Origin of the sequence: Pseudoalteromonas sp. Z9A5 (genome assembly GCF_011378875.1) — a bacterium.
Lineage (GTDB): Bacteria > Pseudomonadota > Gammaproteobacteria > Enterobacterales > Alteromonadaceae > Pseudoalteromonas.
In genome coordinates this window covers 57,672-115,342 of record NZ_WTLC01000005.1, presented here as the reverse complement: position 1 = coordinate 115,342, position 57,671 = coordinate 57,672, and the positions used below count along the sequence as shown (strand labels likewise).

Genomic DNA, 57,671 nt, shown 5'->3' with positions numbered 1-57,671 from the left:
TGGTAGCTCTTAGTACCTTGCGGCTAAATATAAAGTCACTATTAAGCCCAACAGTACTGGCAAGTTCACTATCGTGCTCGACCGCTGCTACTTCAACTATCGGGTATTTAGCGGCAATCGCCACTACGGGACGCTTATAAATAAAGTCGTCAATCACTTCTGGCGCATCTACCACCGCAAAGTAATTATAACCCTGCCCGCCCACTAACTCTTTTAACGAGTCAATACTAAACACTTCCTGAAAACCAATCACATCAGGCTCGTGCTCTGTTAAGTAATCAACAATCCAACGCTGCTTTTTAGCCCACTGCTGCGCGGTATAAATTTTCTCAAATTCATAATATGCATTGGGCGGCTCAAGGTAATTAAACAGATTAAATGTGGCTATTTTAAGTTGGGTGTTTAAAACTACAGACTCAGATGAGTTTTCAGAGCTTATTGTTAATGATTTATCTAGTGATTTAAGATTACTGATACAGTTGCCTATTTAAAGTATAAAAGTACTTGGGTATAAAAACAGTTCGAATTAATGATAATACACTCAGCTGATTTGAATTAACATCGAGCTAAACAACTCAACTAAATAAATTTCAATTTATATTAACTCATATAGTTTTACCTTTTAACGGCTCATCTTTTTTTATATCACCCAATAAATAGCATTCATGCGCCTAAACAGATAAAATTCGCGGCAATTAAATATGAGCGAAAAAGTGAAACGTTGTTATGAGTAGAAAGATTGAATTATTAGCCCCTGGCGGTGATGTAAATGCGGTTAAAGCCGCTATTGTAGCCGGCGCTAATGCGGTTTATTGTGGATTAGATACCTTTAATGCCCGAAACCGTGCCTCTAATCTTTCGTTTGACGAACTTAACGGCGCACTTCGCTTAGCACATGAATACGGTTGTGAGATTTTTTTAACGCTCAATGTAGTTATATTAGAGCATGAAATGGGTGCGCTATTTAAGCTACTAAACCAGCTAGTTAATACAACACTTGATGGCATTATTGTGCAAGATTTAGGGTTGTTCAATATAGTTAAAAAGCACTTTCCCACCTTACACATTCACGCATCAACGCAGTTAACGACCCATAACGAATCGCAAGTTGAATTTTTAGCGCGCATTGGCGCTACACGTGTAAATTTATCGCGCGAGCTTAACTTAACCGAAATTAAAATATTGACTGATGTAGCGCACAAATGCGATGTATTAACTGAAGTATTTGTACATGGCGCATTGTGCATAGCGTTTTCGGGGCAATGTTATTCAAGCTCAGTAAGTGTGGGTAACTCAGGTAACCGTGGTCGTTGCTCGCAAGCATGTCGTGACGAATACGAGCCAACCGCTATGGGTAACAAACACCCATTAAACTTAAAAGATAATTCAGCCTATTTTGATTTACCAGAGCTGGTAGCCGCAGGCGTTGACTCGCTAAAAGTAGAGGGCCGAATTAAAGGCGCTAACTACGTACACACGGTTATTGATAGCTGGCGTAAACAGATAGACACTTTTGTGCAAACCGGTAACTTAATTGAAGACGATTCGAGTCTTTATAAAGTATTTAACCGTAACTTTACTAATAAATTTTTAACCGGCGACATGACCAAAAACATGTTTACCGATAACCCACGCGACCACAGTTTTGATCACGCTAACGAAAAAAACAACGCAATTTCGGTTGTGCAAATTTACGATGCACAGCAAGAGCTTTCTACTCAAAAAAGTGAAATTGATTCGTTAGTTAAAAAGAAAATTGAATTTTTAGATATTTCAAAACGCGAACTTACATTTGAGTTTTCGGGGCAATTAAATCAGCCATTTACGGTTAACGTAATTATTGAATCTAAAAACGAAACTATGTTAGCAGGCTCAGAGTTAACGAATGCCGAGCCTAGTCAGCGTTTTGAAGTGCAATCGCAAATGCTAATGCAAGCTGCTGATAAGTCGGTAGTTGATATGGATGCAATAGAAAAACGCTTTAAAACGTTTAGTAATGCAAACTTCAACATTAAAAAAATGGATTATTCAAACTTAGGCGACAACTTAACCGTGCCGTTAAGTATTCCGTTTAAAGAACTTGCCCGTATTAAAAAACAGGTCGCGTTTTTATTAAATGAAGGCAAAGACGTAATTGCCCCTGTTGAATTACCTAAACTGGTAAACCACGAAAAAGAAGATAAAAACAAAACCACACTGTCTATTTTAATATCGGACATAAAAGACATTTACCTATGTGATTTAAGTAATGTAGACGTTTACTTTAAATTACCTGAAAGCTTTAGAAAAAATAACGACGCGTACATTAATATATTTTTAGAGAACCCACAGTTAATTCCGTACTTTCCGGCTGTGATGATTGGCAAAGACTTTGAAGAAGCCGTGCGCTTACTTGAAACAGTAAAACCAAAACTTATAATTAGTAACAATACAGGTGTTGCCTTTAAAGCAGTGGAGTTAGGTATTGACTGGATTGCAGGCCCGTTGCTAAACACTACAAACTCATATGCATTATTAACGCTGCAAGAAGATTTAAATGCTAAAGGTGCGTTTATTTCAAACGAGATTAACAAGCAACAAATGCGCAGTATTAAACGCCCTAACAACTTTAAAATGATGTACAGCATTTATCATCCAATACTAATGATGACCAGCCGTCAGTGTTTTTTCCAACAAACCGTAGGCTGTAAAAAACCACGTATAGACGCAAGCTGCATGCTTAGCTGCAAAAAAGAAACAACGGTCACTAACGTTAAAGGGATTAGCTTTGCTATTGATAAACAAAAAGGCGGATACCCGAGTATTTATAACCATGAGCAATTTTTGAATATGGATATTGTGACCGATTACGCCGACAAGTTTGACGAGTTTTTTATTGATTTGACCGACATTGGTTCAGGCGATAAAGACAAACTCGATAAAGCCGTATTATTAGAGCATTTTCAAAATTTAATAAGTGGGCAAACACAAGCCCAAGATCAATTAAATCAAATGGTAAAAATACAAACACGCCAGCAATATGTTGAAGGCTTAAACAGCTAAGGTAAGCATTAAAATGACACTGCCATTATTATATTCATTACAACACTGCCCTTACGCAATGCGTGCAAGAATGGGGATTTTAATGGCAGAGCAACAAGTATTACTACGCGCTATAAAAACTAAAAACAAACCACCGCACCTTTTACAAATATCGCCAAAAGGCACGGTGCCTGTTTTATTATTACCTAACAACCAAGTAATAGATGAAAGCCTAGACATTATGCTGTGGGCTTTAAAACAAAATGACCCACATAATTTACTCCACTCTCACGACCCGTTAGCACTTGCGCGTATGCTTGATTTAATTAAGCTAAACGACACACAATTTAAGCCAGTGCTCGAAAAGTACAAATTTTATGCTCGCACAAAAGATATGGCACACCTTTATTACCAAACAGCATGCGAAGAGTTTATTAAACAATTTGAAGCAAAGCTAACTACTCATAAATACCTAATGAGCGATGAAAAAAGCTTAGCCGACTATGCACTACTTCCGTTTATTAGGCAGTTTGCCCGTGTAAACAAACATTGGTACTTACAAAGCGAATACACACATGTACGCGCGTGGTTAAACGAATTTTTGCAAGCTCCTATGTTTACCAAAGTAATGGCTAAATATGATTTGTGGATGGATTGCGGCGAAGAGTTTTTATATGGCGTTAAAAAGCCTTAACTTAGCCTTTGTTTTATAGGAAATTATATTTCTATAGTTGACTAACCTGAACTCTGGGTAAAAGATTTACTAATGCATTGAATCATGTGATATTTAAATTTATTTTCTCGAGCCAGAGATTTTTAGTGAAAACAAGGCGAATTTGCGCGTCAATAGCTGGTCTATTGCAAGTAAATTCAACGTAGTTAGCGCTGAAAATAGCTGCTCGAGATAGATTTATTATCCAGAGTTCAGGTTAACTATAAAGCTAGGCATTGAATTATTCTCATCATCGAATTTAAGCCTATTATTTACGCTATACTGCCTTCCCCATTATTAACAAACGCTATGCATTATGAACTACTCAAACTTTGGCACTAAATTTACACAACCCAACGGCATTACCCAATTAATGGAAGACTTAGGCAGTGCTAAAAGCAGCAATAATCCCAATATTGTTATGCTTGGTGGCGGTAACCCCGCATTAGTACCGCAAGTTAATGAGGTTTTTTTAAGTGAATTACAAAAACTTGTTGCCAGTAATAAGGTATCGCAAGTATTTGGACTTTACGATGGTCCAACCGGTAACGACGAGTTTAGAGCAGCATTAGCAGGTCAATTAAGTAAAGAATATGCATGGGATATTAGCGCCGATAATGTAGCGCTTGGCAACGGCAGCCAAGCAAACTTTTTTGTATTGTTTAACATGTTTGCAGGCAGCATGCCTGATGGCAGCCATAAAAAGATTTTATTTCCACTCGCGCCAGAATATATAGGTTATGCCGACCAAGGTTTATCAGCCGATATGTTTGTTGCAGTAAAGCCTCATATCGAAATTTTAAATACAGGCGGTACATCAAAACAATTTAAATACATTATTGATTTTAAAGCGGTTGAGCAAATATTAGCTAACGACAGCAGTATTAGCGCGTTGTGCGTATCGCGCCCTACCAACCCAACAGGTAACGTAATTACCGACGACGAAGTAAAGCACCTTGATTTACTTGCTAAGCAATATGGCATTCCACTCATTATAGATAACGCGTACGGCGACCCTTTCCCAGGTTGTATTTACACTGATGCAAACCTAACGTGGAACTCAAACATTATTTTATGTATGTCGCTTTCAAAACTTGGCTTACCAGGTTTACGCAGCGGTATTGTGGTTGCAAACAATGAGATTATTAAAGCAATAGGACGTGTAAATGGCAGTATGGTTTTATCGCCAAACAGCATTGGACCAAGCTTAGTTACACGTTTAATTGACGACGGCGAACTACTCCCACTGTGCCGTAATGTTGTACTGCCTTTTTATCGTAATAAAGCACACATAGCGATTGAGTTGTTTGATGAAGTATTTGCCGATATGCCTGTTTACCTGCACAAAGTTGAAGGGGCATTTTTTATGTGGCTGTGGTTTAAAGATGCAAAAATGACAAGCGAAGCGTTGTATCAACAACTTAAAGAGCAAGACGTGTATGTAATTCCAGGTCACAACTTTTTTATCGGCATTGACGACAGCTGGGCGCACAAGCACGAGTGTATTCGTATTAACTACGCTACCGATGCAAATACCCTAAAAAAAGGCTTAGAAGCAATTAAAGCCGTTATGGCGTAAATTTATAAAACAGTGATTAAAGCTTACTATCGTGAGTTTTAATCACATCTTAAAAACCCGCTTATATAACCCCACTTAGCTTTATCAGGTAGATTGAGGCTCTTTTACTAATTTAGCTTTTAAGACCTTAGTTAACTTAGCAAAAACAAAACCACCCATAGCGCCTGCAAGTAATTGCGCATAAAATCCCCAGCCTCGCGCGCCCGCTATAATATGAATATTCATAATTGATTCAATGGCAATTAAAACAATAGCAAACGCCACAATACCAGCAAAAACAAATAACAAAGTGCTGTATTTTTGAACCTTTTTATTAAGCTGTACCGTAACTAAAAAAGCGATGGCAAGCGCTACAGCAATAATAGCGCCATAGGTGGGTAATAAACCGACCCAATCATCAAGCGTTAAATTAATACGATCGCTTAAGCTAACAACAACGCCTACATTAACTAATTGATTGACAACGTATTGGCTATGAAACAAGCTAGCAAGTGAAAATGTAAGTAACCAAGAAACTAAAAATGAAGGCAATATACGTGTTAAAAACAACATGGTTATCTCAATTTAAAATAAAGCTTTTCTCTTATGCAAGCCATGCTAGCAAAGGCTTGCCCCGTAAACAATGTATCTCTTTTTTTACTTTGCTTTCGCTTTTTTCGTTTTCTGTTAATGCAGGCGCTGCGTTACCAAATGAGCAATACAATACAAAAACACTTGCTACACAATTACAGTCTCCGTGGAGCATGGTTGAACTGCCAAACGGCACATGGTTAATTACAGAGCGTGATGGCCACGTAGTTATCGTTAAAAACAATGCGCAATCAAGAGTAAAACTAGATCTGAACGGTTTATACGTTGCAGGCCAAGGTGGCTTGCTCGACATTGTATTATCACCAGATTATAACGACTCCAAAAAAGTCATTTTTACCTACGCCCAAGGTGATGCTAACGCAAACAGGCTTGTTGTTGCCAAAGCCACATTTAATGGCACTGACTTTTCAAAACCTAACATTATTTATAAAGTAGCGACTGATAAAAATACACCGCAACATTACGCTGGGCGCATCCTTGTATTACCCGATAACACCTTATTAGTTTCAACAGGTGATGGTTTTGATTTTAGAGAGCAAGCACAAGTTATCACCAGCCAACTTGGTAAAATATTACGTATAAACTTAGATGGCACCATTCCAACAAATAACCCATTTATTAACCACGAAAACCCAAATGCACATGCTGTTTACTCACTTGGTCATCGTAACCCTCAAGGCTTAATTTATGATTACGATACACAGCAAATTGTTAGTCACGAACACGGCCCTGCAGGTGGTGACGAACTAAACTACTTAACCGCTGGCACTAATTACGGATGGCCTGTAATCACTTATGGTAAAGATTATTCGCAAGCGCGTATTTCACCATTTACCGAATATAAAGGCATGCAAAAGCCAAGTGTTGATTGGACGCCTTCAATCGCCCCTTCTGGTATGGCGTATTACGGCTCTAAACACGCCGCCTTCCCTTCATTACAACAACATGTGCTTATCACAACGCTAGTCGATAAAAAGCTCTACGCCGTTAATTTAGCAAATGGTGAATTTACGCAATCTCACGTATTTCCTGAAGCCGCAGGAAGATTAAGAGATGTGTTTGTTACAACTGAGGGGAATATAGCGGTATTAACTGATGGTAAAGAGGCAAAACTAATGTTAGTAATGCCGAATTAATTTGCATAAAAAACTAACAATAAAACTAATGGCAAAAAGAAAGAGCTGAGCCAATTGTTACGCATTTTTTTAATATCAAAAAAATCGAGTTGGTCGAAACTTTCTAATGGGCGATCCTATTCTTTTTTACAGCAATTTTTTAGCCTTACTAATATCTAATTCGTATTTGTTAATATTTGCATAAAACCTTGCAGCAGAAACTGCTTTATTAATATCTCCAAAATATACTTCATGCAAGCCGTCATTTTTATATTGAAGTATCATAAGATCATCTACCTTTTCGAGTGTGTTAGCAGATATAGCAACAAAACCCGTTTTTTGTGATGTAGTTTTAACACTGATTCTTCTCCCTGTTTTTGAGAGAACATCAAAACCATGTTGGTTTACAACATGTGAGATAGAACCGTCAATTATGAGTGCACAATAAAACTCACCTAAACGACCAATAAGGTGCCTTACTTCAGTTGGCTTTACACCCAACTTTTGAACTTCAAATCGAACTAAGGCTAAATATTTTTCATATAATTCTTTAATATTACTTAAAGTAAGTAAATCATCAAATTGTGCAATTCCTTTGCTATAACTATTATGTTCCCATGGTTTACATCGAGCGCATTCTTGAGTAAACAACCCATTTTTCTCGCCTTCCTGCTTTGTCCAATCACGTAGTGACTCGACATTAGTAGAACAAATTTTTATGTAACTTCTTTCAGTAAACCCACCCTCTTGAGCATTTCCTTGAAGTGTTGTTACATAACTGCAATCTGCGGTGTGAAGAACTCGATAATCTAATCGCTTACTTTTGGATGTATTAATAACAAACCCATTTGGATTCGACTGAATCCAATTAATATATTTATATTCATCATTGATAAATTCCGAAAAACTCATTAAAGCACTCCAAATGGGATAAGAAGGCTGTAGAGTAATTCCAACAACCAAAAGTAATTAAAAAGCGAACCCTTAAATTAATCCTAAGTATTTAAAAAAAGGCTTTCTGTATCAGATCTTGATTTTTACTCATCTAACCAATCATCTACTCCACTTTCGCGTAGCTTTGTTGCAAAAGACGTTAAAGAACTCTATAATGTTAATTTAGATAATGGTGAATTAACGCAATCTCATATTTTCCAAAAGTATCTGGCAGATTACGAAATGTGTTGGTGATGCACTGGTAATTTACATAGAATAGCCAACAGTAAAACCATAGGAAAAAAGAAAGAACGGCTCTAATTTCATTTAATCAATTTTATAATAAACATGTTTTTCTTTGCGACCATCCAGAAATATTAAACAATTCCTCGACAAACTTGATCAGCTTTTTTTAACAAAGAAGGATTTCGATGCTTTCCATACATGCTAGCTATATATTCCTTTGCTAATGCTTGATCTATACCCGCTGCGGTAATATAAAGTGCTTTTTGACTATCTCCACGTAATAGTGCAAATTCATCAGAAATTTTTGCAAAAGAACGTTTTGCGACACCTATAACGGGTATTTCTTTATCTAATGCGTCGTAGAGATACTTCCCTAAGCCAGGTTGGCTTATACCATCTAAAAAAACGTAACCGTCAACCACTATACAACTTGGCTTATACTCAATCTCATTAAGTAACTTTAAAATACAAGGTAACTCTCTTTTATAAAAAGCCCCTGTTTCATATTCACATACATTACTTACGTTAGTTACTACTACGTTTGCAGCTTCACTGTCTTGCCAACCCTCAAACAACACACCAGCAACTGTTGCGCATGTTTCTTGATAATCGACATCTATTGCTAAAATCATATTATATCCCTATGAAATTATGTCCCTATGTGATTTTTCATTATTAAATTCAATATCACAATGTGGGTTTCGTATTTTTAATTCTTGCAGTATTGATGGTAACTTATGCAAGGTATACATTAAACTAAGCTATCTTAAACTAGACAGCCACTCCAATTGTAAACTAATCTGGCGCGCCACTAAATTTACTTTTTTGGGCTAAGAATTAACCTCTTTTTATACCTTTACTCGCGCGTCACACATTAAATAAGCCATTATCACTGTTAAGCCTAAATTACACGCATGAAAATGACTGCATAATGCAGTTGTGATTTGTTACTGAATAGTTTTACTGAGTAGTTTAAGTTTTATGCCAGTAGCTTTTCGCAGTTACTGATATTCGCTCGCCGCTTTCGGTTTAAGTTTTCACAATAACCTTCTTGTGAGGCTGGTCTGCCGACTGGGCCATGAAATACACGCGTAAATTGTGTGGTGAGTTTTAACCAGTTTTCTGGAGAGATATTAACTCTTTCGAGTAAGGGTAAGTGTGTACTTTCAATATAACCGCGTTTGTCTTCTCGTATACAACGTCCTGTTAACTCAACAAGTCCAAGGTACGATTTAAGCTCAAACGGCATCCTTTTTGGCATAATTTGACGTGACACGCCTGCAAAGCGCAGTAGTTGTTTTGGTTGCTTGCCATCCTTTGCATACGTTAAACGCTGTTTGATGCTGGTATGGTCTGACTCTTCTGGGGTATTAGCCATTTTGGCTCTAATGGGGTTTAAATCGACATACGCCATGCAGGCCGCAAGGGCTGCTTCATCTAATAATGCTTGAGACGTAAATCGTCCCTCCCACAAAGTTGTATGGAACAACTTTGAACGCCTTAGGCGGCCCGAAGGGTGAGCGCCATGGATGGCAGCGAATAAAAACGGCCAGTGCAGTTATCTTCTTTATTTGCTCTGCGAGCAATGTTTTCATTTAACAACCGCATAAACCAGCTAATACTTGATAGGCGCGCGGTATTGTTTTACTGTTTGATTAAAAAAGATAAGTTCAGCTTTACTTAGCTTTTCACCCTGTATGTATTCTTGCGTAAGCAAAAAATAGGATGGTGTCACTATTATTCCACTTGGCAAGAATTAAGCATTTAAAAATTATTTTTTACCCCCATTACTGTTAAAATATTAGCAGTTGTTTTTATTGGTAAGGGGTCTGTCTCCAGTCGTGAGTTTTGTGTTAGCAATAGTGCAGTAGTCGCGATAAATAGTTAAGTGCTTATAAGCGTTAAACATTCAAATAATTAGTATCGATTTTATTAAATCTGTCATCTACTTAGGTTAATAACAAATAGCTGCCAAGTGGGTGTGAGTTTCATTTATTTATTGAAAGAAGTGATTTATGGCATTAGTGGTTGGTCAAAACATCTTAATTGAAAAGATTGGTTGTGTTGAAGTTAATTTTGCATGGCGTAGCTTGAAAAGTGACTTGAATTTGGCGATTCATGCCGTCGCTTTCTCTAATGGTGCTGTGCTTGCAGAGTCCCCTGTTGATCCCAAAAAGTGGACACAGCCTGATGCCGTAAATCAAGATAATTCTGGACGACATTTTACCATTCAGTTTCCACAACTTGCTTCAAAGGTTGATAGGATTGCTTTTTATGGTTTTTTACCTGAAAACAGTCATTATTCTTTAAAACAGATGAGCCATTTTCAAATTAGAGTTAACGATTTATCCCTCGGGCGATTAGCCAAAATGGATGTGCAAGCGTTTAATGAGACACATAAAGGTGTGTTGCTTTTTGAGTTTTATAAACATAACAACATGTGGAAGTTAGGCTATAAAAGTTTACCTTTGAAGACCAGTTATTTAACGACTTTAACCCAGTTAGGGATCCGTTTTATTAAGTCTGCTGCGTCTGGAGACTCAAAAGCTGCATCAATGCCTCAGCATGAAGAAAGTGAAGTAGAAACGGTGACTCATCCATTAAATAATAGTTTTATTGATAATGTTGAATTAAAAAAAGGTCAGAACTTATCACTAAGCGAGCACTTTAATCACTGCTCTGCGATCACCTGTAAACTTAATGTCGTGCCTAAAATTGATGATTTAGCATTAAATGTGGTCGCCATCAATCGTGATAATAAAGTCAATAATATTAAAGATTTTTTATATCACGAAAATACAATATTACGTGGAGAGGGGGTTAAACTCGATGATTCGGAGATTTCGATTAATATTGACCTCTTGCCATCAGATGTCACTAAAATTCAAATTTTAGTGACCAGACGAGCTAGCAGTAAGCGTATTAATAGTGCTGACTTTATTGAGTTGAGCTTGAGCAATACCTACACTGAACAAAAAATGGCAAAATATGTCTGCGAAACGACTGATAAAAATTATAATACGATGGTGTTGTTAAACTTTTATCGTCATCACAAAGGTTGGTCAATTCGAGCTGTTGGGCAAGGTTTTTCAACTGGTTTAGAGAAAATCGGAGAGCGTTATCAATTTTCACCCCCTAAATTACGTTATGTCCCTCCTCAAGCACCATTATCATCCATTTCATTAGAGCAAGAAATTGCAGCTTTTGAAGCAGAGAATAAAACGGCAGTAGATAAGCATAAAAAAATGCAGTCTTTATCTTATATGTTGATGGGGATAGCAGCATTACTTGTGCTGTTAACGTTTAGCCGTTTATTGTTTTTACCGCTTGCATGTTTATTAGGTGGGCTCGGATGGTATTTATTCCAGCGTGCTTCTAAAGCATTAAAGGCGATTCAAGATGAACGTTTTGAACGTTTAGTTTTAAATATGATCAAAGGCAATAACTATCAACTAACCCCCTTTGATATTGCGACTCACTGTCGAGTTAATATTGAAAGGGCAACAGAAATGTTAGACAAACTTTGTGGCCAGGGGCTAGGACATACTGCGATTAATAGAGAGGGTGCTATTTTTTATGATTTTTCTAGCCTTAAAAACTCAACGCGTTGATTTGCTTAAACATAAAGACCAAATGCAAAAATACCCCCCCCATTTTTTTATGTCTACGTTTTGAAACTTTTTTCTCTTCTTGATTCAAATACAAAAGCTCAACTCCTCGCTAATGACCTAACGAGCCTGTAGATTAACTCGTTTTTTTATTTATTTTTGTAGCATTTTACTCTCCCATTAGGTCTTCAAGTGATGGTGAATCTGGATCATATTTTTCATTTAAAAATGAATCCATCTCATCTTCTTTTTCCTCTATTTTCTTTAAAAAGAATTCATATGCTTCAGGTTGTAATATAACTCCTAAAACCTTTCCATTATCATCTTCGATAATGATATCTTCTCCCTCTAAAGGATCTGGGTTAATCACGCGATCCAATATTTGTTTAGGAAGCTCACTGCTTTTTATTTTCATCTGACTCTCCTTGATTTAGGATTAAAAGCTAACGAGCCTGTAGATTAACTCGTTTTTTATTTATTTTTATTGATAAACAAACCATAGCTGAGTTCCTATTTTGGTTCAATCGATTACTGTATTTTATGCAGAACATAAAGTGGGAATTTGGTGTTGTTTTAATTGGCGTTTGGACGGGATTACGGCTACTTGAGTGGCTTTTATTTAGGTTAAAAGGGCTTCCCCTTCTTAATGCATCGTGTTTTGCAGCTTTTCTATATTATGAACAAGGCAATACAGCTGCTGCACAATAAAGTGAAGGCATTCACTTTCATTTGACCTTGTAAGGTCAATTTATTCATCTCTTTATTCACCGTAATATTCCGCTTTTTATTTAAAGGAAAGCCGGTTCGATACAGCCGAGTCGTTTGCCATCCTTTAATAAACAGCTATCGTCGTCCGATTGGGCTGTCTATTTTTACTTTTATTTTGTCTATATAGCTCAGCTTTTTGCGTGATTCATTATTTATAATAATGCATTCTTCATACTATTTTTTTTGGCCTTTCTGCAAAAATTAGGATGGGTGTCATCCTAATTTCTTGGCTGGCTTGTGTTTATACCTTCTTTTTTTAGCGCATGAAATACGCGTGGGCAACCATAGGTTTGATAATTTACATTGAAGACGTGCTTTATGTTCAACAACAAATTAGCATCTGACAGCGCTCTAGCTGACACTGTACGGTCACGCCAAGCATAAAACCCACTACGCGAACCATTAAGCCAAGAACACAAGTATTTGACACCTAAGGCTTGTCCGAACTTTTGGATGAATCCAAATCGTTCTGATGTACTTCCGCCAGATACCGTTGCCACTTTTTTTGCAGGTCATTATCCTGCTTAAGACGCTCATTTTCTTTCTTAAGCTTTTGAATGTTATCAAGCTCTTTTTTGTTGGGAGTTTACTCATTATTTCATTGTTGCTTTGATAGCGCGGTGCGTTTTTAAACTTACCTTCTCGATACTATTTTCGCCAACGACTAAGCATTAACGGATTAATATCTAGCGCCTCGGCAACGTCCTTTGACATGACATCGTCTCGTAAGCTTAGTTCGACTGCTTTGATTTTGAAATTAACTGGGTAAAACCATGTCTTTCTAGGTTAAGTATATCTAGGCATTTTAGTCTCCTCAAAGTGATGAGGAGGTGTCCACTAAAACGGGTGAGGAGCATGTTCCGTTTAAATTGACTTGTTATGAAGCCGTCATCGATGATTTTCAGCCTTTAGCAAATCTCGAAATAGGTCTTCCATTTCATCAAAGACTTTATTACACAAACTTCTTAAGAGCATTTCAAATTCGACTTCAACAGTAGAGTGTACTAATTCATAGCCATCGTTCATTACATTATTAATTTCCAATGCAACATCCTTTGGAAAATAGAGCCTATGGCGGTCAAAGTAGTCATTTAGATCACCAAAGCTAGGTTCTAAATCTATAGAAAAATCGACTAACTTTTTATCTGCTAAAGAAATAGAAGCTAGCATTTTACTATAGAGTACTGATATACAATCTTCACGCTTCTTGTATAGACTTGTAAAAGTGACCTCATGTTCTTTTTGAATTTTGTTAAGCTGAAGCTTTAGGCTTTCAATCTCTTTTTGATAATCAGCTTTCTGTGTTTCTAATTTAGTCTGATTTACCAATTCATATTTTTTAATGGTCGCCGTGGCAATTGTATTTACAAATAGTTTTGCAATTACTCCTAAGGCAGCAGTACTTCCTATAGCAGCGAAAATTGTAGTAAAAGCAGAGTCTATATTCATATGGTTACTCGAGAGTCAAAAGGCTTCATAACGCCCTAATAACTGGCGCGTAGGTTGGCATTGTTTTTGCCATGTTTTTCTTTTGCAAAAACGATGAACGTTATGCGTCCGAGTTTATTAGCTTGTTAGCTCTCATTGATTTGGGAATATTGATAACTTGACGATGCATTAATACATTTCCATTTCTTTGATGTCTTATTTTTCGAGTTACCTTATCTACAAAGATTTGGGTCACACCAGAAACCTCAAATACACTTGGATCAAGTGGAATAGTCGCATATGGGTTATGAATTACAATCAAACCATCCTGAATCCTTTCAGAATAAAGTATGTTAGGTGTTTCAATTTTCACAGGGGAATCGATATTTTCACTATACCAAACAGAGAAAATAGTACGGTCTATGTTCATATTTTTTGACATTGCTTCAACCTTCCCCCATGTAGCTGTAGTACTGAAAATAATAGCACTGATTTCTGCATAGTCTTTATTTTCAAACATGCCCAGCTGAATTTTTGAGCCGTTATCTTTCTCGACATATCCTAGACTCACACCTGGAGGTCCATTTGGATAAGCTTCTGGATTTTTATTATAAGCATCCTCATCAATGTAATAATCAAACAATAACGCCATTACTGGAGTTTCATATTGAAGGTTGAAATAAGGTTGCTCAAACGGTGCTATTGCTAATACGAACGGTTTGTTTGAAACATGAGGTTTATCTTTATAGCTTTTATGATACTTAGCTTGCTTCGATGTAACAGCATTTGCTAAACGTATAATGGATTCTATATTCATTGGTCGAAACTTAAATTTTTCAGGAAGAGGCATTGATAAATCTTTTTCCCACTCTGGCGTTTTCCCTTGAGTATTTGAAGCAATAGTGGCTTCTATAATTAGGTCTTTTCCCCCTATTGAAATGTCAAAATCAGGTGCAGCGTGCCCCCAATCGAAGCTTGCTCCAAATGAGCTAAAAGTTTGATACAAATAAATTTCCCAAAATGTAGAGTTAAAAGTAGTTTGAAACTCATCAACTAACTTTCCGTCTCTATCTGGAAAACCAGAAAACCACCTAATGAATTCTTGGCGGTCTTCAGCTTGAACAGTTCTAAGCACCTCAAGATAGTTTTTATGCAATTTTTCTTTTTCAAATTTAGGGTCAAATAAACCCATACATATCTCCTGAGAGCTAACGCTTTGCTCAGCGGAAAAATGCGAGCGCGAGCGAGTAGTTTTTCCGATGAAGCAACTTGTTATGCATGTTTTTCTAAAAATGCGGACATTTGAGCAGATATTGGTGGAGACAATGTAAATTCACCAAATTCCTCTTTTAAAATAGGCCAATATTCTTTTAATTTCTTGCGATTCCGTGCGAAAGGATGAATCCAAATCCAATCTAAGGTGTAATCCCCAGACTCCTGTTCCCAAAAACATGCACCACCAATAATCTTATGTGGGTAATGGGTTTCAGTTTCAACTAAGTCCATTGCTCTTTCAGTAAAAATAACACCAGTACATTTTTCTTGATGTTCTTCTTTGCAATATTGGAGAGTATCGAACTTAAACTCTCTCTTAAAATATGTAGCCATTTGTTCTAATGCATCTTTCTGGTTCTCTTGTGAATCTGGCTTTACATAAACTAAGTCTTTGTAACCTCCTATATTGTCTAAAACAGGAGTAGTTATTTTATAATCCATTGTTTCCCCTTTTGCATAACAGCTTATTGAACACCCCAAAACGGCGTATATTACATGGCTCAATAATTTCACTAAATAACGCCAATGTAAACAAGCAATTACGTATGCTATAAAATGATCGCTGTTAAAATACACCAAAACGACTTTTAATAATGTTATTGGACAAAACACAAATGACTGTCGATACATACAGCGTGTTTTTAAAGTTGAATATTATTTATGAAATCTCTTTTTCTAACCACGATTACAGTCCATATGTATAGCAAGCGCTATTATTACCAGGTATACAAAGAGCACTATTGAAGCTTATCTGTTTTGATAGCTGCCTATCCGCTTTAATAATATGCAACACGCCCTAGCTATATGGGAGATACTCAAATGAAGTTATGTTTAAACCATTTTGTAAACTCGCAAAATCTAGCGCTAGAAACTTATAAAAAAGACAGGGCATATGTTTTGTCAAAGAACTATAACGCGCTAAAGCACGTCCTACATATTAGCTGAACCTTTTTATCTTCAACCTTTAACTCACAACAAAAAAGCCGCTGTTTATTACAAACAGCGGCTTTCGTATTAAGATTTACAAGCTTAAAGCTTGCTTAACTTAAACTTGATTTTTATTGTTTACCAATCACTTCCAATCCACCCATGTATGGGCGTAATACATCTGGTACTACTACTGTGCCATCGGCTTGTTGGTAGTTTTCTAGTATGGCTACGAGTGTACGACCCACTGCTAAGCCTGAACCATTTAGTGTATGTAGTAACTCTGGCTTTTTAACACCTTCACGGCGAAAACGTGCTTGCATACGACGAGCCTGAAAATCAGCCATGTTTGAACATGATGAAATTTCACGGTATGTGTCTTGCGCTGGTAACCATACTTCTAAATCGTATGTTTTAGCTGAGCCAAAGCCCATGTCGCCCATACATAAAATCACTTTACGGTACGGAAGCTCAAGCGCTTGTAGTATTTGCTCTGCATGACCTGTTAACTCTTCAAGCGTTGCCATTGAGTCTTCTGGTTTTACAAGCTGTACTAATTCAACTTTATCAAACTGATGCTGACGAATTAAGCCACGTGTATCACGACCATAGCTGCCTGCTTCACTTCTAAAGCACGGAGTGTGGGCAACTAAGCGTATAGGTAAAGCGCTTTCGTCGTAAATTTCGTCGCGTGCGCTGTTTGTAAGCGGTACTTCTGCTGTAGGAATTAAGCTAAAGCCGGCTTGTTGTTCGCCATCGTCGTTTACAAGACCTAATGTGTGGAACAAATCACCTGCAAATTTAGGTAATTGGCTTGTACCGTAAAGGCTTGCGCTATTAACTAAGTACGGTACATACATTTCTGTATAGCCGTTTTTGTCTGCGTGTGTATCTAGCATAAATTGCGTTAGTGCACGGTGCATACGCGCTACTTGACCGCGCATTACGGTAAAGCGTGCGCCACTAATTTTAACGCCCATTTCAAAGTCTAAGCCGTTTAGGTCTTGCCCTACATCAACGTGATCTTTAACTTCAAAATCGAATTTTTTAGGCGTGCCCCATGTTAAAATTTCAACGTTGTCGTCTTCATCTTTACCCGCTGGTACAGACTCGTCTGGTAAGTTAGGAATTGCTAAAGCAATGTCGTTAATTGCGGCTAATACTGCATCTTGCTCAGTTTTAGCAGCGTCTAGCTCGCTACCTAAGTTAGCTACTGCATCAAGTAATGGCTGCGCGTCTTCGCCTTTTGCTTTGGCTTGACCAATTGCTTTTGCGCTTGCATTACGTTGACTTTGAAGTTCTTGCGTTTTTACTTGTAATGTTTTGCGTTTTTCTTCAAGTGCCGTTACCGTCGCTACATCGAGTTCGTAACCGCGCGCCGCTAAACGTGCTGCAGTTTGTTCGATGTCTTGACGTAAAAATTTAGAATCTAACATGTTAGTTTTTTAACCTTTTTGCATTACTAGCTGAAGGCCCAGCCAAGCCATAAAAATACACACCATCACGTTTAGGATGATATTGAGGACCATTTTAATAAAGTGACCTTGTTGTAATAACAACAACGAGTCCATTGAGAATGTTGAAAAGGTGGTTAATGCACCTAAAAAGCCAATACCGATAAGAGTTTTGGCGGGGCTTGCGGTGATAATTTCTTTATCTATCAAACCGTACAAAATGCCCATTAACAATGAACCCAGAATATTAACCGTCAACGTGCCAAAAGGGAATCCCCTACCGAGGAGTTTTAGCATGCTTTCGCTAATAAAAAACCGTAAACACGCACCTGAGGCTCCGCCAAGGGCGATCATCATATAAAGTTTAATCATTTTTCGTATCGTCTAAGTGGGCTTTGCGCATCGCGCTCTTTTAGGTAATCGAGTTTTTGTTTAATTTTTTGTTCAAGTCCGCGTTCGCTCGGTAAGTAATATTCTTTACCGTCCATTTCTGGCGGTAAGTACTTTTCACCTGCGGCAAATGCGCCTTCTTCGTTGTGCGCATAGCGATACTCGGCGCCGTAACCTAAGTCTTTCATTAAGTTGGTTGGAGCATTGCGTAAATGCTCTGGCACGGGGTAACTTGGCTCATTTTGAGCATCTGCTTTGGCTTGATTAAACGCCATATAAACAGCATTGCTTTTGGGTGCACTGGCTAAATACAACGTGGCTTGTGCTATTGCACGTTCGCCCTCGCTTGGGCCTACTCGCTGAAATATATCCCATGCGTTTAGGGCGACTTCCATTGCGCGCGGATCGGCGTTGCCAATGTCTTCTGTGGCAATAGCAAGTAATCGCCTTGCTACATATAAAGGGTCACCGCCACCGGCTAAAATTCGACAATACCAATACAGTGCACCATCGGGGGAACTACCACGTACTGATTTGTGAAAAGCTGAAATTAAATCGTAAAATTCATCGCCGCCTTTATCGTATTTTGCTAAATGCGTGGGCAATACTTGGCTAAGTACGTGCTCGTCTACGTTGTATTGCCCGTTTTGCTCAGTTGTTAAGTCAACTGCTTGTTCAAGTAAGTTAAGTACTTTGCGGGCATCGCCACCACTTGCTTGGCACAATGCCTTTTTAGCGTTGTCGGCAATAGTTATGTGCTTTTGGCTTAGCTGCTCGTCTTGTTTAAGTGCGCGCTCTATTACGGTGTATAAGTCGGTGTCGGCAAGCGACTTTAAAACATACACACGCGCACGCGATAAAATAGCGTTGTTAAGGGCGAACGAGGGGTTTTCGGTGGTTGCACCTACAAATATAAAGGTGCCGTCTTCTATGTGCGGTAAAAACGCATCTTGCTGAGATTTATTAAAGCGATGCACTTCGTCAACAAACATAAGGGTACGTTGTCCACGGCTTTCTAAGTTATCGCGTGCTTGCGTTACGCTGTCGCGAATATCTTTTACGCCCGCAGTTACCGCCGACATTTGAATAAGTGAAGCATCTGCATGGTTCGCAATGATTTGCGCAAGTGTTGTTTTACCCACACCTGGCGGTCCCCACAAAATTAAACTGTGGCAGCGCCCCGCCACAATAGCTTGATGCAGTGGTTTATCAGCGCTTAATAAGTGCTGCTGACCAATATATTCATCAAGTGTTGTAGGGCGCATACGCGCGGCAAGTGGGCGTACATCGGGTCCAAAATTAAAACCTAAATTACTCACCGTTACTCTGATCGTCTATTTCAACACCTTCTGGCGGTGTAAATTCAAAGGTGGTTTTATCAAGTAATGTATTTACTTGAGGATCGCTAAACGTAAATGACGACAGCTGCCCAGAATTATCCGTAACCACTAATTCAGCAAGCCCTTGATCATTACCCGCAAATGTAATATCTAGCTGCTCTACTTGGCTTTCAACCCCTTTATTGGGTGTTACGCTAAAACCCTTACTAGTAGCAAGTACGCTGTATTTTTCCCATTGTGCAGGGTCTTTAGATGTAAGCAATACAAACGGTGTTGAGTCGATCAAGCTGCTAGTTTGCATAATGGTTACTTGCTCAGCAAAGCTGTCGAAGTAATATGTTTTGTCACCATTTGATACAAACAAAGTGTCGTCTGGATTAGTTTGCTGCCAGCGGATCATCATAGGCTGTTGAAGCGCTATTGTGCCCTCGCCTTGCATAACTGCTTGGCCTTCTTTGTCAGTTACTTTTTGTGCGAATTGCGCTTTAAAGCTTTTTAGCGTTGCAAGTTGATCTTGTAATGCTTGGCTGTCGTCAGCAAAGCTTGGCGCAGCAACTAAGCTGCCAAGCACTAAAATTAAGGTGTTAAGTTTCATAATTAATTTGCTCCATTAGGTACTAATACATCGCGAGCGCCGTTATGACCTGGTGAACTCACGATACCCGATGTTTCCATTTGTTCTACTAAACGTGCTGCGCGGTTATAGCCAACACGTAATTTACGTTGTACTGATGAAACCGATACTTTGCCTGTTTCTACTACAAACGAAACTGCTTCGTCGTATAAAGGATCGTTTTCTTCATCTGCATTTTCACTTGCTTCACCTGGTAATAAAATATCTTCACTGGCATCACCATTTAATATTTCATCTATGTAATTTGTTTTAGAACGTGCTTTCCAATCATTTACGACGGCATGTACTTCGTGATCGTCTACAAATGCGCCATGTACACGCTCTGGTACACTAGTGCCTGGTGGTAAATAAAGCATATCACCCATACCAAGTAAGTTTTCTGCGCCTTGTTGGTCAAGTATGGTACGCGAGTCTATTTTACTTGATACCTGAAACGCCATACGCGTTGGTATATTTGCTTTAATTAAACCTGTTATTACATCTACCGAAGGGCGCTGCGTTGCCAGTATTAAATGAATACCTGCCGCACGTGCTTTTTGGGCTATGCGGGCAATCAGCTCTTCTACTTTTTTACCAACAATCATCATCATGTCGGCAAATTCGTCAATTACCACTACAATGCTTGGTAATTTACCTAGTTCCTCTGGCCCTTCTTTCATGCCGTCGGTGTCTTTAAATAATGGGTCAAGAATTGGGTAACCCGCTTCTTTCGCATCCAATACTTTTTGGTTGTAACCTTTTAGGTTACGTACACCTAACGCCGACATTAATTTATAACGACGTTCCATTTCGCCTACACACCAACGCAGCGCATTAGCGGCTTCTTTCATATCGGTTACTACTTCACACAATAAATGCGGAATACCTTCGTATACCGAAAGCTCAAGCATTTTCGGGTCAATCATGATCATGCGAACATCTTCAGGACCCGATTTGTAAAGCAAGCTTAATATCATGACATTAACGCCCACTGACTTACCTGAACCGGTTGTACCCGCTACCAGTAAGTGTGGCATTTTCCCTAGGTCAGCACACACCGGTTGACCGGCAATGTCTTTACCTAGCACCATGGTGAGTGGCGATGGGTTTTGTTCAAATTTTGGTGCGTTTATCACTTCCGATAAACGTACTATTTCACGGTGTTTATTAGGAAGCTCTATCCCTACATATGTTTTACCCGGAATAACTTCTACAACACGTACACTAATTGCCGAAAGCGAACGGGCTAAATCTTTTGCTAAACCTGTAATTTTAGACACTTTTATACCAGGTGCTAAATCTAACTCAAAACGCGTAACAACGGGGCCCGGGTATACCGCTACAACCGTTGCCTGTACGTTAAAATCGAGTAGTTTTGTCTCTACTAGGCGCGATACTGTATCGAGCTCTTCTTGCGAAATAGGATTTTTAGCTTTATCTGGTCTGTCGAGTAAATCGAGTGACGGTAATGGCCCTGGTGGTGGCTCTTGCGTTAATAGCTGCTCAAACTTTTCTTTAGCTGTTGGCGGCGGCTGATACGCTGGTTTTGGCTTAGGCATTGGTCTAGCTGGCGATACAACCGTTGTAACTGGTTTTTCAGGCTCTACAACAGGGCTCTGATCGAGCGCATTTAACGCAGCCTCAGTGTCCATTGGCTCGTCATCTATAGCGCTAAAACCAATTTCTTGATCGAGTATGTCATCAAGCTCGTCAAATGGCATAAAGTCGTCGCTAATTTGCGGCTCATTAAATGGCGCTTGTGGTTTGTTAATTGCTTTTTGCTTATTCGATTTTTTAGCTGATGCTGGTAATTCTATTTGTTCATGAATATCATCTTCAAAATAGGCATCGGCTCGTTCGTTGTCGTTATTGGCGTTACCAGCAACACGCTCTCGATGCATCCAGCCTTGTGCGTAAGTGGTAATAAAACGATAAAACCGAACGACTAAATCACCTAGCCAATCAACAAATTCAACCCACGATACACCTGTTAAAAGTGTTAAACCTGCAAAAAAGAAACACAATAATAATATGGTTGTGCCTGTAAAATTAAATGCTGGCATCATTGCCGACTCTATTACATCGCCCACTACCCCACCTGATGAAAAATTATAAATGTCATCAAAATTAATGCTGCTAATAGCGGTAGCTGAGGTAATAAATAGAGCAAAGCCTATAACGCGAAGTGCTAATGTGGTGTAGTCGAGTTGAAAAATTCGGTGAGGTTGTTTAAATAATAAATAACCAAATATTTGAATTGCAGCCGGCACAAAATAAGCAAGCCAGCCAAAAGTAAGTAATAATATGTCAGCAATCCACGCACCCGCAGCGCCAGTAATGTTTCTGACTTCACTAAAGCTTGTTTGCGACCATGCAGCATCTGCTGGATCAAAACTGATTAAGGCACATAAAATAAATATTGCCGTAAAGGTGCTGATTATCAGCCCTGTTTCTAATAGTCTTTGCACACCATTTAGGCGCATAGTTCCCTATTCCTCTTTATTATTCTATTTACACTCACTTAGCAGTGAAATACCTTAGCAGGAAATGTAATTTGTTGCACTTTATCTTAATGCTGATGACCTGATAATGAACAAGTTTTTATAATTTAGGCTCATATTAATTAAAGGCTGTTGAACTTTAAGGCTGATTTTAACTTAACTCAAAAATCAGCTGCTTATAATATAGCTGCAATATAAATAATATTAAGCAATGTAAGGGCGAATTATAACGCCCACCTCACCTTTAACTTCTTCCATTACTACATAAGTGCGGCTTTCACTCACATTTGGTAGTTTTAATAATATGTCACCTAAAACGCCTCGATACTCTGACATATCGTTTACGCGGGTTTTTAATAAAAAATCAAAATTACCCGATACTAAGTGGCATTCTATAATCTCTTCGTGCTTTTTTACCGCTGCACTAAATTCGTCAAATACGTCGGGAGATGTTTTTGTAATTGTTACTTCTACATACACCGATAAACCTTGTCCTAACTTAGCTGGATCGACCACTGCTTTGTAACCCAGTATATAACCTTCTCGTTCTAGCTTTTTTACGCGCTCCAGACAGGGCGTGGCGCTTAGCCCAACTCGTCGGGCCAATTCTACATTTGAAAGCCGCCCATCGTGCTGCAACTCCATTAAAATTTTACGGTCAATTCGGTCTAATAATTGATGCATATATCCAGCTAGTTTTTTATTCTGTTTATTTTGATTATTTAGATGATAACACTAGATTTGACTTTAAAAAAGGTGAGACACACGGGCTTATGATGAATATAATAGTGGAAAATGTTAATCCGTTCTTAATAAGGCAAAAGTTATGATTATTGGTGTACCTAAAGAAATTAAAAACCATGAATACCGTGTAGGTATGGTTCCTGCGAGTGTTCGTGAATTAGTAAACCACGGTCACCAAGTGATTGTAGAAACAGACGCGGGCATGGGGATTGGTTTTACTAACGAAGATTACACTCTTGCAGGTGCTGAAATTTTAACAACTGCTGCTGACGTTTTCGCTAAAGCAGACATGATTGTTAAAGTAAAAGAGCCACAAGCAGTTGAACGTGCAATGTTACGTGAAGACCAAATTCTTTTCACTTACTTACACCTTGCACCTGATCTTCCACAAACTGAAGACCTTGTAAAAAGCAAAGCTATTTGTATTGCATACGAAACTGTAACTGACTCTCGCGGTGGTTTACCGCTTCTTGCTCCTATGAGCGAAGTTGCTGGCCGTATGTCTATTCAAGCTGGTGCACAAGCGCTAGAAAAATCTAACCACGGTCGTGGCATGCTACTAGGTGGCGTACCAGGCGTTGAAGCTGCTAAAGTTGTTGTAATTGGCGGCGGCATGGTTGGTCGTAGCGCAGCTCAAATGGCTGTTGGTCTTGGAGCTGAAGTTGTAGTTCTTGATCGTAACATCGATGTATTACGTGCACTAGACGCGCAATTTGGTAATAAAGTGAAAGCTATTTACTCAACTGCTGATGCACTAGAAAAACACGTACTAGAAGCTGATTTAGTAATTGGTGGCGTACTAATTCCAGGTGCAGCTGCACCTAAACTAGTAACTGCTGCACACATTAAAGCAATGAAACCTGGTTCTGCAATTGTTGACGTTGCAATAGACCAAGGTGGCTGTATTGCTACTTCTAAAGCAACTACGCATGCTGATCCTACTTTCATTGTTGATGAAGTTGTTCACTACTGTGTTGCTAACATGCCTGGCGCTGTTCCACGCACATCTACGTTTGCACTTAACAATGCAACATTGCCTTTCATCATTAACCTTGCTAACAAAGGTTATAAAAAGGCGCTACTAGATGACGCTCACTTCTTAAAAGGCTTAAACGTAATTAAAGGCCAAGTAACTTACAAAGAAGTAGCTGAAGCGTTCAACATGGAATATGTTGACCCACGCACAGCGGTAGAAAACGCATAATTTAGCGTTTATGTAGTTAGGTTGGTATTAAGTAATATAGCTATCTAACTACAACCCATAAAAAAGCAGCTAATTAGCTGCTTTTTTTGTGTTTAAATTTTAGATTTATATAAACTTATTTAGATAAACTGGTTTAGATAAACTGGTTTAGATAAAACGCTTAATTATAAAATCTACCTTTACGCGCTTAGCTTGACCAAGTAGCTTTTTAACTGGCTGCGGATAATCATCCATTGTTTCTAAATCATCAGGGCCTGTTAAACGACGGCAGTGCTGTAAAATTTCCTGCTTTTCGTTATCAATCGCTTCCATAATTGTTTGCTCTGGGTCTTCTATTAAAATACCGTTTTCGATATCTAATCCCCAAGCACGCGGGTTAAGGTTATGCCCACTTAACAAATGGTTTTTACGATCAGAACAAATACCTTTTAAATGAAACGAATTACTTTCGTGCTTCCACAAGTACACATTTAAATTACCGTTATCTATATGACGCTTTTGCGATTTTACAAACTTATGCAAAATAGTCTCGTACAAGTAAGGTAACGCGCCAATTTTACTGAATGGCTCACTTGGCGGTACATAAAAGTCGTTTGCTGTTTTATCGCCTACAACAATAGTGACTTGCTTACCTTGTTTTAATAATCGACGCAGTGATCGCATAAGCGGCGCCGGAAAATTAAAGTAAGGAGTATAAAGAATCAGCTCTTGCTCTGTAGTATCAAATAGCGCTTTTATTAATCGGTTAAGCTCGTTATTACGACGCCCTAACCCTAAAAATAAACGAATACCTAATGGTTGTGTATTTTGTAATTTAGCGCTTTCGTAACTTGCGGCTTTTAAATCACGCATTAATTGTTTTTGATCAAGTTTAAAGTCGTGTAAACGTTTAAGCGGTCGCGTGTCAATGCGCGGCACAGCCACTGAACTAAGTAGCTTCGACTCAATAAAATCGACTACTGAGTTACACAGCTCTCTTTGCGTTATTAAAAAGTATCGGTCGAGTCTATAGCGTTCGTTATATTGCAAATACACATTATTTAAGCTCGCACCGCTATAAAGTAAGGTATCGTCAATTACAAAACCTTTTAAATGCAATACGCCAAAAAGCTCTTTGGCTTTAACGGGGACGCCATAAACTTGTACGTTCGATTTAAACTTTTCTAAATCGTCACAATATAAACTTGCGTTGCCGTCTGACTTATCTGCGCCAATTAAACCGCGTTGCGCGCGATGAAAATCCACCAGCACTTTTATCTCAAGTGCCGGGTTGTCCAATGACACACGATGCAGCGCGTCTAAAATTTCGCGTCCTGCTTCGTCATCTTGTAAATACAACGCAGTTATATAAATTCGTTTTTTTGCATTGCTAATTAAACGTAGCAGTTGCGTACGATAATCTTGCGCATTGGTTAAGACGTTAACGTCTTTTGAAGTCAACCCGAATGCGGGTTTTTCCTGCCAAAATAACATAGATGCCTATTAACTAAGGTCACATAATCTGTAAGTGACAAATAAAATTATTTAAAACATAACAAAAAAAACTTAAGTGGTCATGAATTAACGCAGTTTTGTTGCCTGTTAGTCTATTAATTGAGCTACTTTAGTTTATTAACTACAAAAATCACACTCTCTAGTACATAAAAATGCACAGCTTTTCGATTTACAAAAAAATAAAATCACAGATTTTGTTTACTTCTGCCTTGTTTTTCTTAGAATCGAGCGCATTAAAGACCGTATTAAACGTTTAGGATAAAATAATGACTGAAGCAAAACATTGTAAGCTACTAATTTTAGGCTCTGGCCCAGCTGGTTATACTGCCGCTGTATATGCAGCACGTGCAAATTTAAACCCTGTTTTAATTACAGGCATTCAACAAGGTGGTCAGTTAACAACCACTACTGAAGTTGAAAACTGGCCTGGTGATGCACACGGCTTAACGGGTCCTGCGTTAATGGATCGTATGAAAGAGCACGCTGAGCGCTTTGAAACTGAAATTGTGTTTGATCACATCAATAAAGTAGATGTATCTAAACGCCCTTTCACACTAACTGGCGACCAAGGTACTTACACATGTGATGCGCTAATCATTGCAACAGGTGCCTCTGCTAAGTATTTAGGTCTTGAGTCTGAAACTAAATTTCAGGGTCGTGGTGTTTCGGCTTGTGCTACTTGTGACGGTTTTTTCTATAAAGGTCAAAAAGTAGCGGTTGTTGGTGGTGGTAATACAGCGGTTGAAGAAGCGCTTTACCTATCTAATATTGCTGACGAAGTACATGTTATTCATCGTCGTGATAGTTTCCGCAGTGAAAAAATACTAGCAGATCGTCTTGCTGAAAAAGCAGCTAATGGTAATGTAGTAATGCATTACAACCGCACGCTTGACGAAGTATTAGGCGATCAAATGGGTGTAACAGGCGTTCGTATTAAAGATGCAAACTCTGATGCAACTGAAGAACTCGATTTAGCAGGCGTATTTATTGCTATTGGTCATAAACCAAATACTGATATGTTTGTTGGTCAATTAGAAATGAAAGATGGCTACTTAGTTGTAGAGTCTGGTCTTAACGGCAACGCCACTCAAACAAGCGTAGAAGGCGTTTTTGCTGCAGGTGATGTGTCTGACCATATTTACCGTCAAGCAATCACATCAGCGGGTACAGGCTGTATGGCGGCACTTGATGCAGAGCGTTTCTTAGATAATTTATAAGCAATTAAATAAATAATTGAGGGCTGTCATTCAGCCCTTTTTTTATGCCCCAAATATAGTTACACTTTTACGATCAATCATAAAATAAGTACTATATGAAAAATCAGCTATACCAATTAAGCGAAACCGATATAGCATTCCCCAATCCGGAATACGCATTAGAGTCTCCCGATGGCTTACTGGCAATTGGTGGCGATTTAAATCTGCCTCGCCTAAGCAATGCCTACAAAAGCGGTATATTTCCTTGGTTTAGTGAAGATGAGCCTATTATGTGGTGGTCGCCAAGCGAGCGCGGTATTTTTGAGCTGGATGATTTTCATGTAAGTAAAAGCCTTCGTAAGCATTTAAAAAAGAATCCTGTAGAAGTAACAATTAATAATGCCTTTGAAGAAGTAATAGAAGCCTGTCGCGATCAACGCCTTGATACCGATGGCACCTGGATCACCTCTGACATGCTCAATGCGTACATTAAGGCACACAATGCGGGCATAGCGCATAGTTTAGAGGTGTGGAGTAACGGAGAGCTTGCAGGTGGCTTATATGGCATTATGCAAAATGGCGTATTTTGTGGCGAGTCGATGTTTCATCATCAAACAAATTGCTCCAAACTGGCTATGTGGGCGCTTGTAAATTGGCTTAAACGCCATAATGCGCATTTTATTGATTCCCAGTTAGAGAATCCTTATTTAATGACCCTTGGCGCAAAAGTAATACCCCGCTCAGAATTTTTAGCTAAACTTAAAGTTGCAAATAACTATACTGTTAGCCCAACTATGTGGGAGCCACAAACACTTGACGCAATCTATGAATGAACAGCTTCCAGCTCGTGTAGGCTTAAGCCAAGAGTTTGACTGCAGCTATTTACCCAATCGACAAGAACAACTTTTGGTTATTCTTGATCCAAGTTGCTACAGCACCGATAAATTTGAGTCATTATTAGGCTTAGGTTTTCGCCGTAGTGGCAACCAAATTTATCGCCCACACTGCCCCATATGCACTGAATGCAAATCAGTACGTGTATTAGCGCAAGAGTTTACACCCTCAAAATCGCAAAAACGTAAACTAAACAAAGCAAAAACACAGTTTGAGGTAAAATATTCTAAGACTGAACAAAAAGAGTATTATCCACTTTACAGTAAGTACATAAGTCTTCGTCATCAGGATGGAAGTATGTATCCTCCTGAAAAAACACAGTTTCAAAGTTTTTTGTTTTGTAGTTGGTTAGACATTACATTTATAGAACTATGGCATCAAGACAAACTAGTCGCTGTTGCTGTAACTGACTGTATGCAAAACGCTATTTCTGCAATTTACACATTTTTTGACCCTGATTTTGAGCAATATAGTTTAGGCACAGTCATGATTTTACAGCAGCTCAAGTTTGCGAAAGAGCAAAATAAACAATATGTATATTTAGGCTATCAAATAGACGAATGCGATAAAATGAAATACAAAACTCAATTTTTACCAGCGCAAAAACAGCTCAATGATGAGTGGCTGGCTATTTAATTTGCAAATATAGCCACTGCGCCTTTACTTATTGGCGTATTTTGGGCAAAATCTGCAGCGTTTAACTATTAAAGAGGTGTTACGCTAAACATGGCGAAAGAAGACGTAATCGAAATGCAAGGGACTGTCCTTGATACTTTACCAAATACAATGTTCCGAGTTGAGCTAGAAAATGGTCACGTAGTTGTGGCTCACATTTCAGGCAAAATGCGCAAAAACTATATCCGTATTTTAACCGGCGATAAAGTAACGGTAGAAATGACTCCTTACGATTTATCGAAGGGTCGTATCGTATTCCGTGCTCGCTAAGTAAGTGCGTAAACGAGATTTAGTTTTTGGCTAGTATTTAACTAGCTTTAAGCGTTTATTAAATGTAATTGATGGAATTAATATAGCAATTACATTTAATAAACAAAAAACCCAGCTTTGTGCTGGGTTTTTTGTTGCTCGTAAAAATGTGACAAAAAAATGGTCCGCTTTTAATTAAGCGGACCATTTTTATTTAACTAAGTATTTTAATTAAATGCGTTACGCAGGCGTTAAACTACTTTCATATTCAAAGTGAATTTTCTTATCTTTGACCGAGACTTTAACTGTACCGCCCTCAACAAGTTCACCAAATAATATTTCGTTAGCAAGCTGCTTTTTAAGCTCTTCTTGAATAACACGTGCCATTGGACGTGCGCCCATCGCTTTGTCGTAACCTTTGTCAGCAAGCCATTCACGCGCTTTAGACGTCAGTTCAAGGTTAACCGATTTTTTATCAAGCTGTGCTTGAAGCTCTACAATAAACTTATCAACAACAAGTAAAATAACGTCACGTTCAAGGTGATTAAACCAAATGATGTTATCTAAGCGGTTTCTAAATTCAGGTGAAAATATTTTATTAATTTCGCCCATTGCATCATGCGTATGATCTTGCTCACTAAAGCCAATCGACTTACGTGTAGTTTCTTGCACGCCAGCGTTAGTAGTCATTACCACAACCACGTTTCTAAAATCGGCTTTACGACCGTTATTATCAGTTAAGGTACCGTGGTCCATAACTTGTAGCAAAACGTTGTAAATATCTGGATGCGCTTTTTCAATCTCATCTAAAAGTACAACTGCATGTGGATTTTTAATAACAGCTTCTGTTAATAAACCACCTTGCTCAAAACCAACATAACCTGGAGGCGCACCAATTAATCGGCTTATTGCGTGGCGTTCAACATATTCCGACATATCAAACCGGATAAACTCAACACCCATGCATTTAGCTAGTTGCTTAGTTACCTCTGTTTTACCAACACCGGTAGGTCCTGCAAACAAGAACGAGCCAACTGGTTTTTCTTCGCTTGATAAACCAGAGCGAGATAAACGAATAGCAGATGTAAGCGCATCAATAGATTGATCTTGCCCAAACACTAACATTTTAAGGTTACGGTCAAGATTCTTAAGTGTTTCTTTATCTGTTGACGACACGCTTTGTGCAGGAATACGTGCCATTTTAGATATAATCAGCTCGATATCTGCCACACCAATCGTTTTTTTACGCTTAGAGCTAGGTTGTAGACGCTGACTTGCACCAGCTTCGTCAATTACATCAATTGCTTTGTCAGGCAAGTGACGCTCATTAATGTATTTAGCACTTAGTTCTGCTGCCGCTTTTAACGCTTTTTGCGTGTAACGAATACCGTGGTGCTCTTCGTAACGCTCTTTTAAACCGTTTAATATTTTAGTGGTGTCTGCAACGCTTGGTTCAAGTACATCAATTTTTTGAAAACGGCGTACTAGCGCACGGTCTTTCTCAAAAATATTTTTATACTCGTTGTAAGTAGTTGAGCCCATACAACGTAATTTGCCACTTGAAAGTAACGGTTTAAGCAAGTTTGATGCGTCCATAACACCACCAGACGCCGCGCCAGCACCGATTATGGTATGTATTTCATCAATAAATAAAATAGAACCAGGCTGCGCTTGTAGCTCTTTTAATAAACTTTTAAAACGTTTTTCAAAATCGCCACGGTATTTAGTACCCGCAAGTAATGCTCCCATATCTAGTGAATATACAACAGCATCGGCTATTACTTCTGGAACTTGATCGTTCACAATACGGTACGCTAGGCCTTCTGCAATTGCTGTTTTACCAACACCGGCTTCACCTACTAATAGCGGATTGTTCTTTTTACGGCGACACAGCACTTGTACAGTGCGCTCTACTTCGCTATCGCGACCAATTAGAGGGTCTATATTACCTTCACGCGCTTGCGCGTTTAGATTGGTTGTAAAGCTGTCTAGCTTACTTGCTTCTTCGTTTTGAACTTCTTGTACTTCTTCATGAATATCGTCGGTGTCGTCACCTAATTCATCGTCTGCTTTAGAAATACCGTGCGAAATAAAGTTAACGATATCTAATCGAGATACATCGTTCTTTTTAAGTAAATAAACGGCTTGGCTTTCTTGTTCAGAAAAAATAGCTACCAGTACGTTTACACCAGTTACTTCGTTTTTGCCTGACGATTGCACATGAAATACAGCACGCTGTAAAACACGTTGAAAGCCAAGAGTTGGTTGAGTTTCACGCTCTTCTTCTAAATCTGGAATTACCGGTGTTGTTTCATCGATAAATTCTAGCAATTCGGTTTTTAAACCTGAAATATTAACACCACACGCGTTTAGAGCTTCTCCCGCTGAAGGATTGTCTAAAAGCGCAAGTAAAAGGTGCTCTACGGTCATAAACTCATGACGGCGAGTGCGCGCTTCACGAAACGCGGCATTTAATGTGAGTTCTAAGTCTTTGTTTAGCATTGGCAACCCCTTACTGAGATAATAATTTTATACCACATAAATCGGATGTTTGATCACCCTAACTGGTATTTATTCCTGCTCACAACTACAAAGCAGTGGATGCTCGTTATCCCGTGAGTAACGGTTAACTTGTTCAGCTTTGGTATGAGCTACATCAGCGCTATAAACGCCGCAAATACCCTTACCTTTTTCATGAACCTGAAGCATCACGTCGGTTGCTCTATCGCTATCCATATTAAAAAACGTCGTTAAAACTTCTATTACAAAGTCCATCGGCGTGTAGTCGTCGTTATTTAAAACAACTTTATATTTTCGCGGTGGTTGTAGCTTTTGCTTTTCACTATCGCGAACTGTGTCTATAACACCTGAATCTTTCATACCACTCATAATTAAATATAGTCTTGTCTTTGTAACTCAAGCAAACTTGAATAAAAAATAAATAAAATGTTAAATAAATAACTCAAAACACTTGACTGACTGGGCAAATAAACTACAGTCAGACATAGATTGATTAAACCTTAATCAGTCTAGCAAATTATACGGTTTAGAATAACTAAATTAGTCAACTTATTGAAGGATGTAGAAGTATGGCTTGTGGTAAAGTTAAATGGTTCAACAACGCTAAAGGTTTTGGTTTCATCGTAGAAGACGGCTGCGAGAATGATATTTTCGCTCATTACTCAACAATTGTAATGGACGGTTATAAAACGCTTAAAGCTGGTCAAGATGTAACATTCGAATTAGAACAAGGCCCAAAAGGCTTACACGCTACTAATATTGCCCCAGATGGCGACATTATCGAGTAACTGTAATTCTGTTCGACTAAAGCGAGTGACCTATTTAGATCCTCGCTTAATTCTTTATCCATACTTTTTTCATCACTTCACCTCTATTTATTGCCTCATTTTGTGCAAATTCAACCCTTTTCCTTGAATTTATTTTATATACCCCAATGTTCTAACTGATACTTATTTATATACTTGTGCGCTGTTTCAAGACCTAGCCCTTTTTATTCAAGCTTGTTACACTCTTGAAGCTTATAAAAGTGTATTAATCTAATAATTACTCACGTGTTTTAGTATTAGGAACTGCCTATGCTAAAGGCTAATTTGTTTTTGTTATTTTTTTAGCTATAAATACGGTACCAGTTCGTCAGGTGTGATTATTCTGCTTTATATAAAAGCAATAATGAGTACCAACACCTAACAAACTATTCATTACTTGGGTTCATTTATTAACGTGTTTAGTAAATGTAATAGCTCAAAAGTAATGAGTTTCTTTGCATTGTTGAATAAGGCCTTTACGGTCTACTATCTAGGAATGATGATGACATCAAAAATTATCTATACAAAAACGGACGAAGCTCCGGCACTAGCAACTTACTCGTTGCTACCTATCATCCAAGCATATACAAATGCGGCAGGTGTTGAAGTTGAAACTCGCGATATCTCTTTAGCAGGTCGTGTAATTGCAAGCTTCCCTGATTATTTAACACCAGAACAACGCATTGGTGATGCACTTGCTGAACTTGGCGAGCTTGCTAAAACACCAGAAGCTAACATTATTAAATTACCAAATATCAGTGCATCTGTTCCACAGCTTCGCGCGGTAATTAAAGAGCTTCAAGCACAAGGTTATGCACTTCCAGATTACCCTGTAGAACCTAAAAATGATGAAGAAAAAGCAATTCAAGCTGCTTACGACAAAATTAAAGGCAGTGCAGTAAACCCAGTACTTCGTGAAGGTAACTCAGACCGTCGTGCACCTGGTTCTGTAAAAGAATATGCACGTAACAACCCACATTCAATGGGTGCGTGGAGCAAAGATTCAGAGTCTTACGTTGCTAGCATGAGCGAAGGCGATTTCTTTGGCTCTGAGCAATCAATCACTGTTGATACAGCAACTGATGTTCGTATTGAACACGTTGCAACTAACGGCGATGTTACAGTACTTAAACAAAGCACTCCTCTTTTAGCTGGCGAAGTTATTGATGCATCAAGCATTAGCGCTTCTAAGCTTCAAGCTTTTTTAGCTGCTGAAATTGATGCTGCAAAAGAAAAAGGCGTTTTATTCTCGCTTCACATGAAAGCGACAATGATGAAAGTATCTGATCCAATCATCTTTGGTCACGCTGTAAAAGTATTCTACAAAGATGTATTTGCTAAACACGGTAAGCTTTTTGAAGAGCTAGGTGTTGATGTAAATAATGGTTTGGGCGACGTATATTCTAAAATTCAAACATTAGACGATGCAAAGCGCGAAGAAATTGAAGCAGACATTCAAGCTGTTTACGCTAGCCGCCCTGCTATTGCTATGGTTGATTCTGACCGTGGTATTACAAACCTGCATGTACCAAGTGATGTGATTATTGATGCATCTATGCCTGCTGCAATTCGTTCAAGCGGTCAAATGTGGAATAACGATGGTAAATTACAAGACACTAGCTTTGTAATTCCAGATCGTTGTTACTCAGGTATTTACCAAGCAACTATTGATTTTTGTAAAGTAAACGGTGCATTTGATCCAACAACTATGGGTAGCGTTCCAAACGTTGGCCTTATGGCTCAAAAAGCTGAAGAATACGGTTCACACGATAAAACGTTTGAAGCTAAAGCTGACGGCTCTATCCGTGTTGTTGATGCAAATGGCACTACATTACTTGAGCACAGTGTTGAGCAAGGCGATATTTGGCGCATGTGTCAGGCTAAAGACGCACCAATCCAAGATTGGGTTAAACTTGCAGTAAGCCGTGCACGTGCAACTGGCGTTCCTGCTATTTTTTGGTTAGACGAAAATCGTGCACACGATGCAGAGCTAATTAAAAAAGTAAATAAATACCTACCAGATCACGATACAGCTGGTTTAGATATTCAAATTTTAGCACCGCTTGAAGCAACATTGTTCTCACTAGCGCGTATTAAAGAAGGTAAAGACACTATTTCTGTAACAGGTAACGTTTTACGTGATTACCTTACAGATTTATTCCCAATCTTAGAGCTAGGTACTAGTGCTAAAATGCTTTCAATTGTTCCACTTATGAACGGTGGCGGCTTATTTGAAACTGGCGCGGGTGGTTCTGCACCTAAGCATGTTCAACAATTCGAAAAAGAAAACCACTTACGTTGGGATTCTTTAGGTGAATTTTTAGCACTTGCTGCATCGCTTGAGCACCTAAGCGTAACTACGGGTAACAACAAGGCACAAGTTCTTGCTGATACGCTAGATAAAGCGACTGGTACTTTCTTAGCAGAAAACAAATCGCCTTCACGTAAAGTGAAAGAAATTGATAACCGTGGTTCTCATTTCTTCCTATCTTTATTCTGGGCACAAGAACTTGCTAAACAAAACGACGACAGCGAACTTAAAGCACAGTTTACGCAAATTGCTAGCGATCTTGAGTCTAATAAAGACCAAATCGTAAGTGAGCTAAACGATGCTCAAGGCCCTGCAGTAGATTTAGGCGGTTACTTCCTACCTAATGACGATGCAGCGTTTAAAGCAATGCGTCCAAGCACTACGTTTAACGGTATTCTTGCTAAATTAGTATAAATATTGGTTTAAATTAAAAGGCCGCTTACTTGAAAAAGTAAGCGGCTTTTTTACGCCAATAAAAAAGGTCGTTATCATTAGATAGCGACCTTTTTGATTAACCAAAACTATTTAAGTTATTTAAACTCTGATTACTTTGTATCATACCAATTCGCTTAATTAAGTGATCAATTTTGAGGCAAGAAAATCTTGTCGATAACAAGGCAAAAATTTCGTGATTTAGTTGCTCTATATCAGAAATTTTTAACGCAGTTAGCGTCAGATTTAATCCCTCAAATTGATTAAGTATTATTGCGGGTTGGTATATGCGCGTGGCATTTTTGAATCAGTCGTATAACGGTCACGCAGTTTATCCTGACGAGATTGTGTAGATACCTCAGTCCCATTAATAAACATTTTGCTCACGTGGCTACTCAGTTCAAACGGGTCATTACTCCACATTACTACATCAGCGGCTTTACCTACTTCAAGGCTACCTGCATTAATGCCAAATACATCAGCAACGTTTGATGTAACCGCTTTTAACGCACCCTCTTGGCTCATACCATACGATACTGCATTACCAGCATCAAAACGTAGCTGATAAATATTATGGCTTGCATCGCCACCTACCGTTAATAATACTTTAACGCCTGCTTTTTCAAGCACACCTGCATTATCTAAACTCGCATGAAGCGAATCAAAACTTGCTGGTAAGCTGTCCATTGCACTAATGATCACAGGGATATTTGCTTTAGCAACGCGCTCTTTAACTACAACAGCGTCTTGTGCACCATTAAGTACTAAATTAATGCCAAATTGCTCTTTTACTTTAATGAGCTCAATAATATCTGCAGCACGCGAAACGCCAACAACTAATGGCATTTCGCCACTAAGGACTTTCACCATTACTTTGTCTTCAGCACTTGGTTTGTCGTCATCTTTTTTAGCTTTTTTACCGGCTTTCGTTTTGTGCTCATCAAGTTTATTAATAAGTGTTTGTAAAGTAAAAGCACGAGAGCCTTTACTACGCTCACCTAAATAAACAACTAGAGCCGCTTGTTTTTGCATTTCGCTATCAAAACTACCACTTAAATCAACAACACTAGCAAGGCCTGAAAAAATGCTATCGCCACCATGAGGGGTAATTACATCGCGTGTTACGCCGCCTTTACGAGCGTAAGGAATTAAGCTCGAATGCGCGTTGTAAGCAAGACTTACGTCAAAATCAATACCGGCTTTTTCCTCGCCTGCATCACGAGAGCCCGCAACTGCACTAACTTCAACTAAACCAAGTTGATTTACACTGGCAATAAAACCGGGTGTTACAATTTGACCTTTTGCATCAATAACTTTATCGGCTATAACTTCAGCTGGGTTAATTGCTGTAATTTTTCCATCTGTCATTACAATGCTTGCCGCTTCTAAAACACCTTGATCAGAAGACGTGTGTAATGTTGCATTAATAATTGCTAGCGATTGTGCGCTTACAGCACCAGATGCTAATAATCCTGCAGCAACCAGAGAAAGCGAAAACGAACGTGATAAATTTTTCATTCTGGATGCTCCTTATTGTTGACCTAACATAAAATCACTTGTTGCTTGATACGCGCTGTCGTTTCTATCGTAAACTTTTGCACCATCAACAAACACTTGTTCAGCTTTAGCATAAACACTAAATGGGCTTTGATTCCAAATAACCACATCGCCCTGTTTACCCGCTTCTAGTGAACCTGTTTTGTCATCAATACCTAACGACTTAGCAGCGTTAGCCGTGATCCATTTAATAGCGTGTTGCTCAGAAATATCAAAACCGTTTTCGTTAGCACGGTACATAACCTTGCCAGCTTCTTGGTTTAAGCGCTGAATAGTGGTATCTGAATCTGAGTGAACAACCGCACATGAATTTTTAACTGCATCAACAATGGCTACGTTTTCTTGAACCATGTCGTAGGCTTCCATTTTAAAGCCCCACCAGTCTGGCCAAAGTGCAGCACACGAACCATTTTGGGCAAGTAAGTCAGCAATTTTATAAGCTTCTACACCATGATGAAAAGTACCGGCGTCGTAATTAAATTCTTTTGACAGGTCAATCATCATTGCCATTTCTTCAGCTTTATAACAATGATTATGAATACGTACTTCGCCTTCAAGCACACCACGAAGCGTATCGTGTTTAATATCACGCACTGGTGCTTCTGGGTTTAAACCTGCTTCATAATCGGCATCGTACTTATCCCATGCACGTTTGTATTCAGCGGCTTCAGCCCATGCCATACGGTAACCTGCCATATTACCCATACGAGTTGAAGGTAATACACCTTGACGACCATAAACACGTTTAGGGTTTTCACCACACGCCATTTTTAAACCATACGGCGCCTCTGGAAATTTCATGCCTTGCATAGTGTGTGCAGGTACGTTTTTAAGCGTAACGCCGCGACCACCAAATAAGTTAGCTGAGCCTGGTAAAATTTGTAGAGAAGTAATGCCACCTTCGCGTGCGCGATTAAAGCCAGGATCTTGTGGCCAAACAGAATGCTCAACCCACACTTCTGCAGTATTAGGGCTGGTCATTTCGTTACCATCTTGATGCGACTCAACCGATGGGCTTGGGTAAGCACCTAAATGTGAATGTACGTCAATAATACCTGGTGTAACCCATTTGCCCTGTGCATCAATTGTAACATCAGCAGTAGCAGTTAAGTCTTTACCTACTTGTTGTACTTTACCGTCAACAAGTAATACATCAGCATCATCTAAACGCTCACCAGTGCCTGTTAATACAGTGGCGTTGGTAATTAATGTGCTTGATGTAGCAACTGGCTGATAAGTGCTTGGGTAAGGATTTTTGTTAATTGTTATTTTATCGTCTTGCGGGCCGTTTTCTTGGCAACCTACAAGTGCAGCAGCTAAGCCAACCGCTAATAAAGAAGGTGCAAATTTTTGCATGTTGTTTGGATCTCCTGTTTTTTTGCTACTTTAGCGAAAGCTAAGTGATAAAGCTAAAAAAACAGGTGAAAACGCAGTTAATTAAGATGAATTTCTGTAATTATTTCTTTATATAATTGTTATACAACTTTTCAAGCGCACCTTCGGTTGTAAGCGATGGATCTTTACTAATAAAGTGCTTAACCGTACGCGTTACAAAATCAGAGTTTTGCTTATATAACTTAGAAAAATCTTTAATAATTGTATTACCGTCTTTAGCCGCTGTCACTTTGTCATGACGATGACGATACTGGCTTAGCGCTTTATTAAAATCCCCTTGGTAGTCTTCAACCAAAATTTTATAAAAGTCACTTTTTTGTACGTTTAAATCATTAATGCAGTAATTTAGCGCCTCTTTAAAGTCGGTAAATATCATGCCCTCTACATCAAACTCTTTTGTTTTTTCACGTACTGCTACTTTGGCATCTTCTGTGGCATAACTAAAACCAGTAAACGCTAAACGCTCAGCGGCTTCTTTTCCTAATTTCATACCCGCTTGAATACTATGCGCAAACTCATCGCTCATATCGCCAAGTTCGTTTTCTTCCCACATGTTATAAACACGCAGAGGTTTTGCGTATTTAGTGGCAAGCTTTTTTTTCATTTTAGTGAAGCGCTCATCAATCGTCATCAGCCTTTCGTTATGTAAAAGTGCATGACACTCATAACACGCAGGAATAGATATAAAATCAGCCTCTTCGCCTAAATCAACAATGCTTTGTAGCATATGCAGGGGCGGACAATGATCGCGCTCTGTTGCTTCACAACCACAATAAAAGCACTGGTTAAAATGCTGCTGATCGCAAGCGTATGCTTGCTGATAATAACTGGCTAACGTTTTACTCACCGTTACTCCTAAAAAACACGACTAAATTATGGGGGCGATAATAGCAGCCTGAAAAAATAAGTCAGTAGCTATAAAAAATTAATTTATCTGAAACTGTTTATCCATAGCTTAATGAAAGTTATATCCTCTCCCCTGATTTTACGTTTACAATTAACATGTCACATAGTGGTAAACCTTGCTATAAAACTGCAGATGCTGGTGTTATATCCATAATAGAGGGTATTTCACTCACGCGATTAAAGCGCATACAAGAAAAAATGAGGAGATATATGCATTTAGAAACTAAAACGATAGATGAGTATGAGTTTTTAATTAATACTTTAAATACACATTTTGCTGTTTCACTAGAGCTTAGCAACTCACCTGATCTGCCCCCTAATGATTTAGTAATAGTAAACAAAGATCTTCAAATAATTGCAGAATTACTGCAACAAATAAAGCGTTATCACGAAGCCTACCCCGAAACTAAAAATAAATTTTTCTATACCGATTTAAATAATAACGAGGTCGAACAACTACTAAAAGCACTTCACGTTTTTCACAAAGTGAATAATGGCAAACTCACAGAGCAACAAAATTTATTTTTAAAACACTATACCGACGAAGCAAATATATTTATGCGTGATTATTGTAACGTTGTGTATGACGAATCGTTAGTAAGAGGTTTGTTTGATAAATATAAAATAGCGTTAAAAAATCACTGTGAAGATGCTGTTTTAAAACATATTGAACAAGGTAATGAGCCGGTTTATGTTTTTGCACTCCAAGCTTTTCCTGGTAATGCTTATCAATTAGCAACAATGAATACGGTAGCCTCACAGCAGCTAATGTTAAATCAGAGTGAGCTAGGCGACGATTTAAATAGTGAATTATATAACCCTGCGTGCTTTGATATTGAATGTGCGTGTTCTGAAGAATATAAATATGCTGAATCACAAATTAAAGCGCTTTTTGATCAACTTTATGAGCTAAACGAAACCCGCTATGAAGTTGGAACAAAAGAATTTGAGGAAATAGATGCACTGTATGACCTTGCTTATGTACTTTTTATTGAAAGCAGTCTTTACGCATTAAAAACGACTGATTTTGATACGCTCAATAAAACAGATATGTTTTGCGCCATTGTTGCTTCACATGAGTTTTCTGAATATGAATTTTACGCATTAGCAAAACATACAATACCTGAAAAATTTGATCAAATATTTCCTGATGCCGATAAATATGAACATGAAGATAGCGTTTTTGAACAGTTACTTCATAAAGATTAATTAAAAGTATCTAAAATTCATGCATTAAGTGTAATTACTTTAGAGCAGCTCTAAAGTAATTTAAATTATATAACTGCGGCTATTAACCCAAATAAACCACCAAACACACCGCCCCACACTACAAGCCAGCCTAAGTGCTCGCGGATCATAGTTTGAATAATCTCTTTAACCATTTTAGGGGTAAGCTCATCTAGGCGCTCATCAACTAATTTAAGGACTGTTTTATGTAGGCTCTCTGCGCTATTACCTTGTGAAAGCGTTTGGGTTACTAATGCTTTAAAATCGTCAGTTTGAGAAATCTCACCAAGCGACAATTGCATTTTTTCAATAAGCTTTTCACGCATTGGCTCTATTGCCGCTGTGCCACCAAACATACCAAGCATGCTACCAAACTGTGACTCTTCTATAACGACAAGTAAATTGTCGAACGCAGGGTTTAAATCTACATTGCTGATAATAGGTTCAAAATCGATATTGGGCTGTGCTTTATTAAGTAGGTTATTAATTTTTTGCTCTGAAAAAAACTCCGTTAATATTAGGTTTCTAATGGCGATTTTAAAGCTTTCAAACTTAAGCGCAATAACGCCTGAGCCATATAAAAATGGCACTTTTTCAAACAACATATGAATAGCTAATAAATTTGTTACCGCGCCAGAAAGTGCAAATAAACCAACAGATAATACAATTGCTTGGTTAAACATAAAACCCACAACAACACATAGCCCAGCTAGCAAATTGGTTATTAAACTTTTGTTCATTTTTACTCCATTACAGTCGTTGTCATTATTTATTTAAACCTAGCCGCTAATTTTACAACGATTAGATTGTTAAATTAATCTCTTTTTGCCATAGTTTAGGTATCTGTTTAAAAGGTGAACAATTGTTATGTGGAAAACAGTAAACGAGCACATCAGCCAAGCTATTAATTATGATTTTAAACACACCTACAAACGCCAACTACAAAGTACAAATACCGACAAACTTTTTCATTTAACCAATGGTACGCACAACTACCTAATAAAAGTAGCGTTAAAAAGTGAACTCGACAGATTAGAGAGCGAATCAACCGGTTTAAAACTGTTGGCACAAAACAGTGACTTAAAAGTACCTAATTGTATTGTAACAGGCGCTAATATTGAGTTTTCGTTTATTGTTTTAGAGTGGCTTGTTCTTGATAAACAACCTCATACTACATGGGATGCTATGGGTAAAAGCCTTGCAAATATGCATCAAAAACATGACCAAGCCATGTTTGGTTTTGATATTGATAATTACTTAGCAACCACAGTACAGCCAAATAGATGGCATAAAAAGTGGGATGTATTTTACGCCGAAGAACGTATAGGTTGGCAATTACAACTATTAGCTGAAAAAGACATACAACTTATTGAACCCGAGCGTTTAATAAATACAGTAAAAGAACAACTACATAGCCACCATGTTGAGCCGTCATTACTGCATGGCGACTTTTGGCGAGGGAATATGGGATTTGTAAACGCAAAGCCCACAGTATTTAATCCTGCAAGTTATTATGGTGACCGGGAAGTTGATATTGCAATGAGTGAATTATTTGCTCCACTGCCAGACAATTTTTACAGTGCTTATAATCGTCAATATCCTTTATCGCCAAATTACGAAAAACGTAAACTGATATATCAGTTATACCCTATTTTAAATCATGCCAATATTTTTGCCGGAAATTACCTTACACAAGCCAAGCAGCACATAGAAAAGCTCACAGCAACAGTAGTAAAATAAGTGTCATAATTACCCAATCAGACTATATTTATAAATGTTGAATAACGATGAAATTATAGTTATAAAATAATAATTATGAAGTTCAGCGTTGAGCCATTAAGTTGTTGCTAGGGTTACTAACACACTTAATAATTTATAATTGGAGTGATTATGAAAGATTTTTTATCACAACGTATAGCATGCCCACACTGTGGCCACCACATTCATTTAGACCTAGACGCAAGCATGGGCGATCAGGACTACGTTGAAGATTGCACTGCCTGCTGTAACCCTATTCATTTAAATATGCATATTGACCATGCTAATAATAAGTTAGAGTTACACGTAGACAGTGACGACGAACAAATATTTTAAGCCTGATGGCGTAAGTAGTTTTCTACCGTATTTACAATAGTGTAAGTTTGCTGATCAACTTCAATATTTAACTTGTCACCCACTTGCGCTGCACCAATGTTTGTAATGGCGAGCGTTTCGGGAATTAGGTGTAACCAAAAACCTTGTTCATCAACTTCGCCCACGGTTAAGCTTGCGCCATTTATCGCAACAAAACCTTTATACAACACATATTTTTGCCACTCTTTTGGCAAGCTTAATTGTATTTTACAGTTATTTTCAAGCTTCACTATTTGAGATATTTGTGACGTACAATGAATATGCCCAGACACTATATGCCCACCTAGCTCAGTACCAAACGTAACAGAGCGTTCGTAATTAACTAAACTACCTAGCTCAAGCAGCCCTAAATTAGTTAATTTTAGGGTTTCGTCAATCACATCAAAATGCACTTGTGCCACCACGTCATGATTACTTAACTCAACTTGTACAACCGTTAAACAACACCCATTAATAGCAATACTTGCGCCTAAATCTAGATGCTTAACGTATTCATCACTTACCGATATAACTAAGCGTAAAACGCCATCTGTTTGGGTTTTAGATACCACAGTTGCTTGTGTTTGTACTATTCCGGTAAACATAAAATCACTTAAATTTATTACAAAGTGCTAGTTTAACGTATCAACTAATAAAATCATTCACTACTGAGATTTTTATTTGAAACACAATAGATTACAATTGCGCTCTGTTTTATTTAATAGCTGTTTTTATGACCTTTTGTAATTGGGAAGCTAAACGTTTACTCTCCCTCGCATTTCCTGTTTTTTTAGCACAAGTAACACTCATTCTAATGTCGGTGGTCGACACCATAATGGCAGGTCAAGTTAGCCCAACCGATTTAGCTGCACTGTCAATCGCAACCGGTATTTGGAACCCATTACTACTTGCATTACAGGGTATTTTATTAGCATTAACAGGCATAATTGCACAATTTTCTGGAGCTAATGATAAAAAAGGGATCAGCCATTATTTTCAACAAGCACTTTATTTAACAGCTTTGTTGAGTGCAGTCGGATTTGGTATAGCTAATTTAGCTGATGTTATAATTTCACGACTCGATACCAGCCCTGCTATAGCAAGCCTTGCTTTTGACTATATTCGTTTTGTTAAATGGGGGGTATTTGGCTTTTTAATCTTTACTGTTTACAGAAACATGACCGAAGGTATGGGGATGACCAAACCCGCGTTTTATATAAGCCTTTTAGGGTTAGCTGTTAATATACCTGCAAATTACATTTTTATTCATGGCTTGTTTGGTTTTCCTGCTTACGGCGGTGCTGGCTGTGGTATTGCAACCGCTTTAGTACTAACCGTAATGGCTATTGCGCAGGTCACTTACTGCCAAATTAGCAAAAAAGTGGGCGCTAAAGAGCTATTAACTTCATTCGAAAAACCAAATTTAACCACTATAGCAACCATTACCAAGCTTGGTATTCCAATATCGTTAGCAACCTTTTTTGAAGTAACGCTATTTGCCTGCATCCCCTTATTTATAGCTCACCTAGGTGCAGTAGCTGTTTCTGGTCATCAAATAGCGGCAAGTGTAACTACTTTATTGTTTATGATGCCACTAAGCCTTTCTATCGCTATTAGTATTCGGATAGGTAACTTATATGGGCAAAACCATTTAAAACAGTTAAAAGTGGCTGTGTCTACCAGCTATATTTTAGCAATCGCCATCGCATTATTTTTAGCCTTGATTACTTTTACTGGGCGTAATTTGATTAGCCAGCTTTACACCGACAGCCCTGAGGTTATTGCACTAGCGTCATCAATCATGATTTTAGCGTGCGTATATCAATTACCGGATGCTCTGCAAGTGGCTGCCAACGGTATATTACGTGGGTTAAAATACACCGCCCCTATTTCGTATATTACATTTATATCGTACTGGTTAATCGGCTTTGCTTTAGGTTACGTATTGGCAAGAACAGATTTAATAGTGCCAGCAATGGGGCCTCATGGTTTTTGGGTTGGAATTATTTTTGGACTCACAGTGGCGGCAATACTCTTAATGCTAACGGTGCATAAACGCTTTAAACATGAATCATTTATTGAAACATAACACACAATCACTATGCACATTACCCGTAATATTGTTATTGGTAATGTGCATAGCACTGCTCGCTAGCTGCTCTAAAGCACCAAGTAATAGCAACATTACCTATACAGAACGCTTAGGCAATACCGTTAATGCAAAAAACGTAAAACCTAAACGTGTGGAGCAACTAAAGTTATTACCTCCTTCGCAATTAAATAAAAATACAGTAACGTTAGGCATCCTCCAATTAGCAGGGCTGGGTCACTGTAAATTAAATATACTCATAAGTGAGCATAATAATCAGCTTGGTAAAACTGCCACAGCAGCTGGGCGTTTAAAATATCAAATTAGTTTTATTCAAAGCGCACAAGCCTGTTTAAATACCCTTGATAAAAACAGTGATATTTACTCAAAAATACTTGCCGCTAAAACCCAAAAAGAAAACCATTTAATACAATACTTTAATAGCATGTTGTTTAACGAACCTGAGCTAAACCGTACATGGGCAGGTACAAATAACGAGCTTTCAACCCAAGCTGCAGGGTTTAGCGATACGCAACAAGCCCTTTCACAGCTAGTCACCATAAAACAGCACATTACCTCTCGGGAGTTTAGTAAAATAAACACAGACTCTATTTTTATTGCACTAGAGCAGCTTAATAAGTATCAATTTAACCAATTGCTTATCCAATCAGCAAGGCAACAAATCGCATTTAATAACAGTGCAACGTCATTTGTAAAAACATTGAATCTACGCGACATTTGCCCTACAGGTAAAAATAAAAAAACGGCAAAAATAGTCAGTAATGTATTTCAAAAGTTTTTCTTAGGTGAAATTCAACCTTACCAAGCACAGTTAACGGGTTACTTAGAGGTACTTCAACCTTTGTATAATCAATTGTGGTTTAAAGAAGAAATAACGAGTGAGCCTATTAATGACTTAACTAAAACTAATTCACCTAATAACTTATTAAATCAGTTAAAAAATTCAGCCAAAAACCATGTTGTTTGGTGGCAAACGTTTTATAAAACGTGTGAAATCAGCCCTATATGAATAAAAAAACGGCAAATAAACTCAAAAGCAATAAACTTACTTGATTCACCTCTCGCCACACTATATATTAGCGACCGTTGTTAAGTAATTAGCAACCTACTTAAATATAGAAATACGACTGTAGCTCAGTTGGTTAGAGCACTACCTTGACATGGTAGGGGTCGGTGGTTCGAATCCACTCAGTCGTACCAACATTTAAAAATCCTAAAAAAATTGTACGACCGTAGCTCAGCTGGTTAGAGCGCTACCTTGACATGGTAGAGGTCGGTGGTTCGAATCCACTCGGTCGTACCAATTAAACTCTATATTTCAAACAGTTAAAAATCCTATTCAATCTACTCGTTTAATTTTTTGTTGAAAATTAAATTCTTAGTTTTTTTATTATTTTGTATTCAAAATTTTAAAATAACGAGAGCCAAGCCTCAAAAGATCATCCTAAAAATTCCAGTTTTTATCGATTTGTGCCCAAACTTGTGCCCAAGCGCCCAAACCACTTTTTTAGCTCTTTAATCTTCCTCAAAATTAGACCCCTACCCTTGCAAATTCACAAACCTCAAATCACAAATTCCAAACCAAAAATTTCAAATCAGGTGACCACTACCCTAATATTTTCCGTGTCATTTCATGAAATATCCTATGACCCCTATTCTATAAACGTAAAAATCCAAGCAGTCACGCTTAACAGAGTTGATTTAATTAATTGTAGATATCCTTAGTTTCTTACTGGATATTATGCACAGAAGAATTCTTAATGGCTGGAAAAAATCAATTGGACAACAACATCAAAAAACGAAATCTAACAAATTAATCCACTAGATTACATCACCTCAATAATGTTTTGTCAGCCAGAGGCAAAGTCAACACTTGATTACTAGCTTTCAGTGCTTACTGATCTTAGTAATCGTGTGTTAAGGATATTTTTATTACCTGTGTTGATGAGTTAACAGGTTTTCCTGAGGCCATTGCGACTATTTTCCCAGAAACCGAAACTCAGCTATGCGTAATTCATCAAATCCGTAACTCAATGAAATACGTAGCGTCTAAGAATCAAAAAGCATTTATGGCTGATTTGAAACCTGTCTATAAAGCAGTCAGTTAGGAATAAGCTCAACTCGCACTTGATGAGTTAGAGGCTAAATGGGGAAATGCTTATCCATTAGTCATTAATTCTTAGCATAGGAAATGGCATAAATTACCCCATTACTTTAAGTACCCAGAGCGCATCCGGAAGATTATCTATTCCACCAATGCAGTGGAAGCAGTACATCATCAGTTCAGAAAATTAACCAAACCAAAGGGCACTCCCTAATGAAAATAGCTTACTGAAATTATTGTACGCAGGCATATTAAATGCGTCAGAGAATATGTAGGACGATGCCAATTCATAATTAGAGTCTCTGCTTATCCTAACTAGCTATTTATTTTGAAGGGCGTTTAGACAGCGTACTGGATATTTAAATAATTTAACTTTTCTTTTACCGTAAAATCAAAATACACGTGTAGGTTAGCTGTACAACGTAATTTAAAAGCGTTTGCTAACCTACAGAACCTCAATGTATCAACATGAAAATTCGACTGTAATCTCTCCTAAACCTTCGTACTTTATTGATGTTTTTTTATTTATATCTAATTGCATTAGACCGTTATAAGAGCCGGTAATAAAGATATGTCCTGCTTTTAATTCAAACCCATTTTCCGTTAAAAAGTTAATAGCCCAATATAAAGGAAGCTGCGGCAAACCTGCCGGATGCTTCCCTGCATAGCTTTGTAAATCTTCGCCCTGTTTAACATCAATATTTATATCACTGCTCTCGTATGCTTTTTTAACGTCTACTTTAGAGCCTAAATATACACCTTGATTAGATAATCCATCGGCCAATTTTTCATAGTGTGTTGCTTGATAACCCTCTGGAAATCTGTTTTGAATAAGCTCCAACGCTAAATGGGCACTACCAATGGCATTATCTATATCCTCATTTTTATATTCTTCATAGCTTGCTAGGTCTTTGTTTAACACAAATGCAATTTCTGGCTCAATGAGCGCTTTATTATTTTTTGTGAAAAGAGCACAACGTCCCATAGATTTAACCGGAGCATGCAAAAGTGGCGCGAGGATAATCGTGCCATCACCTGATGGAAGCATACATTTCCAACCATACACTTTTTGGTTATTTAGCTTAATCATCAACTTCTGAACTGCTAAAACGTCGTCTATAGAATTAAGCGTTATATCTGATGATAAGTCTGGTATCGCAATGCCTTGCTCTCTTTTATTTAGTAAATGCTTAGCGATATGTTCAAGCAAGATTGAGTTATCCACTGTAGTTCCTTTTTTGCTATTGAAAGTTATTTGCATAGTAATAATAACAGTGTTCTTGACAATTAAACATATGATGTTTAGATTTGTCGAACGTTACTCTTTTGCGAATTTACTTCTTGTTAAGTGAGTAAACTCTCAAAGGTTGAACTTTACCTGACGACACGACACACAAATATATGGAGATCACTATGCGTTCAAAGAAAAAAATTGCACTCGGTGTTTTAGCCGCTCTCTCAAGCTGTTCATTTGCTCAAGCTGCTACAAACGATAAAGTAAAAGACGATACTGAAGTCATTGTTGTAACGGGTGTTCGTTCAAGTCTCGAGGCCGCATCATCTCTAAAACGTTACAGCGATAGTGTTCAAGATAGTATTGTTGCTGAGGATATTGGTAAGTTTCCCGATCAAAATGTGGCTGAGTCTTTACAACGTGTTCCTGGTGTTTCAATTAACCGTGTAAATGGTGAGGGCTCAAAAATAACCGTTCGTGGTTTTGGCCCAGAATTTAACGTTGTTACATTAAACGGGCGCACATTAGCTACTTCTGAAATTGGTCGCTCGTTTGATTTTCAAGTATTAGCAGCTGAGCTAATATCGGGTGCTGATGTCGTTAAGTCGCCTACGGCTAAAACACCTGAAGGGAGCATTGGTGCTTATGTTAACGTTAAAACTGCACGCCCATTAGATAACCCCGGATTACATGTACTTGGCTCTATAAATGCCAAATACAGTGAACTTTCTGGCGAGACGAGTCCTGAATACTCTGCGTTATTTAGCAATACGTTTGCTGATGAAACATTTGGTTTTAATATTGCCCTTTCACAACAAAAAAGTGATAACCGATACGATTCAATGGGCACTACCCGTTGGTTATTACTCAATAATGAGCCAGGTGTGATTGAAGGCGACATTCATAATTTAGATGGCAATGTGGTTACGCCAACTATGCTTCGCCATGCTGGGCGAATTGAATACGCATTAGGGCAAGAGCATCGCGAACGTACAGGCATTAATACCAGTTTTCAGTGGGCACCAGATTCAAGCTTTACCAATACTTTTGATTACATGTATACGGATCTCTCAGTAGAAACTCAAACTCAAGGTTTGCAAGCCGGTTTACAGTATCCTAATTGGCGAAATGTGGTTGTATCAGACAACGGTACTATTTTATCAGGCACTAAGTTTTCGGGTAAAACACTGGGCGGAACTGGTGAAAATGTAGATTTTAGAATTGATGGTTTATTTCAAGAGCTGGAGTCAAAATCAAAAACACAGGCATTTGGGTTTAATTCTATAAAAGAATTTGATGTATTAACGCTTGAGTTTGATATAAGCCATTCAACATCAAAATCAACGCCGCGTAGCGACTTATTAGTTCCTAATTATATTTCACCGGAGCGAAACGACAGTTTAAATTTTGATTTTAGAAACACTGATACCGTTAATTTAGACACAACCATTGATTATGCTTCGCCGACAAGCGTGAGAGCACATTGGAATCAAGTTTCACATTACGAATTAGAAGACACGATTACGGAGCTGCAAACAAAAGGGAAATACCTACTCGATTTAGAGTTTGCTGAAAGCCTAACCTTAGATTCAATCGATTTTGGTATTGCGTATTCAGATCGCGAAAAAGTAAGAGATCGCTTTGAAACATTCCATGAAGATAACTGTGGTTTAGTAGCACCGAATGCCGATATTTGTGGCGAACTTAGAGATATGCCTGATGACATATTTTCAGCAAGTCCCTATTCAGATTTTTTAAGTAGTGAGCCAGGTAATTTTCCGCGTGACTTTTTGTTTGCTGATATAAATAAATACCATAGCGCTATTCGTGATATGACCAAAAATCCAAATTGGCCAAACGAGCAATATAACGAAATCGCATCATCAAGCGTCACCGAAGAGAAAATAAGTGCTTATTCGCAGTTTAATCTCAGCGGCTTAATTGGTGATTACGATTGGCGCGGTAATGTGGGAGTCCGTTATGTAAAAACGGATACAAGCTCAAGCGGTTACGGCAAAAGGCGCCTAGGTTATACGGGCGAGCTTGATAATGGCCAACCTTTATTAGTTGTTGATTACACAGACTCAGGAAGCCTTAAAGCCAAAAATAGTTACACTAACTGGTTACCTAGCGCTAATTTTAGTATTAATTTAAGTGATAACTTATTGGTAAGAGCCGCAGCGGCTAAAGTTATGTCGCGCCCTGCCATTGACGACATTGGCGTACAAACAACGTATACCGATATGCAAGCAGGTAGCTTTTCTCAAACAGGTGGCAATCCTTATTTAGCACCTTATAAAGCTAATCAATACGATTTATCTTTTGAATATTATAGTGATAGCGGCGATTCTTACGCGGTTAACTTTTTCAAAAAGGATATATCTAGCACAATTGCACAAATAACTTATCTAGATAATACGCCTGATATTTGGGATGGGTCGCAATACGTTGATTCATCAGTAAGTATTGATGGATACGGCAATGTAAACGAAACTATTAATACTAAACAAAACCAATCAGGCGGCTCAATTACTGGAGTAGAACTTGCTGTACAACATAATATGGATTATTTACCGAGCTTTTTAAATGGCTTAGGTGTGCAAGCAAACTATACATGGGCTGATACTACAAATAAAAACACACAAAAAATAGAGCTTCCAGGTGTGACCGACCCAGGTGATAAATTAGAGGGATTTGCCGAAAACTCTTATAACATTGTTGCCTACTACGACAAAAATGCATTTCAAGCGCGTTTAGCCTACAACTGGCGAGATGACTTTTTAAGTAGCCGAGCAGGTATACGCAGTGGTGGATTACCAGAGCATACTGCAGCTTATGGTCAGCTCGACTTTAGTATGTCTTATGCGGTTAACGATAACTTTACGCTAACAGGCGAAGCAATAAATATAACTGATGAACGTACCTATCAATATGCCGATGTAAAAGAGCGCGTTATTAATACCCAATATACTGGTCCGCGTTACCGTATAGGTATACGCGCTAAGTTTTAACGCTTTATTGAAATAACCCAAATTGCTATAAAGATCGCTCATCAGCGATCTTTATTATATCCCCACTATGTCAGTTTTAAACATATAAACAACGATTAAAATTAGTTACCACTCCCCCTATTTTGTGCACATTACATTGACCAGTCAAACATAATATGTTTATATTAAAGATATGAGCGAACTTATATATTACGACCTAAAACAAACATCAGGAATGGCAGCAAGCCTTTCTGTTCAAGTGGCTAAAGAAATTGGCAGACGCATTGTGTCTGGATCATTTGAAGCCGGCAGTTTAATTGATGATGAAGATGCACTAGCTAAACGCTACCAAGTAAGCCGCGTAGTAGTACGCGACGCGGTAAAAATCTTAGTAAGCAAAGGCCTACTTGATGTACGCAGAGGTATTGGGACGCGTGTACTACCTCGTGATAGATGGAATATGCTAGACGATGACGTATTAGCATGGCATTTATCAGCACCACCTAATCGTAAATTTTTAGAGCAATTAATGGACGTGCGCCTAGCCTTTGAGCCAAAAGCAGCACGTTGGGCAGCTGAACGTGCGCGCCCTGAGGATTTAATTGAAATTGCAGCCGCATGCGAGCGCATGGCTAAAACAGATAACAGCGTAGAAGATTTTATTATTGCTGATTCTTTATTTCATAAGGCCATTATAAAAGCAGCGCAAAATAGCTTTTTAGCTTCTATGGAAGGCGTTATTTATTCTGCACTTTTAGTTAGTATTAAAGTAACAAATAAAGACCCGCGCGATAACGGTGCATCTATTCCGTTTCATCGTGAAGTGTACGAAGCCATTGCTGCAAAAGATGGCGATAAAGCCGAATTTCTCACCGAAAAACTCCTAAAAGATGCCAGCTTTCGTCTTTCTGCGACAGTAAATAACAAATAGCCATTGTTTATTGTCGCAAATTCATATAAATAGTACGTATAAATAAATAATACGGACACTAAGATACTATGAGCGAATTAACATACTACGATCTAAGACGCAGCAGCGCCATGTCACCTAGCTTACCGGTACAGGTAGCTAAAGAATTAGGCCGTAGAATTGTTGCTGGCACATATACTCCTGGCACACTGATTGATGATGAAAACCGTTTAGCTGAACGTTTTCAAGTAAGTCGAGTTGTTGTTCGTGATGCAGTAAAAATTCTTGTTGGTAAAGGGCTTTTAGATGTACGCAGAGGCATTGGCACTCGCGTAAAAACCCGTGATAACTGGGCGTTGCTTGACGATGATGTTCTTGCGTGGCATTTAAGCGCACCACTTAATCCTGAGTTTTTAACTCAATTAATGGAATTTCGTTTAGCATTTGAGCCCAAAGCAGCCAGTGTTGCAGCGCTTCGCGCAGAGCCTGAAGATATTAAAGCCATTGAAGATGCATTAAATGAAATGCAAAGCTCGGTAAGCGATTTAGATAAGTTTGTTATTGCTGATGCGCATTTTCATGGCGCTATTTTACGCGCTTCTCATAATGAGCTATTTATTTCGATGGAATGCGTTATTTTTTCAGCGTTGCTTGTGAGTATTAAAGTAACAAACCAAAGTGCACTAAGTAATCATGCTTCTATTCCGTTTCACCGAGAAGTATTTGATGCTATTGCCACCGGTAATAGCGAAAAAGCACAAGCCCTTACAGAAAAGCTTTTAGCTGATGCTAAATCAAATTTAGCTAAGTTAATGGATATTTAATTTATTTTAAATAGCACCGCTAACTCATCATTTATTGTGAGAGGAATGATGAGTAGCGATGCAAGCACAACAACGTTTTATCGCAATTTTATTAAAAATTAATTAAAGATAATATTCAGCATAATTTTTAGCATTAGTCGTAAATTCTTCTAAACCCATTCCGGCTTTATACAAGCCGCTTCCTAAACCAAAACCAGTTGCCCCTGCATTAACAAATTCGTCCTGATTTTGAGGCGATACACCGCCCACAGGGTAAATATCAATACTAGAAAGCACCGTTGTAATTGCTTTTAAGCCTTTTGGGCCAGCTGTATCTGCTGGAAATAACTTAAGCGCGTCGGCACCAGCATGCAGTGCAGCAAAACCTTCAGTGGGTGTATAAAACCCTGGTACGCTGTACAATCCTTTTAATTTACTATAACGGATCACCTCTACATCGCTATGCGGCGATATAATAATACGCCCACCCGCTTCAATCACCTGATCAACTTCGTCTTTAGTAACAACCGTGCCCGCGCCAATAATGGCTATATCTGCGTATTTATCACTTAATAACTTAATACTTTTTAATGCTTCAGGAGAATTAAGTGGCACCTCAATAACGCGGTAACCAATATCAATAAGTACTTTTGCATAATCAAGCACTTCATTTGGTGTAATACCGCGTAAAATAGCAATCAGTGGTAGTTGCTTCATAGCATGAGTTAACGTAATTAATGACATAATTGAGTTTCCTTTTTAGTTAAAAGACCGGCCTGTACAGCTAGTGTAAACATGCCTTTAGTAGATGCAGTAGCACTGCTTAAAATAGAAGAAGTGAAGCCGAGTTCTTTTAATGCTTCACAATAGAGAGTGTTTAAACTTGAGTTACCAATTAAATAAACATGCTTAATGTCGTTTAGCTTACTTTTAATACCCGCAAGCTCAGCGCCAATAAGTAAACCAGATAAGTAACTAGGTACGTTTTGCAGCGTTAATTGTTTATCTAGCTTTAAAGTACGCGCACTAAATAATGCACTTAATAAACTGCTCTGAACTTGACTAACACCAACGCCTTTTAAAAAGCTTGGCATATCTGTTGGTGTTTTATCTAGTGACTCTAGCCCTTCACCTAAAATGCTTTGTTTAGTCAATAAATCAAACATTTCGCCGGTCATAAACGTACTAAGACTTGTAATAACCGTTTTTTGGTCAGTATCTTTTGCAACTTGAACCCACTTAGAGTGAGTACCGGGTAGGCAAAACATAGTCTCACTTAAGGTTTGATTACTTAGCTCACCCGCTGTTTGCTCTACATCTAATACAGCGCCAAATACTTGTACTTCTTCACCGCGCATTACATCGCATACATTATTTTCCATAACGTATTTAACACCCGGCACAATACTAATTTGTAAGCCGGCTTTATTATTTGCTTTACAAAGCTTTACACTCATACTGTCGAGATTAGCTGGCGCATTTACATAGCCTGTATCTTGCCAACCTATAGCACCGCCTACCATACCCGCCATAATAATCGGCATTTTATGCTTTGATAACCAGCCTGATATATAACTAAGTAATACGGTTTCTAAACAGTCATTTTTAATACAAAGTACGCCCTGCTCACCATTAACAGTATCTAAAATGCTGCCTTTGCCATCGACTAAGAAAGCTCTAAAGTTAGAGCTTCCCCAATCAACCACAATTAATGCTGGTAAGTTGCTTTTGTTATCGCTCATAAGCCTTGCCCTTATTTATTAAATTGATACTTCATAATGTTTAATAAAATCAAGGTCGGGCTCAATACCAAGGCCTGGACCTTGTGGTAGCGCAACTGTTCCGTTGTTATTTTTAACTTGCTCGTTAATATTTAGAGACTCTTGCAATAGCTGCTCTCTAAATAAGTTTGGCGTTGTATCGTACTCAAGCATAGGTTGTACTGGGTGTGCAGCACCTGGTAAATCAGGTAACGCAGCTAATAAATGTAGATTAGTACCTACCGCAATAGCCGAACCCCACACATGGTTTATAACAGGTACAAAATGCGCGTGTGCCATGGCTAATACTTTTTGATATTCGGTAATACCACCGAGCGCACACACTTCTGGCTGGAGTAAATCAACGCAGCGGTTTTTAATTAAGTCTCTAAAGCCCCAGCGGGTAAATTCGGCTTCGCCACCGGCAATGCTCATATCAAGTGCTTCACATAAATCGCGATAGCCTTGATGATCCTCTGGTGCAACCGGTTCTTCAAACCAGTACACGCCTAAATTTTGCAGCTCTCGACCTAGCGGAATAGCTTCGCGCGCTGTATATGCATGGTTAGCGTCAACCATTAGGCGCATATCGCGGCCAATACCTTTACGCACAGCTTCAACAAGCTTTATATCGCGGTCTGGCGAAAGGCCTATTTTCATTTTCATGGCCGTAAAGCCCATTTCTTTAATGCGTTGGCTTTCTTCGGTAAAGCGCTCTTCCAGGTTTGGAAACTTTTGTAGCATCATGCCGTAACCATAAGCCGGAATGCGGTCTCTAAAAGCACCCCCTAGTAACTTATAAACGGGTTGATCTAAAAACTTACCTGCAATGTCCCACAGAGCAATATCTACACCAGATAAAGACTGAATAGGCATGCCTTTTTGGCCATGATCTCGCAATAAGTTATAAACTTTATGCCAAATCACTTCTCTGTCGAGTGGATCCATGCCCAAAATCATAGGCTGAATTACATGCTCAACAATTGTTTTATTGGCAAACGCAACGCCGCCACCGCCAAAACATTCGCCCCAACCTGTAATACCTATATCGGTACGAACTTCAACTAAATGTGCGGTACGTTTAGCGTAATACTGCTGCGAATAACCAAGTTCTTCTTCTAGGTCGTACTGTAAAACGTGGCTAATAATTTGTGTGATTTTCATAGTCTGTTCCTTAAACCTTTAACGCGCGAGAAACACGTTTATATGCAAGGTAGTCATCTAAAGCTAACAACGAACAATCAACACCCACGCCCGATTGCTTAATACCAAAATGAGGTAAATTAATGCTGTATTTAATGCCGTTAACCTGTACTTCGCCAAAGCGTAAATGTTTTGCAAAGTAAGAAATAGTGTCTTCGTTACTACTAAAAATAAATGAACTTAAACCAGCGTCAGTATCATTTGCATCGCTAAGTACCTGTTCGTTATCACTAAACGTAATAATACTAATAACAGGGCCAAATATTTCGTCTTTGTATAGATTCATGCTCGAATCTACATTTGTAAGTACGGTTGGTTCGTAAAAATATCCATTAACGCCTGTAGGTTTTTTACCACCTAATTGTAATTTAGCGCCTTTTTGCTGTGCATCTTTAACTAGCTCATCAATCCGTTGCCATGAGTTAGCATCCATAACAGGGCCCATATCAATAGCCTCGTTTTTATCAAAACCAACTTTTACTGCTTTTGCACGAGTAAGTACTTTTTCAATAAATTCATCAGCAACGCTTTCGTGTACAAATACACGATTTGGGGTAACACAAATTTGCCCTGCGTTGGCAAACTTAACACCACAAATTACATCGGCTGCGTTATCTAAATTCGCATCGCTACATACAATGGCAGGTGCATTACCACCAAGTTCCATTGAATAACGCTTGATTGACGTAGCACCTGTTGCAATTACATGCTTACCCACATTAGTAGAACCAATTAAAGTAAGTACAGAGGGAATAGTTGACGCTGAAATGGCATCGCCTACGGTGCTATCTGTGCCCGAAAGTATGTTAACCACACCTGCTGGCAAGCCGATTTGTTCACATAATTCGCCTACAGCATAAGCAGACAAAGGCGTTTTACTTGACGGTTTTACTACAAGCGGACAACCCGCAGCCATTGCTGGGCCTAATTTATAAGCCAAATTTAATAATGGAAAATTCCATGCTAAAAATGCAGCCGCTACACCAACAGGCTCACGCGAAAGAACGTGGCTGTGCGTACCTTCATTATCTTTTAATTCTTCATCGGCGATATTAACAATGGCATCAGCGTAAAAATTAAGGCTATCAACTAACATTTGAAAGTCGTCAGCGGTTGACTGCCATGGTTTAGCCATTTCTAAATGCACGCATTCACGTAAGTGTTGCTCGTTTGCAATTACTGCATCACGCAGTTTAAGCATCCATTGAGCACGCTCTGTTGCAGGCGTTGTTGACCAACTTGAAAATGCTTCTTGCGCAGACTCTAAGGCCATGTTTGCTTCATTAATACCTGCAGCCGAAATTTCGCCTACAACTTCGAGTGTTGCAGGATTGATAATTTCGGTCGTTGCGTCACTCGTTATTAATTTTCCACCAATATACAGTTGTTTAGAAAGCATTCTGTCGCTCCATTATTATCTACAACACCCTAAGGGCTAAATGACTAAAGTAAGACACACAGGCCTTAATACATAACAACTATTTAAACATATGATGTTTGATTGAGCAAACACAAAATACATTTAGTTAACAAAAAAACTCATATGCCAAGATTTATGAGCATTGCTTTTAATTAAGCCTTCCTCTTCACTCGCCATGGCTTTGTGTAAAGAATCGCTATTGCCTATACAAGGTTCTATCCCAAGTACAAAAGGGGGTAGCTGCTCATTGGCAGACCAACCATTGTAATTAAACCAAAGCCCTAAGTGACTTATGTTTGTTGATGAAAATTCAAACCCGCAGCTTTGCTGAGCTTTATCATCAACCAGTTTTACAATTATATTTTGATCTTTATGAGTGTCCGTATTTAAGTGTTTGCTAAAAACCTTACTTGCAAAACCACTGTTATAGGGCATAACTTTATTTAGCGGCGGGACTTTAGTTAAGCACTCACTCCAATTAATAAAGGCACTATTAGCGTTATAAAAACGACTCAGCCCTTCATCAACTTTAAACTCCACATGTTTGTTATTTATTAAAATACGCATCTCTGGTTTTATGGCAAAAATAGGATGCGCTGACCAAACAAAAGGGAGATTGTGAGTTGTGTTATTTTTTACGTGGTAATCAACAAGCAGCCGCTTACTGTGTTTTTTTAAGGTAAACGTTCTTATAAATGTAAAAGTAGAGTCAAAAACCTCAGCTTGTAAGCTAAGTATTATTTCTTCATCGCTAATATGGGTATTAGTTATTTGCCATGCTTGGCACCACAATTCACCATGATCATGTGAAAAATGCGTTTTATTGGGGATATGTTCGTACAGCTGAGGAGAAATACCCGGAAAACATTCATCCCAACCACCGCTATCATGCTCAGAGAAATCATTGTTTTTTG

The 57,671-nt window shown here is 38.4% G+C and carries 48 protein-coding genes, 2 tRNA genes and 3 pseudogenes (2 of these 53 cut by a window edge); 23 read left to right on the top strand and 30 right to left on the bottom strand.

From position 1 onward, the window contains the following. Positions 1-373: the 5' portion of an endonuclease/exonuclease/phosphatase family protein gene (locus GQR56_RS04715; RefSeq protein ID WP_166109337.1), read on the bottom strand. The gene continues 809 nt to the left of window position 1, outside the view; the window shows 373 of its 1,182 coding nt (coding positions 1-373); the start codon lies at positions 371-373; its stop codon lies off the left edge, out of view. A gap of 353 nt (positions 374-726) precedes the next feature. Here GQR56_RS04715 and GQR56_RS04710 point away from each other — a divergent pair, with 353 nt between their 5' ends. From GQR56_RS04710 to GQR56_RS04700, 3 genes are all read left to right on the top strand, one after another. Beyond that, a complete protein-coding gene (locus GQR56_RS04710; protein WP_024612741.1) occupies positions 727-3,042 on the top strand; it encodes a peptidase U32 family protein in 2,316 nt (771 codons plus the stop codon). A 13-nt stretch (positions 3,043-3,055) separates the two neighbouring features. After that, on the top strand, positions 3,056-3,715 hold the full coding sequence (locus tag GQR56_RS04705; protein ID WP_166109315.1) for a glutathione S-transferase: 660 nt from the start codon (positions 3,056-3,058) through the stop codon (positions 3,713-3,715). 334 nt (positions 3,716-4,049) lie between these two features. Further along, positions 4,050-5,312: a valine--pyruvate transaminase gene (locus tag GQR56_RS04700; protein WP_166109314.1), complete on the top strand. Its 1,263-nt coding sequence runs from the start codon at positions 4,050-4,052 to the stop codon at positions 5,310-5,312. A gap of 84 nt (positions 5,313-5,396) precedes the next feature. Here the strand turns inward: GQR56_RS04700 and GQR56_RS04695 are convergent, their stop codons facing one another. Then, positions 5,397-5,864: a hypothetical protein gene (locus GQR56_RS04695; RefSeq protein ID WP_166109313.1), complete on the bottom strand. Its 468-nt coding sequence runs from the start codon at positions 5,862-5,864 to the stop codon at positions 5,397-5,399. Here GQR56_RS04695 and GQR56_RS04690 point away from each other — a divergent pair. After that, positions 5,849-7,039 carry a PQQ-dependent sugar dehydrogenase gene (locus tag GQR56_RS04690; RefSeq protein WP_166109312.1) on the top strand — a complete coding sequence of 397 codons (1,191 nt, stop codon included), beginning with the start codon at positions 5,849-5,851 and terminating at the stop codon, positions 7,037-7,039. The two genes, GQR56_RS04695 and GQR56_RS04690, sit on opposite strands and share 16 nt — an antisense overlap. A gap of 126 nt (positions 7,040-7,165) precedes the next feature. On the opposite strand, the gene GQR56_RS04685 is transcribed toward GQR56_RS04690, so the two are convergent. From GQR56_RS04685 to GQR56_RS21465, 3 genes and pseudogenes are all read right to left on the bottom strand, one after another. Next, the gene (locus GQR56_RS04685) at positions 7,166-7,930 is read right to left on the bottom strand and encodes a hypothetical protein (RefSeq protein WP_166109311.1); all 765 of its coding nucleotides are present in this window, start codon (positions 7,928-7,930) and stop codon (positions 7,166-7,168) included. A 398-nt stretch (positions 7,931-8,328) separates the two neighbouring features. Next, the gene (locus GQR56_RS04680) at positions 8,329-8,829 is read right to left on the bottom strand and encodes an endonuclease V (RefSeq protein ID WP_024612747.1); all 501 of its coding nucleotides are present in this window, start codon (positions 8,827-8,829) and stop codon (positions 8,329-8,331) included. Positions 8,830-9,176: 347 nt separating this feature from the next. After that, positions 9,177-9,914: pseudogene (locus GQR56_RS21465) on the bottom strand (transposase); the annotation flags it as partial. A 298-nt stretch (positions 9,915-10,212) separates the two neighbouring features. Between GQR56_RS21465 and GQR56_RS04670 the strand changes: the two are divergent. Next, positions 10,213-11,808, top strand: coding sequence for a TerD family protein (locus GQR56_RS04670; protein ID WP_166109310.1), 1,596 nt, complete (start codon positions 10,213-10,215; stop codon positions 11,806-11,808). A 166-nt stretch (positions 11,809-11,974) separates the two neighbouring features. Here the strand turns inward: GQR56_RS04670 and GQR56_RS04665 are convergent, their stop codons facing one another. The 11 genes and pseudogenes from GQR56_RS04665 to lrp form a co-directional block, all read right to left on the bottom strand. Next, positions 11,975-12,220 carry a hypothetical protein gene (locus GQR56_RS04665; RefSeq protein ID WP_024612602.1) on the bottom strand — a complete coding sequence of 82 codons (246 nt, stop codon included), beginning with the start codon at positions 12,218-12,220 and terminating at the stop codon, positions 11,975-11,977. A gap of 577 nt (positions 12,221-12,797) precedes the next feature. Continuing rightward, positions 12,798-13,323, bottom strand: a pseudogene (locus GQR56_RS04660) (transposase); the annotation flags it as partial. A 138-nt stretch (positions 13,324-13,461) separates the two neighbouring features. Further along, positions 13,462-14,022 carry a hypothetical protein gene (locus GQR56_RS04655; protein ID WP_166109309.1) on the bottom strand — a complete coding sequence of 187 codons (561 nt, stop codon included), beginning with the start codon at positions 14,020-14,022 and terminating at the stop codon, positions 13,462-13,464. Positions 14,023-14,122: 100 nt separating this feature from the next. Beyond that, entirely contained in the window at positions 14,123-15,193 is a 1,071-nt protein-coding gene (locus tag GQR56_RS04650) for a hypothetical protein (RefSeq protein WP_166109308.1), read from the bottom strand. Positions 15,194-15,273: 80 nt separating this feature from the next. Next, entirely contained in the window at positions 15,274-15,717 is a 444-nt protein-coding gene (locus GQR56_RS04645; RefSeq protein ID WP_166109307.1) for a hypothetical protein, read from the bottom strand. A 617-nt stretch (positions 15,718-16,334) separates the two neighbouring features. Then, positions 16,335-17,639, bottom strand: a complete 1,305-nt coding sequence (serS, locus tag GQR56_RS04640) for a serine--tRNA ligase (RefSeq protein WP_166109306.1) — start codon at positions 17,637-17,639, stop codon at positions 16,335-16,337. Between the two features lie 9 nt (positions 17,640-17,648). Continuing rightward, positions 17,649-18,029, bottom strand: a complete 381-nt coding sequence (crcB, locus tag GQR56_RS04635; protein WP_166109305.1) for a fluoride efflux transporter CrcB — start codon at positions 18,027-18,029, stop codon at positions 17,649-17,651. Next, complete coding sequence (locus GQR56_RS04630; RefSeq protein WP_166109304.1) at positions 18,026-19,366, bottom strand: replication-associated recombination protein A; 1,341 nt, start codon at positions 19,364-19,366, stop codon at positions 18,026-18,028. The genes crcB and GQR56_RS04630 overlap by 4 nt, the downstream gene beginning before the upstream one ends. Beyond that, positions 19,359-19,985 (bottom strand): outer membrane lipoprotein chaperone LolA, encoded by a 627-nt coding sequence (gene lolA / locus GQR56_RS04625; RefSeq protein WP_166109335.1) that lies wholly within the window; start codon positions 19,983-19,985, stop codon positions 19,359-19,361. Before lolA ends, GQR56_RS04630 begins: the two co-directional genes overlap by 8 nt. After that, the gene (locus GQR56_RS04620; protein WP_166109303.1) at positions 19,985-22,483 is read right to left on the bottom strand and encodes a DNA translocase FtsK 4TM domain-containing protein; all 2,499 of its coding nucleotides are present in this window, start codon (positions 22,481-22,483) and stop codon (positions 19,985-19,987) included. The genes lolA and GQR56_RS04620 overlap by 1 nt, the downstream gene beginning before the upstream one ends. 222 nt (positions 22,484-22,705) lie before the next feature. Next, positions 22,706-23,185, bottom strand: a complete 480-nt coding sequence (gene lrp, locus GQR56_RS04615; protein WP_166109302.1) for a leucine-responsive transcriptional regulator Lrp — start codon at positions 23,183-23,185, stop codon at positions 22,706-22,708. A gap of 142 nt (positions 23,186-23,327) precedes the next feature. Here lrp and ald point away from each other — a divergent pair, with 142 nt between their 5' ends. Continuing rightward, positions 23,328-24,449 (top strand): alanine dehydrogenase, encoded by a 1,122-nt coding sequence (ald, locus tag GQR56_RS04610; protein WP_024612610.1) that lies wholly within the window; start codon positions 23,328-23,330, stop codon positions 24,447-24,449. A 147-nt stretch (positions 24,450-24,596) separates the two neighbouring features. On the opposite strand, the gene pssA is transcribed toward ald, so the two are convergent. Next, positions 24,597-25,922: a CDP-diacylglycerol--serine O-phosphatidyltransferase gene (gene pssA / locus GQR56_RS04605; protein WP_166109301.1), complete on the bottom strand. Its 1,326-nt coding sequence runs from the start codon at positions 25,920-25,922 to the stop codon at positions 24,597-24,599. 287 nt (positions 25,923-26,209) lie between these two features. Between pssA and trxB the strand changes: the two genes are divergently transcribed. The 4 genes from trxB to infA all read left to right on the top strand — a co-directional run bounded on the left by trxB (position 26,210) and on the right by infA (position 28,978). Then, the gene (trxB, locus tag GQR56_RS04600; protein WP_166109300.1) at positions 26,210-27,160 is read left to right on the top strand and encodes a thioredoxin-disulfide reductase; all 951 of its coding nucleotides are present in this window, start codon (positions 26,210-26,212) and stop codon (positions 27,158-27,160) included. 95 nt (positions 27,161-27,255) lie between these two features. Next, positions 27,256-27,972, top strand: coding sequence for a leucyl/phenylalanyl-tRNA--protein transferase (gene aat / locus GQR56_RS04595; protein WP_024609734.1), 717 nt, complete (start codon positions 27,256-27,258; stop codon positions 27,970-27,972). Then, a complete protein-coding gene (locus tag GQR56_RS04590; RefSeq protein ID WP_024609735.1) occupies positions 27,965-28,669 on the top strand; it encodes an arginyltransferase in 705 nt (234 codons plus the stop codon). The genes aat and GQR56_RS04590 overlap by 8 nt, the downstream gene beginning before the upstream one ends. A gap of 90 nt (positions 28,670-28,759) precedes the next feature. Continuing rightward, a complete protein-coding gene (infA, locus tag GQR56_RS04585; RefSeq protein WP_002962494.1) occupies positions 28,760-28,978 on the top strand; it encodes a translation initiation factor IF-1 in 219 nt (72 codons plus the stop codon). A 219-nt stretch (positions 28,979-29,197) separates the two neighbouring features. Here the strand turns inward: infA and clpA are convergent, their stop codons facing one another. Further along, positions 29,198-31,459 carry an ATP-dependent Clp protease ATP-binding subunit ClpA gene (clpA, locus tag GQR56_RS04580; protein ID WP_024609736.1) on the bottom strand — a complete coding sequence of 754 codons (2,262 nt, stop codon included), beginning with the start codon at positions 31,457-31,459 and terminating at the stop codon, positions 29,198-29,200. Positions 31,460-31,528: 69 nt separating this feature from the next. Next, positions 31,529-31,837, bottom strand: coding sequence for an ATP-dependent Clp protease adapter ClpS (clpS, locus tag GQR56_RS04575; RefSeq protein WP_101163090.1), 309 nt, complete (start codon positions 31,835-31,837; stop codon positions 31,529-31,531). 209 nt (positions 31,838-32,046) lie between these two features. Between clpS and cspD the strand changes: the two genes are divergently transcribed. Then, positions 32,047-32,265 (top strand): cold shock domain-containing protein CspD, encoded by a 219-nt coding sequence (gene cspD / locus GQR56_RS04570; RefSeq protein ID WP_024609738.1) that lies wholly within the window; start codon positions 32,047-32,049, stop codon positions 32,263-32,265. Between the two features lie 520 nt (positions 32,266-32,785). Further along, a complete protein-coding gene (locus GQR56_RS04565) occupies positions 32,786-35,008 on the top strand; it encodes an NADP-dependent isocitrate dehydrogenase (RefSeq protein ID WP_166109299.1) in 2,223 nt (740 codons plus the stop codon). 288 nt (positions 35,009-35,296) lie between these two features. On the opposite strand, the gene GQR56_RS04560 is transcribed toward GQR56_RS04565, so the two are convergent. From GQR56_RS04560 to GQR56_RS04550, 3 genes are all read right to left on the bottom strand, one after another. Further along, positions 35,297-36,544 (bottom strand): amidohydrolase family protein, encoded by a 1,248-nt coding sequence (locus GQR56_RS04560; protein ID WP_165727836.1) that lies wholly within the window; start codon positions 36,542-36,544, stop codon positions 35,297-35,299. Between the two features lie 12 nt (positions 36,545-36,556). Beyond that, positions 36,557-37,939 carry an amidohydrolase gene (locus tag GQR56_RS04555; RefSeq protein ID WP_165727835.1) on the bottom strand — a complete coding sequence of 461 codons (1,383 nt, stop codon included), beginning with the start codon at positions 37,937-37,939 and terminating at the stop codon, positions 36,557-36,559. Between the two features lie 100 nt (positions 37,940-38,039). Then, positions 38,040-38,825 carry a hypothetical protein gene (locus tag GQR56_RS04550; protein ID WP_166109298.1) on the bottom strand — a complete coding sequence of 262 codons (786 nt, stop codon included), beginning with the start codon at positions 38,823-38,825 and terminating at the stop codon, positions 38,040-38,042. Positions 38,826-39,094: 269 nt separating this feature from the next. Between GQR56_RS04550 and GQR56_RS04545 the strand changes: the two genes are divergently transcribed. Next, complete coding sequence (locus GQR56_RS04545) at positions 39,095-40,093, top strand: hypothetical protein (protein WP_166109297.1); 999 nt, start codon at positions 39,095-39,097, stop codon at positions 40,091-40,093. Between the two features lie 65 nt (positions 40,094-40,158). On the opposite strand, the gene GQR56_RS04540 is transcribed toward GQR56_RS04545, so the two are convergent. Then, positions 40,159-40,851 carry a DUF445 domain-containing protein gene (locus GQR56_RS04540; protein ID WP_166109296.1) on the bottom strand — a complete coding sequence of 231 codons (693 nt, stop codon included), beginning with the start codon at positions 40,849-40,851 and terminating at the stop codon, positions 40,159-40,161. A gap of 127 nt (positions 40,852-40,978) precedes the next feature. On the opposite strand from GQR56_RS04540, the gene GQR56_RS04535 reads away from it, so the two are divergent. Further along, positions 40,979-41,851, top strand: a complete 873-nt coding sequence (locus GQR56_RS04535; RefSeq protein ID WP_166109295.1) for a fructosamine kinase family protein — start codon at positions 40,979-40,981, stop codon at positions 41,849-41,851. A gap of 150 nt (positions 41,852-42,001) precedes the next feature. Continuing rightward, entirely contained in the window at positions 42,002-42,205 is a 204-nt protein-coding gene (locus tag GQR56_RS04530; protein WP_024609742.1) for a CPXCG motif-containing cysteine-rich protein, read from the top strand. On the opposite strand, the gene GQR56_RS04525 is transcribed toward GQR56_RS04530, so the two are convergent. Further along, on the bottom strand, positions 42,202-42,828 hold the full coding sequence (locus GQR56_RS04525; RefSeq protein ID WP_024609743.1) for a riboflavin synthase: 627 nt from the start codon (positions 42,826-42,828) through the stop codon (positions 42,202-42,204). The genes GQR56_RS04530 and GQR56_RS04525 overlap by 4 nt on opposite strands. Before the next feature lie 128 nt (positions 42,829-42,956). Here GQR56_RS04525 and GQR56_RS04520 point away from each other — a divergent pair, with 128 nt between their 5' ends. From GQR56_RS04520 to GQR56_RS04500, 5 genes and pseudogenes are all read left to right on the top strand, one after another. Then, the gene (locus tag GQR56_RS04520; protein ID WP_024609744.1) at positions 42,957-44,312 is read left to right on the top strand and encodes an MATE family efflux transporter; all 1,356 of its coding nucleotides are present in this window, start codon (positions 42,957-42,959) and stop codon (positions 44,310-44,312) included. Next, entirely contained in the window at positions 44,290-45,342 is a 1,053-nt protein-coding gene (locus GQR56_RS04515; protein WP_166109294.1) for a DUF3080 family protein, read from the top strand. Before GQR56_RS04520 ends, GQR56_RS04515 begins: the two co-directional genes overlap by 23 nt. 114 nt (positions 45,343-45,456) lie before the next feature. Beyond that, positions 45,457-45,533 (top strand) — tRNA-Val (locus tag GQR56_RS04510). A gap of 26 nt (positions 45,534-45,559) precedes the next feature. After that, positions 45,560-45,636 (top strand) — tRNA-Val (locus GQR56_RS04505). Positions 45,637-46,208: 572 nt separating this feature from the next. After that, positions 46,209-46,752, top strand: a pseudogene (locus tag GQR56_RS04500) (transposase); the annotation flags it as partial. Positions 46,753-46,900: 148 nt separating this feature from the next. On the opposite strand, the gene GQR56_RS04495 reads toward GQR56_RS04500, so the two are convergent. Further along, positions 46,901-47,662 carry a 2-keto-4-pentenoate hydratase gene (locus tag GQR56_RS04495; RefSeq protein WP_024594156.1) on the bottom strand — a complete coding sequence of 254 codons (762 nt, stop codon included), beginning with the start codon at positions 47,660-47,662 and terminating at the stop codon, positions 46,901-46,903. Between the two features lie 188 nt (positions 47,663-47,850). Between GQR56_RS04495 and GQR56_RS04490 the strand changes: the two genes are divergently transcribed. The 3 genes from GQR56_RS04490 to GQR56_RS04480 all read left to right on the top strand — a co-directional run bounded on the left by GQR56_RS04490 (position 47,851) and on the right by GQR56_RS04480 (position 52,395). After that, positions 47,851-50,682: a TonB-dependent receptor gene (locus tag GQR56_RS04490; protein ID WP_166109293.1), complete on the top strand. Its 2,832-nt coding sequence runs from the start codon at positions 47,851-47,853 to the stop codon at positions 50,680-50,682. A gap of 172 nt (positions 50,683-50,854) precedes the next feature. Continuing rightward, positions 50,855-51,592 carry a FadR/GntR family transcriptional regulator gene (locus GQR56_RS04485; protein WP_024594154.1) on the top strand — a complete coding sequence of 246 codons (738 nt, stop codon included), beginning with the start codon at positions 50,855-50,857 and terminating at the stop codon, positions 51,590-51,592. 68 nt (positions 51,593-51,660) lie between these two features. After that, a complete protein-coding gene (locus GQR56_RS04480) occupies positions 51,661-52,395 on the top strand; it encodes a FadR/GntR family transcriptional regulator (protein WP_166109292.1) in 735 nt (244 codons plus the stop codon). A 102-nt stretch (positions 52,396-52,497) separates the two neighbouring features. Here the strand turns inward: GQR56_RS04480 and GQR56_RS04475 are convergent, their stop codons facing one another. The 5 genes from GQR56_RS04475 to GQR56_RS04455 form a co-directional block, all read right to left on the bottom strand. Further along, positions 52,498-53,118: a 2-dehydro-3-deoxy-6-phosphogalactonate aldolase gene (locus GQR56_RS04475; RefSeq protein ID WP_165739258.1), complete on the bottom strand. Its 621-nt coding sequence runs from the start codon at positions 53,116-53,118 to the stop codon at positions 52,498-52,500. After that, positions 53,109-54,116 carry a 2-dehydro-3-deoxygalactonokinase gene (locus GQR56_RS04470; protein ID WP_165739256.1) on the bottom strand — a complete coding sequence of 336 codons (1,008 nt, stop codon included), beginning with the start codon at positions 54,114-54,116 and terminating at the stop codon, positions 53,109-53,111. The genes GQR56_RS04475 and GQR56_RS04470 overlap by 10 nt, the downstream gene beginning before the upstream one ends. Before the next feature lie 18 nt (positions 54,117-54,134). Continuing rightward, a complete protein-coding gene (locus GQR56_RS04465; protein WP_024594150.1) occupies positions 54,135-55,298 on the bottom strand; it encodes a mandelate racemase/muconate lactonizing enzyme family protein in 1,164 nt (387 codons plus the stop codon). Positions 55,299-55,308: 10 nt separating this feature from the next. After that, a complete protein-coding gene (locus GQR56_RS04460; RefSeq protein ID WP_166109291.1) occupies positions 55,309-56,736 on the bottom strand; it encodes an NAD-dependent succinate-semialdehyde dehydrogenase in 1,428 nt (475 codons plus the stop codon). 123 nt (positions 56,737-56,859) lie between these two features. Further along, a protein-coding gene (locus GQR56_RS04455) for a hypothetical protein (RefSeq protein WP_166109290.1) crosses the window boundary here: on the bottom strand, positions 56,860-57,671 show its 3' portion. 127 nt of this gene lie beyond the right edge of the window; the window shows 812 of its 939 coding nt (coding positions 128-939); the start codon falls outside the window, past its right edge — the gene reads right to left on this strand; its stop codon occupies positions 56,860-56,862.

What these genes read in the sequence shown, in the direction of transcription:
- GQR56_RS04710 (WP_024612741.1), top strand. Translation starts at nt 727, where the DNA reads ATGAGTAGAAAGATTGAATTATTAGCCCCTGGCGGTGATGTAAATGCG.
- GQR56_RS04705 (WP_166109315.1), top strand. Translation starts at nt 3,056, where the DNA reads ATGACACTGCCATTATTATATTCATTACAACACTGCCCTTACGCAATG.
- GQR56_RS04700 (WP_166109314.1), top strand. Translation starts at nt 4,050, where the DNA reads ATGAACTACTCAAACTTTGGCACTAAATTTACACAACCCAACGGCATT.
- GQR56_RS04695 (WP_166109313.1), bottom strand. Translation starts at nt 5,864, where the DNA reads ATGTTGTTTTTAACACGTATATTGCCTTCATTTTTAGTTTCTTGGTTA.
- GQR56_RS04685 (WP_166109311.1), bottom strand. Translation starts at nt 7,930, where the DNA reads ATGAGTTTTTCGGAATTTATCAATGATGAATATAAATATATTAATTGG.
- GQR56_RS04680 (WP_024612747.1), bottom strand. Translation starts at nt 8,829, where the DNA reads ATGATTTTAGCAATAGATGTCGATTATCAAGAAACATGCGCAACAGTT.
- GQR56_RS04670 (WP_166109310.1), top strand. Translation starts at nt 10,213, where the DNA reads ATGGCATTAGTGGTTGGTCAAAACATCTTAATTGAAAAGATTGGTTGT.
- GQR56_RS04665 (WP_024612602.1), bottom strand. Translation starts at nt 12,220, where the DNA reads ATGAAAATAAAAAGCAGTGAGCTTCCTAAACAAATATTGGATCGCGTG.
- GQR56_RS04655 (WP_166109309.1), bottom strand. Translation starts at nt 14,022, where the DNA reads ATGAATATAGACTCTGCTTTTACTACAATTTTCGCTGCTATAGGAAGT.
- GQR56_RS04650 (WP_166109308.1), bottom strand. Translation starts at nt 15,193, where the DNA reads ATGGGTTTATTTGACCCTAAATTTGAAAAAGAAAAATTGCATAAAAAC.
- GQR56_RS04645 (WP_166109307.1), bottom strand. Translation starts at nt 15,717, where the DNA reads ATGGATTATAAAATAACTACTCCTGTTTTAGACAATATAGGAGGTTAC.
- serS (WP_166109306.1), bottom strand. Translation starts at nt 17,639, where the DNA reads ATGTTAGATTCTAAATTTTTACGTCAAGACATCGAACAAACTGCAGCA.
- crcB (WP_166109305.1), bottom strand. Translation starts at nt 18,029, where the DNA reads ATGATTAAACTTTATATGATGATCGCCCTTGGCGGAGCCTCAGGTGCG.
- GQR56_RS04620 (WP_166109303.1), bottom strand. Translation starts at nt 22,483, where the DNA reads ATGCGCCTAAATGGTGTGCAAAGACTATTAGAAACAGGGCTGATAATC.
- lrp (WP_166109302.1), bottom strand. Translation starts at nt 23,185, where the DNA reads ATGCATCAATTATTAGACCGAATTGACCGTAAAATTTTAATGGAGTTG.
- ald (WP_024612610.1), top strand. Translation starts at nt 23,328, where the DNA reads ATGATTATTGGTGTACCTAAAGAAATTAAAAACCATGAATACCGTGTA.
- pssA (WP_166109301.1), bottom strand. Translation starts at nt 25,922, where the DNA reads ATGTTATTTTGGCAGGAAAAACCCGCATTCGGGTTGACTTCAAAAGAC.
- trxB (WP_166109300.1), top strand. Translation starts at nt 26,210, where the DNA reads ATGACTGAAGCAAAACATTGTAAGCTACTAATTTTAGGCTCTGGCCCA.
- aat (WP_024609734.1), top strand. Translation starts at nt 27,256, where the DNA reads ATGAAAAATCAGCTATACCAATTAAGCGAAACCGATATAGCATTCCCC.
- GQR56_RS04590 (WP_024609735.1), top strand. Translation starts at nt 27,965, where the DNA reads ATGAATGAACAGCTTCCAGCTCGTGTAGGCTTAAGCCAAGAGTTTGAC.
- infA (WP_002962494.1), top strand. Translation starts at nt 28,760, where the DNA reads ATGGCGAAAGAAGACGTAATCGAAATGCAAGGGACTGTCCTTGATACT.
- clpA (WP_024609736.1), bottom strand. Translation starts at nt 31,459, where the DNA reads ATGCTAAACAAAGACTTAGAACTCACATTAAATGCCGCGTTTCGTGAA.
- clpS (WP_101163090.1), bottom strand. Translation starts at nt 31,837, where the DNA reads ATGAAAGATTCAGGTGTTATAGACACAGTTCGCGATAGTGAAAAGCAA.
- cspD (WP_024609738.1), top strand. Translation starts at nt 32,047, where the DNA reads ATGGCTTGTGGTAAAGTTAAATGGTTCAACAACGCTAAAGGTTTTGGT.
- GQR56_RS04565 (WP_166109299.1), top strand. Translation starts at nt 32,786, where the DNA reads ATGACATCAAAAATTATCTATACAAAAACGGACGAAGCTCCGGCACTA.
- GQR56_RS04560 (WP_165727836.1), bottom strand. Translation starts at nt 36,544, where the DNA reads ATGAAAAATTTATCACGTTCGTTTTCGCTTTCTCTGGTTGCTGCAGGA.
- GQR56_RS04555 (WP_165727835.1), bottom strand. Translation starts at nt 37,939, where the DNA reads ATGCAAAAATTTGCACCTTCTTTATTAGCGGTTGGCTTAGCTGCTGCA.
- GQR56_RS04545 (WP_166109297.1), top strand. Translation starts at nt 39,095, where the DNA reads ATGCATTTAGAAACTAAAACGATAGATGAGTATGAGTTTTTAATTAAT.
- GQR56_RS04540 (WP_166109296.1), bottom strand. Translation starts at nt 40,851, where the DNA reads ATGAACAAAAGTTTAATAACCAATTTGCTAGCTGGGCTATGTGTTGTT.
- GQR56_RS04535 (WP_166109295.1), top strand. Translation starts at nt 40,979, where the DNA reads ATGTGGAAAACAGTAAACGAGCACATCAGCCAAGCTATTAATTATGAT.
- GQR56_RS04530 (WP_024609742.1), top strand. Translation starts at nt 42,002, where the DNA reads ATGAAAGATTTTTTATCACAACGTATAGCATGCCCACACTGTGGCCAC.
- GQR56_RS04525 (WP_024609743.1), bottom strand. Translation starts at nt 42,828, where the DNA reads ATGTTTACCGGAATAGTACAAACACAAGCAACTGTGGTATCTAAAACC.
- GQR56_RS04520 (WP_024609744.1), top strand. Translation starts at nt 42,957, where the DNA reads ATGACCTTTTGTAATTGGGAAGCTAAACGTTTACTCTCCCTCGCATTT.
- GQR56_RS04515 (WP_166109294.1), top strand. Translation starts at nt 44,290, where the DNA reads ATGAATCATTTATTGAAACATAACACACAATCACTATGCACATTACCC.
- GQR56_RS04490 (WP_166109293.1), top strand. Translation starts at nt 47,851, where the DNA reads ATGCGTTCAAAGAAAAAAATTGCACTCGGTGTTTTAGCCGCTCTCTCA.
- GQR56_RS04485 (WP_024594154.1), top strand. Translation starts at nt 50,855, where the DNA reads ATGAGCGAACTTATATATTACGACCTAAAACAAACATCAGGAATGGCA.
- GQR56_RS04480 (WP_166109292.1), top strand. Translation starts at nt 51,661, where the DNA reads ATGAGCGAATTAACATACTACGATCTAAGACGCAGCAGCGCCATGTCA.
- GQR56_RS04475 (WP_165739258.1), bottom strand. Translation starts at nt 53,118, where the DNA reads ATGTCATTAATTACGTTAACTCATGCTATGAAGCAACTACCACTGATT.
- GQR56_RS04470 (WP_165739256.1), bottom strand. Translation starts at nt 54,116, where the DNA reads ATGAGCGATAACAAAAGCAACTTACCAGCATTAATTGTGGTTGATTGG.
- GQR56_RS04465 (WP_024594150.1), bottom strand. Translation starts at nt 55,298, where the DNA reads ATGAAAATCACACAAATTATTAGCCACGTTTTACAGTACGACCTAGAA.
- GQR56_RS04460 (WP_166109291.1), bottom strand. Translation starts at nt 56,736, where the DNA reads ATGCTTTCTAAACAACTGTATATTGGTGGAAAATTAATAACGAGTGAC.